The sequence below is a fragment of the Algicella marina genome, assembly GCF_009931615.1.
Lineage (GTDB): Bacteria > Pseudomonadota > Alphaproteobacteria > Rhodobacterales > Rhodobacteraceae > Algicella > Algicella marina.
Genome location: NZ_CP046620.1, coordinates 2,507,566 through 2,562,575 on the forward strand (window position 1 = coordinate 2,507,566; position 55,010 = coordinate 2,562,575).

The 55,010-nt window shown below is 62.5% G+C and carries 57 protein-coding genes (2 of these 57 only partly in view); 21 read left to right on the forward strand and 36 right to left on the reverse strand.

Annotated features, from left to right (window positions below; genetic code table 11):
• A protein-coding gene (rsmI, locus tag GO499_RS12450) for a 16S rRNA (cytidine(1402)-2'-O)-methyltransferase (RefSeq protein ID WP_284154715.1) crosses the window boundary here: on the reverse strand, positions 1-187 show its beginning. 671 nt of this gene lie to the left of the window's left edge; 187 of the gene's 858 nt are visible here — the first part of the coding sequence; its start codon is at positions 185-187; its stop codon lies off the left edge, out of view.
• Between the two features lie 100 nt (positions 188-287).
• Between rsmI and GO499_RS12455 the strand changes: the two genes are divergently transcribed.
• From GO499_RS12455 to murJ, 3 genes are read left to right on the forward strand one after another with little or no spacing between them, the layout of a single operon-like run.
• Complete coding sequence (locus tag GO499_RS12455; protein ID WP_161862484.1) at positions 288-1,460, forward strand: penicillin-binding protein activator; 1,173 nt, start codon at positions 288-290, stop codon at positions 1,458-1,460.
• Entirely contained in the window at positions 1,402-4,221 is a 2,820-nt protein-coding gene (locus GO499_RS12460) for a [protein-PII] uridylyltransferase (RefSeq protein ID WP_284154716.1), read from the forward strand. Before GO499_RS12455 ends, GO499_RS12460 begins: the two co-directional genes overlap by 59 nt.
• Positions 4,222-4,250: 29 nt before the next feature.
• The gene (gene murJ, locus GO499_RS12465; protein WP_161863966.1) at positions 4,251-5,810 is read left to right on the forward strand and encodes a murein biosynthesis integral membrane protein MurJ; all 1,560 of its coding nucleotides are present in this window, start codon (positions 4,251-4,253) and stop codon (positions 5,808-5,810) included.
• Between the two features lie 41 nt (positions 5,811-5,851).
• Here the strand turns inward: murJ and GO499_RS12470 are convergent, their stop codons facing one another.
• The 3 genes from GO499_RS12470 to pheT all read right to left on the reverse strand — a co-directional run bounded on the left by GO499_RS12470 (position 5,852) and on the right by pheT (position 10,118).
• Positions 5,852-6,547 carry a haloacid dehalogenase type II gene (locus tag GO499_RS12470; RefSeq protein WP_284154717.1) on the reverse strand — a complete coding sequence of 232 codons (696 nt, stop codon included), beginning with the start codon at positions 6,545-6,547 and terminating at the stop codon, positions 5,852-5,854.
• Positions 6,531-7,631, reverse strand: a complete 1,101-nt coding sequence (gene aroC / locus GO499_RS12475; RefSeq protein ID WP_161862485.1) for a chorismate synthase — start codon at positions 7,629-7,631, stop codon at positions 6,531-6,533. The genes GO499_RS12470 and aroC overlap by 17 nt, the downstream gene beginning before the upstream one ends.
• A gap of 78 nt (positions 7,632-7,709) precedes the next feature.
• Positions 7,710-10,118, reverse strand: a complete 2,409-nt coding sequence (gene pheT, locus GO499_RS12480; protein ID WP_161862486.1) for a phenylalanine--tRNA ligase subunit beta — start codon at positions 10,116-10,118, stop codon at positions 7,710-7,712.
• Positions 10,119-10,422: 304 nt separating this feature from the next.
• Here pheT and GO499_RS12485 point away from each other — a divergent pair, with 304 nt between their 5' ends.
• Positions 10,423-10,611 carry a Flp family type IVb pilin gene (locus GO499_RS12485; RefSeq protein ID WP_161862487.1) on the forward strand — a complete coding sequence of 63 codons (189 nt, stop codon included), beginning with the start codon at positions 10,423-10,425 and terminating at the stop codon, positions 10,609-10,611.
• Positions 10,612-10,712: 101 nt separating this feature from the next.
• Here the strand turns inward: GO499_RS12485 and pheS are convergent, their stop codons facing one another.
• On the reverse strand, positions 10,713-11,771 hold the full coding sequence (pheS, locus tag GO499_RS12490) for a phenylalanine--tRNA ligase subunit alpha (RefSeq protein WP_431309868.1): 1,059 nt from the start codon (positions 11,769-11,771) through the stop codon (positions 10,713-10,715).
• Positions 11,772-11,924: 153 nt separating this feature from the next.
• Between pheS and GO499_RS12495 the strand changes: the two genes are divergently transcribed.
• On the forward strand, positions 11,925-12,569 hold the full coding sequence (locus tag GO499_RS12495; RefSeq protein WP_161862488.1) for a hypothetical protein: 645 nt from the start codon (positions 11,925-11,927) through the stop codon (positions 12,567-12,569).
• Here the strand turns inward: GO499_RS12495 and GO499_RS12500 are convergent.
• Together GO499_RS12500 and GO499_RS12505 are read right to left on the reverse strand one after the other, a co-directional pair.
• A complete protein-coding gene (locus GO499_RS12500; protein ID WP_161862489.1) occupies positions 12,559-13,116 on the reverse strand; it encodes a hypothetical protein in 558 nt (185 codons plus the stop codon). The genes GO499_RS12495 and GO499_RS12500 overlap by 11 nt on opposite strands.
• Before the next feature lie 39 nt (positions 13,117-13,155).
• Positions 13,156-13,890 carry a 16S rRNA (uracil(1498)-N(3))-methyltransferase gene (locus GO499_RS12505; protein WP_161862490.1) on the reverse strand — a complete coding sequence of 245 codons (735 nt, stop codon included), beginning with the start codon at positions 13,888-13,890 and terminating at the stop codon, positions 13,156-13,158.
• Between the two features lie 12 nt (positions 13,891-13,902).
• On the opposite strand from GO499_RS12505, the gene ubiA reads away from it, so the two are divergent.
• Genes ubiA through GO499_RS12520 form a run of 3 tightly spaced genes read left to right on the forward strand, consistent with a single transcriptional unit; the run spans position 13,903 to position 17,498 of the window.
• Entirely contained in the window at positions 13,903-14,913 is a 1,011-nt protein-coding gene (ubiA, locus tag GO499_RS12510) for a 4-hydroxybenzoate octaprenyltransferase (protein ID WP_161862491.1), read from the forward strand.
• Between the two features lie 55 nt (positions 14,914-14,968).
• Positions 14,969-17,167 carry an OmpA family protein gene (locus GO499_RS12515; RefSeq protein ID WP_161862492.1) on the forward strand — a complete coding sequence of 733 codons (2,199 nt, stop codon included), beginning with the start codon at positions 14,969-14,971 and terminating at the stop codon, positions 17,165-17,167.
• 1 nt (position 17,168) lies between these two features.
• Entirely contained in the window at positions 17,169-17,498 is a 330-nt protein-coding gene (locus GO499_RS12520) for a hypothetical protein (protein WP_161862493.1), read from the forward strand.
• Here the strand turns inward: GO499_RS12520 and GO499_RS12525 are convergent.
• The 8 genes from GO499_RS12525 to GO499_RS12560 form a co-directional block, all read right to left on the reverse strand.
• Positions 17,482-17,931, reverse strand: a complete 450-nt coding sequence (locus GO499_RS12525; protein ID WP_284154718.1) for a molybdenum cofactor biosynthesis protein MoaE — start codon at positions 17,929-17,931, stop codon at positions 17,482-17,484. The genes GO499_RS12520 and GO499_RS12525 overlap by 17 nt on opposite strands.
• Positions 17,932-17,935: 4 nt before the next feature.
• Complete coding sequence (gene moaD, locus GO499_RS12530; RefSeq protein WP_161862494.1) at positions 17,936-18,181, reverse strand: molybdopterin converting factor subunit 1; 246 nt, start codon at positions 18,179-18,181, stop codon at positions 17,936-17,938.
• 3 nt (positions 18,182-18,184) lie between these two features.
• Positions 18,185-18,859, reverse strand: a complete 675-nt coding sequence (pgsA, locus tag GO499_RS12535; protein ID WP_161862495.1) for a CDP-diacylglycerol--glycerol-3-phosphate 3-phosphatidyltransferase — start codon at positions 18,857-18,859, stop codon at positions 18,185-18,187.
• 134 nt (positions 18,860-18,993) lie between these two features.
• Positions 18,994-20,904, reverse strand: coding sequence for an excinuclease ABC subunit UvrC (gene uvrC, locus GO499_RS12540; RefSeq protein ID WP_161862496.1), 1,911 nt, complete (start codon positions 20,902-20,904; stop codon positions 18,994-18,996).
• Positions 20,905-21,236: 332 nt separating this feature from the next.
• Positions 21,237-22,019, reverse strand: a complete 783-nt coding sequence (locus tag GO499_RS12545) for an SDR family oxidoreductase (RefSeq protein WP_161862497.1) — start codon at positions 22,017-22,019, stop codon at positions 21,237-21,239.
• A gap of 12 nt (positions 22,020-22,031) precedes the next feature.
• Entirely contained in the window at positions 22,032-22,961 is a 930-nt protein-coding gene (locus GO499_RS12550) for a calcium/sodium antiporter (protein WP_284154719.1), read from the reverse strand.
• A gap of 228 nt (positions 22,962-23,189) precedes the next feature.
• Positions 23,190-24,005 carry a S49 family peptidase gene (locus GO499_RS12555; protein WP_161862498.1) on the reverse strand — a complete coding sequence of 272 codons (816 nt, stop codon included), beginning with the start codon at positions 24,003-24,005 and terminating at the stop codon, positions 23,190-23,192.
• A 61-nt stretch (positions 24,006-24,066) separates the two neighbouring features.
• Positions 24,067-25,332 (reverse strand): PAS domain-containing sensor histidine kinase, encoded by a 1,266-nt coding sequence (locus GO499_RS12560; protein ID WP_161862499.1) that lies wholly within the window; start codon positions 25,330-25,332, stop codon positions 24,067-24,069.
• Positions 25,333-25,466: 134 nt separating this feature from the next.
• Here GO499_RS12560 and GO499_RS12565 point away from each other — a divergent pair, with 134 nt between their 5' ends.
• Together GO499_RS12565 and GO499_RS12570 are read left to right on the forward strand one after the other, a co-directional pair.
• Positions 25,467-26,618, forward strand: a complete 1,152-nt coding sequence (locus tag GO499_RS12565) for a CaiB/BaiF CoA transferase family protein (protein ID WP_161862500.1) — start codon at positions 25,467-25,469, stop codon at positions 26,616-26,618.
• A gap of 128 nt (positions 26,619-26,746) precedes the next feature.
• Positions 26,747-27,688 (forward strand): pirin family protein, encoded by a 942-nt coding sequence (locus GO499_RS12570; RefSeq protein WP_161862501.1) that lies wholly within the window; start codon positions 26,747-26,749, stop codon positions 27,686-27,688.
• 465 nt (positions 27,689-28,153) lie between these two features.
• Here GO499_RS12570 and GO499_RS12575 read toward each other — a convergent pair whose 3' ends face one another.
• The 5 genes from GO499_RS12575 to GO499_RS12595 form a co-directional block, all read right to left on the reverse strand.
• A complete protein-coding gene (locus GO499_RS12575; protein ID WP_161862502.1) occupies positions 28,154-29,431 on the reverse strand; it encodes a glycosyltransferase in 1,278 nt (425 codons plus the stop codon).
• A gap of 99 nt (positions 29,432-29,530) precedes the next feature.
• Positions 29,531-30,832, reverse strand: coding sequence for a DUF3422 family protein (locus GO499_RS12580; RefSeq protein ID WP_161862503.1), 1,302 nt, complete (start codon positions 30,830-30,832; stop codon positions 29,531-29,533).
• A gap of 51 nt (positions 30,833-30,883) precedes the next feature.
• A complete protein-coding gene (locus tag GO499_RS12585; protein WP_161862504.1) occupies positions 30,884-32,068 on the reverse strand; it encodes a DNA recombination protein RmuC in 1,185 nt (394 codons plus the stop codon).
• Between the two features lie 7 nt (positions 32,069-32,075).
• The gene (gene mutL, locus GO499_RS12590) at positions 32,076-33,932 is read right to left on the reverse strand and encodes a DNA mismatch repair endonuclease MutL (RefSeq protein WP_161862505.1); all 1,857 of its coding nucleotides are present in this window, start codon (positions 33,930-33,932) and stop codon (positions 32,076-32,078) included.
• 135 nt (positions 33,933-34,067) lie between these two features.
• Positions 34,068-34,445: a VOC family protein gene (locus tag GO499_RS12595; RefSeq protein ID WP_161862506.1), complete on the reverse strand. Its 378-nt coding sequence runs from the start codon at positions 34,443-34,445 to the stop codon at positions 34,068-34,070.
• 52 nt (positions 34,446-34,497) lie between these two features.
• On the opposite strand from GO499_RS12595, the gene GO499_RS12600 reads away from it, so the two are divergent.
• Complete coding sequence (locus GO499_RS12600; RefSeq protein ID WP_348520776.1) at positions 34,498-35,025, forward strand: winged helix-turn-helix transcriptional regulator; 528 nt, start codon at positions 34,498-34,500, stop codon at positions 35,023-35,025.
• Positions 35,026-35,031: 6 nt separating this feature from the next.
• On the opposite strand, the gene GO499_RS12605 is transcribed toward GO499_RS12600, so the two are convergent.
• The 6 genes from GO499_RS12605 to GO499_RS19745 all read right to left on the reverse strand — a co-directional run bounded on the left by GO499_RS12605 (position 35,032) and on the right by GO499_RS19745 (position 40,868).
• Entirely contained in the window at positions 35,032-36,345 is a 1,314-nt protein-coding gene (locus GO499_RS12605; protein WP_161862508.1) for a M16 family metallopeptidase, read from the reverse strand.
• Positions 36,342-37,691, reverse strand: a complete 1,350-nt coding sequence (locus GO499_RS12610; RefSeq protein WP_161862509.1) for a M16 family metallopeptidase — start codon at positions 37,689-37,691, stop codon at positions 36,342-36,344. Before GO499_RS12610 ends, GO499_RS12605 begins: the two co-directional genes overlap by 4 nt.
• A 102-nt stretch (positions 37,692-37,793) precedes the next feature.
• A complete protein-coding gene (locus GO499_RS12615) occupies positions 37,794-38,303 on the reverse strand; it encodes a DUF3035 domain-containing protein (RefSeq protein ID WP_161863971.1) in 510 nt (169 codons plus the stop codon).
• 73 nt (positions 38,304-38,376) lie between these two features.
• Positions 38,377-38,841 carry a signal peptidase II gene (lspA, locus tag GO499_RS12620; protein ID WP_161862510.1) on the reverse strand — a complete coding sequence of 155 codons (465 nt, stop codon included), beginning with the start codon at positions 38,839-38,841 and terminating at the stop codon, positions 38,377-38,379.
• A gap of 2 nt (positions 38,842-38,843) precedes the next feature.
• On the reverse strand, positions 38,844-40,436 hold the full coding sequence (gene purH / locus GO499_RS12625; protein ID WP_161862511.1) for a bifunctional phosphoribosylaminoimidazolecarboxamide formyltransferase/IMP cyclohydrolase: 1,593 nt from the start codon (positions 40,434-40,436) through the stop codon (positions 38,844-38,846).
• Between the two features lie 72 nt (positions 40,437-40,508).
• Positions 40,509-40,868, reverse strand: a complete 360-nt coding sequence (locus GO499_RS19745; RefSeq protein ID WP_284154722.1) for a hypothetical protein — start codon at positions 40,866-40,868, stop codon at positions 40,509-40,511.
• A 98-nt stretch (positions 40,869-40,966) separates the two neighbouring features.
• Between GO499_RS19745 and GO499_RS19750 the strand changes: the two genes are divergently transcribed.
• Positions 40,967-41,227 (forward strand): MAPEG family protein, encoded by a 261-nt coding sequence (locus GO499_RS19750; RefSeq protein ID WP_284154723.1) that lies wholly within the window; start codon positions 40,967-40,969, stop codon positions 41,225-41,227.
• On the opposite strand, the gene rsgA is transcribed toward GO499_RS19750, so the two are convergent.
• The 4 genes from rsgA to htpX all read right to left on the reverse strand — a co-directional run bounded on the left by rsgA (position 41,224) and on the right by htpX (position 46,569).
• Positions 41,224-42,291, reverse strand: coding sequence for a ribosome small subunit-dependent GTPase A (rsgA, locus tag GO499_RS12640; RefSeq protein ID WP_161862514.1), 1,068 nt, complete (start codon positions 42,289-42,291; stop codon positions 41,224-41,226). The two genes, GO499_RS19750 and rsgA, sit on opposite strands and share 4 nt — an antisense overlap.
• A gap of 294 nt (positions 42,292-42,585) precedes the next feature.
• Positions 42,586-44,343: a heparinase II/III family protein gene (locus GO499_RS12645; protein ID WP_161862515.1), complete on the reverse strand. Its 1,758-nt coding sequence runs from the start codon at positions 44,341-44,343 to the stop codon at positions 42,586-42,588.
• Between the two features lie 61 nt (positions 44,344-44,404).
• The gene (locus tag GO499_RS12650; protein WP_284154724.1) at positions 44,405-45,670 is read right to left on the reverse strand and encodes an RsmB/NOP family class I SAM-dependent RNA methyltransferase; all 1,266 of its coding nucleotides are present in this window, start codon (positions 45,668-45,670) and stop codon (positions 44,405-44,407) included.
• Complete coding sequence (htpX, locus tag GO499_RS12655) at positions 45,667-46,569, reverse strand: zinc metalloprotease HtpX (protein WP_161862516.1); 903 nt, start codon at positions 46,567-46,569, stop codon at positions 45,667-45,669. The genes GO499_RS12650 and htpX overlap by 4 nt, the downstream gene beginning before the upstream one ends.
• Positions 46,570-46,637: 68 nt before the next feature.
• On the opposite strand from htpX, the gene GO499_RS12660 reads away from it, so the two are divergent.
• Entirely contained in the window at positions 46,638-46,826 is a 189-nt protein-coding gene (locus GO499_RS12660) for a DUF1674 domain-containing protein (protein ID WP_161862517.1), read from the forward strand.
• A 19-nt stretch (positions 46,827-46,845) separates the two neighbouring features.
• On the opposite strand, the gene GO499_RS12665 is transcribed toward GO499_RS12660, so the two are convergent.
• A complete protein-coding gene (locus GO499_RS12665; RefSeq protein WP_161862518.1) occupies positions 46,846-47,010 on the reverse strand; it encodes a hypothetical protein in 165 nt (54 codons plus the stop codon).
• Positions 47,011-47,110: 100 nt separating this feature from the next.
• Between GO499_RS12665 and GO499_RS12670 the strand changes: the two genes are divergently transcribed.
• Both GO499_RS12670 and GO499_RS12675 read left to right on the forward strand, forming a co-directional pair.
• Complete coding sequence (locus tag GO499_RS12670) at positions 47,111-47,776, forward strand: TetR/AcrR family transcriptional regulator (protein WP_161862519.1); 666 nt, start codon at positions 47,111-47,113, stop codon at positions 47,774-47,776.
• Positions 47,777-47,835: 59 nt separating this feature from the next.
• A complete protein-coding gene (locus GO499_RS12675) occupies positions 47,836-48,258 on the forward strand; it encodes a PAS domain-containing protein (protein WP_161862520.1) in 423 nt (140 codons plus the stop codon).
• Here GO499_RS12675 and GO499_RS12680 read toward each other — a convergent pair whose 3' ends face one another.
• Together GO499_RS12680 and GO499_RS12685 are read right to left on the reverse strand one after the other, a co-directional pair.
• Complete coding sequence (locus GO499_RS12680; RefSeq protein ID WP_161862521.1) at positions 48,259-48,441, reverse strand: hypothetical protein; 183 nt, start codon at positions 48,439-48,441, stop codon at positions 48,259-48,261. It abuts the gene before it with no gap.
• On the reverse strand, positions 48,438-48,836 hold the full coding sequence (locus tag GO499_RS12685; RefSeq protein WP_161862522.1) for an ArsR/SmtB family transcription factor: 399 nt from the start codon (positions 48,834-48,836) through the stop codon (positions 48,438-48,440). The genes GO499_RS12680 and GO499_RS12685 overlap by 4 nt, the downstream gene beginning before the upstream one ends.
• A gap of 262 nt (positions 48,837-49,098) precedes the next feature.
• On the opposite strand from GO499_RS12685, the gene GO499_RS12690 reads away from it, so the two are divergent.
• The 6 genes from GO499_RS12690 (at position 49,099) to GO499_RS12715 (ending at position 52,719) form a co-directional block, all read left to right on the forward strand.
• Complete coding sequence (locus GO499_RS12690; RefSeq protein ID WP_161862523.1) at positions 49,099-49,440, forward strand: AtpZ/AtpI family protein; 342 nt, start codon at positions 49,099-49,101, stop codon at positions 49,438-49,440.
• Positions 49,433-50,206, forward strand: coding sequence for a F0F1 ATP synthase subunit A (locus GO499_RS12695; protein ID WP_161862524.1), 774 nt, complete (start codon positions 49,433-49,435; stop codon positions 50,204-50,206). The genes GO499_RS12690 and GO499_RS12695 overlap by 8 nt, the downstream gene beginning before the upstream one ends.
• A gap of 34 nt (positions 50,207-50,240) precedes the next feature.
• Positions 50,241-50,477, forward strand: coding sequence for a F0F1 ATP synthase subunit C (locus GO499_RS12700; RefSeq protein ID WP_161862525.1), 237 nt, complete (start codon positions 50,241-50,243; stop codon positions 50,475-50,477).
• A 71-nt stretch (positions 50,478-50,548) separates the two neighbouring features.
• Positions 50,549-51,085 (forward strand): F0F1 ATP synthase subunit B', encoded by a 537-nt coding sequence (locus GO499_RS12705; protein ID WP_161862526.1) that lies wholly within the window; start codon positions 50,549-50,551, stop codon positions 51,083-51,085.
• A gap of 4 nt (positions 51,086-51,089) precedes the next feature.
• Positions 51,090-51,611 carry a F0F1 ATP synthase subunit B gene (locus GO499_RS12710; RefSeq protein WP_161862527.1) on the forward strand — a complete coding sequence of 174 codons (522 nt, stop codon included), beginning with the start codon at positions 51,090-51,092 and terminating at the stop codon, positions 51,609-51,611.
• Between the two features lie 130 nt (positions 51,612-51,741).
• The gene (locus GO499_RS12715) at positions 51,742-52,719 is read left to right on the forward strand and encodes a hypothetical protein (protein WP_161862528.1); all 978 of its coding nucleotides are present in this window, start codon (positions 51,742-51,744) and stop codon (positions 52,717-52,719) included.
• Here GO499_RS12715 and GO499_RS12720 read toward each other — a convergent pair.
• The 3 genes from GO499_RS12720 to GO499_RS12730 form a co-directional block, all read right to left on the reverse strand.
• Complete coding sequence (locus GO499_RS12720) at positions 52,709-53,107, reverse strand: ester cyclase (protein ID WP_161862529.1); 399 nt, start codon at positions 53,105-53,107, stop codon at positions 52,709-52,711. The genes GO499_RS12715 and GO499_RS12720 overlap by 11 nt on opposite strands.
• Before the next feature lies 1 nt (position 53,108).
• Positions 53,109-53,879 carry a FadR/GntR family transcriptional regulator gene (locus tag GO499_RS12725; RefSeq protein ID WP_161862530.1) on the reverse strand — a complete coding sequence of 257 codons (771 nt, stop codon included), beginning with the start codon at positions 53,877-53,879 and terminating at the stop codon, positions 53,109-53,111.
• Between the two features lie 89 nt (positions 53,880-53,968).
• A protein-coding gene (locus GO499_RS12730; RefSeq protein ID WP_161862531.1) for a multidrug effflux MFS transporter crosses the window boundary here: on the reverse strand, positions 53,969-55,010 show its 3' portion. It continues 158 nt past the right edge of the window; only the last 1,042 of its 1,200 coding nucleotides appear in the window; the start codon falls outside the window, past its right edge; the stop codon is at positions 53,969-53,971.

Below are 55,010 nucleotides of genomic sequence, written 5' to 3' on the forward strand. Positions count from 1 at the left end.
AGGGAAGCACCTGGCGCCCCGCCATCGGTACGCCATGGATTTCCATCAGCTTGCGTGCCTGCCGGGTGTCCTCTGCGGCCAGCAAATCCGCGTCCCGCAGGATATCCAGCGCCCGCAAGGTGATATCCCGCGCCGTCCCGATAGGAGTAGCGACAAGATAGAGCCCGCCGGAGAGTTCGCCTGCCATGATTCCGCCCTTCCGGCTCTGTTTACTATCCTGCGCCCGCATCATATTGTGCGCGGAAATCGCGGGGTGGCTCAAGCCCCTGCCGAAAGGGCATAATTCGATGCAGAAACGCAATTTCGTTCGCCTGATTGCGGCAGTCGCCGGCCTTGCCGCGCTGTCAGCCTGCACAGGGCCAATTGCGCCACAACAAGGCAACGCCGCCCCCTCCGGGCCGGTGACGGTCGCACTTCTGGTGCCGACAGGTTCCGCCGATGCCAACCAGGATCAACTCGGCCAGAGCCTCGTCAACGCCGCCGAACTTGCCAACCGCGATCTTGCATCGCTGGAGATAACACTGAAGACCTACGGCACCGCCGGCGATCAGACAACCGCCGCCAGCGCGGCAAACCAGGCCATCGCCGAAGGTGCCGACATCATCCTCGGCCCGCTCTTCGGCGACACCACCACCGCCGTCGCACCCATCGCTGGCGCGAAAGCGCTGAAAATACTCAGTTTTTCCAATAATCCGGAAATCGCCGGCGGCAACACCTACATTCTCGGCCAGACTTTCGAAAACACAGCCCGCCGCGTCACGTCCTTCGCGGCTGGGCGCGGCCTCAACCGCCTCGCCATCGTCCATCCGTCCGGGCTGGAAGGCGAGACCGCACGTGACGCCATCCGCACAGCCGCCGCTGCGGCAGGGTCCACCATTGTCACCGAAGGCAGTTACGAGCTTTCTGTCGAAGGCATCACTGAAGCAGCCTCCGGCATTGCCACCGGCATCCGTGGGTCCGGCGCCAACGCTGTGATGCTGACCGATGGCCCGACCGCCGGCCTGCCTTACATCACCGAAAGCCTGCGCGGCCTCGGCGTTCGCCCGGCCGCCGCAAAGTTCATAGGCCTCCAGCGCTGGGACATCAGCCGGGAGGCGATCGGCCAGCCCGGCCTTCAGGGGGGATGGTTTGCGGCACCCGACCCGGCCTTGCTCACCGCCTTCGAGGCCCGTTACAGCGCAGCATACGGCACCCCGCCCCACCCGCTTTCCGCCCTTGCCTATGACGGCATGGCCGCAATCGGTGCCCTGCTCGCCGAAGCCCGCGCCGAGGGCAAGGGGGACCCGTTCTCCACAGATCGGCTGACAAAATCCGCTGGTTTCGCCGGTGTTAACGGCGTGTTCCGTTTCCTTCCTGATGGTCGGAATGAACGCGCACTTGCCATTATTGAGGTTTCCCTAGGTGACGCACGCCCCATCGATCCGGCGCCAAGAAGTTTCGCCCCTGCCGACGGCTCCTGAGTACAGCAGCTGGCAACGGCTCGGCCTGACCCCGGAAGACCTGTTCGACGCCGATGCCCTTCTGGCCCGCGTAACCGGCGACGCATCGGATCCCGCGAAGATCCGAGACTTGTTCGTCAGCGAGCTGAGCGAAGCACGCCTGGCGGCGCGTGCCCGCGTCGCTGAAGTCCTTCAAGCCGATCCATTTGCCGCGCGAGAGGCGATTTCGGCCTACAGCTACATTACCGATCAGATGCTCTGTGCGACGTTCCGCATGGTTACACAGCACCTCCACCCCAACCCCAACCCGACCAACAGCGAACAGATGAGCGTCATTGCCGTCGGTGGCTACGGGCGTGCTGAAATGGCGCCGTTTTCGGATGTCGACCTGCTGTTCCTGACCCCCTACAAGCAGACGGCATGGGGCGAGAGCGTCATCGAAAGCACGCTCTACATCCTTTGGGATTTGAAGATAAAGCTCGGCCACTCCGTCCGCACCGTTGATGAATGTCTCAGGCAGGCCAAGGCCGATGTCACCATTCGCACAAGCCTGCTCGAGAACCGGTTTCTGTTCGGGGCTGAGGAACTGGCCGAGGAGCTGAATTCACGGCTATGGAGCGAATTGTTCGATCTCACGGGCCCCGAATTCGTCGAGGCAAAGCTTGAAGAACGCGGCAATCGGCATAAGCGTAACGGCGGATCGCGCTATCTGGTTGAGCCTAACGTCAAGGAGAGCAAGGGCGGACTGCGAGACCTGCAAACGCTTTTCTGGCTAGCGAAATACCTCAACCATACCAATTCGATAGAGGATCTTGTCAGCAAGGGTGTCTTCACCGCCGAAGAGGTGGCAATTTTCCGGGAAGCGGAAAATTTCCTCTGGACGGCTCGCGTTCATCTCCACCTCGTTACCGGTCGTGCAACCGAGAAACTGACGTTCGATGCACAGGTTGAACTGGCAGCGATCCTCGGGTTCAAGAACACGCGCGGCCAGCGCGGCGTCGAGCGGTTCATGCAAACCTATTTCACCCACGCCAAGCGAGTGGGCGAACTTACCCGCGTGTTCCTCGTCGGACTTGAGGCTAAGCACGTCAAGGCACGTCCCTCGCTGACGCAGGCCTTCTCCCGCTGGTTTTCCCACAGCAGCAGCAATCTTTCCGCCGGCTATGTCATCAACAACGGACGCCTCGACGTTGAAGACGAGCGTGCAATGGAGAAGGACCCGGTCAACATCCTGCGCACGATGCAGGAGGGGCTGCGAACAGGGCTGCTGCTCCATCCCAACGCGATGCGCCAAATCACCAGCAACGTCCACCGCATCGGCCAGAAGATGCGCAAGGATCCGGTGGCGAACAAGCTGTTCGTGAACCTGCTGCTCGACAAGAACGACCCGATTCGCGCATTGCGTCGCTTGAACGAACTCGACTTCCTCGGCGCCTTTATACCGGAGTTCGGCAAGATCGTCGCAATGATGCAGTTCAACATGTACCACCATTACACGGTGGACGAGCACACGCTGCAATGCCTGACGCAACTTTTCCAGATCGAGCAGGGGTTGCTCAAGGAACCTCTGCCCGTCGCTTCGTCGATTCTGGAGAGGGGCGTCAATCGGCGCGTGCTATACGTTGCCATGCTGCTGCACGATATCGGCAAAGGCCGGCCCGAGGATCATTCGATCATCGGCGCGAAGATCGCAGCCAAGCTCTGTCCGCGCTTTGGCCTCTCCGTCGAGGAAACCGAAACCGTCACCTGGCTTGTGCGCAACCACCTAGTGATGTCGGATTTCGCGCAGAAACGTGACCTGTCGGATGCGCGCACCTTGCGGGACTTCGCTGCCATCGTGCAGACGCCGGCCCGTCTGAAGCTGCTCTGCGTTCTGACGGTTTGCGACATCCGCGGTGTGGGTCCAGGGGTTTGGAACAATTGGAAAGCGGTTCTGATCCGCGACCTTTACACCCGGACGCTGGAAATTCTCACGGGGGAAACCGACCCGAAGACGACCGGAGAGCGGATCGCGGCCGCGAAGGTGAGATTTGCCTCGGCCCTGCCCGATTGGACGGCAGAAGAGGTCGAAGCGGAGACCAATCGCCACTACGATACATTCTGGCTCGGCCTTCCGACCGAAATTCAGACCGTCATGGCGCAGTTGGGTCGCGAAGCAGCAAGTGAAGGGTCAGCGCTGAGCCTCGACCCCGACACCGACCGTGACGCAACCCGCGCATGCTTCACGATGCCCGACCATCCGGGCCTTTTCTCTCGCATTGCCGGTGCACTTGCGCTTTCCAATGCAAACGTCGTCGATGCCCGCACCTTCACCACATCCGACGGTATGTGGGCGGCGGTCTTCTGGATTCAGGATGACGATTGCAAGCCTTTCGAATCCGTCCGCCTGCCGCGCCTTCGCAAAACCATCTCGCGCACGCTCGCGGGTGAGGTTGTGGCGATGGAGGCCTTCGCGACGAAGGATAAGCTCACACGGCGCGAACGGGATTTCGAGGTGCCGACCGAAATCACCATCAACAACGACGGCTCGGAAATCTTCTCGATCATCGAAGTCGATACCCGCGACCGTCCCGGTTTGTTGTACGACCTCACCCGCACGCTCTCCGATTCCGGTATCTCCATTTATTCCGCAATCATTGCCACCTACGGGGAGCAGGTCGTCGATACGTTCTACGTCAAGGATCTGTTCGGCCTGAAACTGCATTCACGCAATAAGCAAGCGCAGATTCGTACCAAACTGCTCACCGCCATCCGGCAGGGCCGGGAACGGGCCAAGGGGTGACGCGCGCCATACGCCTGCTGCCCGCATTCATGACGGTGGGTGCGTGGACATTCGCGAGCCGGATTCTCGGCTTCGTGCGTGACATCCTCATTGCCGGCTTCCTCGGCTCCGGTCCCGTGGCAGAGGCGTTTCTTATTGCCTTTTCCCTACCCAACCTCTTCCGACGATTCTTCGCCGAGGGCGCATTCAACATGGCCTTCGTACCGATGTTCTCGAAGAAGCTGGAAAAGGATGCCGATGCGCTCGAATTCGCCCGTGACGCATTTTCCGGCATGACGGTTATCCTTACTGTGTTCTCTGTCGTTGGCATTGCCTTCATGCCGGCCATGGTCTGGCTGATGGCCTCGGGCTTCGCGGCAGACGAAAGGTTTCCGCTCGCCGTGGCCTTCGGCAGGATCGCCTTTCCCTACATCCTGTTCATCTCGCTGGCGGCCTTAATTTCGGGCGTTCTAAATGCCTCGGGCCGGTTCGTCGCTGCCGCTGCTGCACCGGTCCTGCTCAACATCGTTTTCATTCTCGGGCTCGGCCTGTCGGCCCTGTTTGGCCGCCCATCTTCCGATCTGCTCGGTCTTGGTCTTGACGAAGCTCTGGGGCTACATGTCGGCACGACATTGGCGATTTCCGTGCCGATCGGCGGCATCGTCCAACTTGCGCTGGTCTGGTGGGCGGCCGCGCGGGCCGGGTTCCCGCTGACTCTGAGGCGCCCCCGTCTGACGCCGGACCTCAGACGACTGGCGATTATCGCGGCCCCGGCCGCCCTCGCGGGCGGTGTCGTCCAGATCAATCTGTTGGTCGGACGGCAGGTTGCCAGCTTCTTTGACGGGGCCGTTGCATGGCTTAACTACGCTGACCGCCTCTATCAATTGCCGCTCGGTATCGTCGGCATTGCCATTGGCATCGTGTTGCTGCCCGACTTGTCCCGCCGCCTGTCAGCTGGTGATCGGGAGGGGGGAATCTGGCAGGTGAACCGCGCGTTCGAATTCTCGCTGGCGCTGACTTTGCCCAGCGCCGTGGGTCTGATCGTCCTCGCCGGTCCCTTGTGCGACGTGCTCTATCGTCGTGGTGCCTTTACGTTCGAAGACAGCGCCGCCACCGCTGCCGCGGTCATGGTCTACGGGGCCGGTCTGCCGGCATTCGTGTTGCAGAAAGTTGTTTCGCCCGTGTTCTTCGCCCGCGAAGACACCCGCAGGCCGTTCCATTATGCCGTCATCTCGATGATCGTGAACGCCGCGCTTGCCATCGGGCTCGCTCCCGTTATTGGCTACTTGGCCGCTGCTGTCGGCACCACTGTCAGCGCGTGGGCAATGTTTGCCCTCCTGTGGCGCGGTGCGCGCAATCATGACGGTGCCATTCAACTGGACGACCGCCTCAAATCCCGCCTGCCGCGTCTGCTTGGCGCGTCAATCGCGATGGGCGCATGTTGCTACGGTGCGGCACTGGCCATGGGTGACGCCCTGATCGAGCAAACCGTGCGCTATGGTGCCCTCGCAGTACTGGTCGCCATCGGCGTTGTCTCCTACGCCATTTTTACAGTGGCGTTCGGCGGGATGCGGATGTCTGACCTGAAGAGCGCCTTCGCACGCCGTTGAACACGTCAGGCTTGCGTCTGGCGCCGGACTTCTTTCGCCGCCTAGATTGCCTGTGCCAGTTCCATGAAGTCTGCGGCGACCACAGTCCAGTTGCCGGTCGGTTGCAGATCGGTTCTCTGATCCGGTCCATGCTCGCGTCTTCGGGGAACGAATGCGGTTTGCAGGCCACAACCCGCTGCTGCCAATAGATCGTCATTATGAGCCGCCACCATCATAACTTGCGCCGGATCGAGCCTCAGCACTGCACAGCAGTTGGTGTAGACCAGCGGTTTCGGCTTGTAGTCACGTGCGATGTCAGCCCCCAGGATGCAATCCCACGGCAACCCGCCGAACTTGGCTAGCCGCGTCATCAGCGCGATCGAACCGTTCGAACATGGCGCGATGATCGCCTTCCTTTTCAGAACGTTCAGCCCCGAGACCACGTCCGGCCAAGGTACCAGCCGCTCCCACGCACCGGCAAGATCGGAAGGGTCCTTCAATTCGACAGAAAACCTCTCGGCGACGATGGCCAGATTTTCACGATGCAGGTCGTCGAGGGCAACATAGCCACGATTGCCTGAACGTATACGCTCCATCGCCGGCTGATATTCAGCCCGCCATGCATCGGCGAATTGAAGGGCATTCACTTGAGGCAGTACGGTCTCGACCTCACGTGCGATGGACGTGCGCCAGTCTACACAGGTACCGAAGACATCGAAAATCAGCGCAGCCGGACGCATCTCAGCCGATTCGCCCACCCGCGTCGCCAATCTGGCCGCGGTGGAGCAGAAGGTGGTCCAGCAAGACGCAGGCCATCATCGCCTCTCCCACAGGCACCGCCCGGATGCCAACACAGGGATCGTGACGGCCCTTGGTGACGATCTCCGCGGCCGCACCCGACTTGGTGATCGTCTTGCGCGGGGACAGGATCGAGGATGTCGGTTTCACGGCGAACCGGACAACCACTTCCTGCCCGGTGGAAATACCGCCAAGAATACCGCCCGCGTGGTTGGAGGAAAACTCCGGCCCATCGGGACCCATGGAAATCTCGTCGGCATTGTCGACACCCGTCAGTTCCGCCGCCCCCATGCCCGCACCAATCTCCACACCCTTGACGGCATTGATCGACATCATCGCTGCTGCGAGTTCCGTATCGAGCTTGCCATACACCGGCGCCCCGAGACCCGCAGGCACGCCGGAGGCGACCATTTCTATCACCGCACCAACGGAGTTGCCGGACTTGCGCAGCCCATCCAGGTAATCCGCCCATTCAACTGCCGCCTCCCGGTCAGGCACCCAGAATGGATTACGCTCGATCTCCGTTGCGTCGAAACGCGACCGGTCGATGTGGTGCGGCCCCATCTGCACCATGTAGCCGGTAATTTTCACTTTCGGTGCCAGTTCCGCCAGAGCCGCACGTGCCAAGCCACCGGCCGCAACCCGCGCCGCCGTCTCACGGGCGGACGACCGGCCACCGCCCCGCGGGTCACGGATGCCGTATTTCTGCCAGTAGGTGATATCCGCGTGGCCGGGCCGGAACTTCTCGGCGATCTCCGAATAGTCCTTGGAGCGCTGGTCGGTATTGCGGATCAGCAGTTGCACCGGTGTTCCCGTCGTTTTCCCCTCGAAAACACCGCTGAGGATTTCTACCGCGTCCGGCTCCTGACGTTGCGTGGTATACTTGTTCTGCCCCGGTCTGCGCCGGTCCAGCCATCGCTGGATGTCCGCCTCGGAAATGGAAATGCCCGGCGGGCAGCCATCAACAGTCGCACCCAGCGCAGGGCCGTGGCTTTCCCCCCAGGTCGTAACGCGGAAGAGATGTCCGAACGCATTCATGCTCATCGCAAGGTCTCCTTCGACGAATGGGGATAGAGGCCGGGGCCAAACTTGCCAAGGCCCATGGCAGACGTCCAACTCGGCTCAGGCGCGGAGAGTGCCACCCGTCGCCTTGGTGACGTTGGCGATTACCTTTGCCACCACTGCCTCGATTTCCTTGTCCGTCAGCGTCGCGGAGGTCGGCTCCATCCGCACCGTAATAGCGACGGACTTTTTCCCTTCGCCCATCTGCTCCACGGCCTTTGCGCCGGCAAAGACGTCAAAGACGGCAACCTCGGTAATCAGTTTTTTGTCCGCACCCTGTGCCGCCCGCACGATCTGCTCTGCCTCCACATCGCTGTCGACGACAAACGCAAAGTCACGCTCCACGGTCTGGTAATCGGATATGGTGAGTGCCGGTCGTGCCGTCCCCTTGCTCCGAGGCTCAGGCACAGCGTCCGGGAAGACGGTGAAGGCCACCGCCGGACCCTTGACGTCCAATGCAGCCAGTACCTTGGGATGCAACTCACCAAAAACTGCCAGCGGGTTCTTGGGCCCGAGCGAAAGCACGGCAGAACGGCCCGGATGAAACCAGCCCGGCGCGTTGCGTAGTGCCATCAATTTCGCCGGTGCGCCCAGCGCTGCGAGGGCCGCCTCTGCATCTGCCTTGGCATCGTAGAGATCGACAGGGCGCATGCCACCATGAGGGTTGCGTGCGACCGCCTGCCCGATGCGAACGCCGCTGGCGTTGCGGCGCTGGTCTTCCGGCTCGCCTCCAGCGAACACCGGGCCGACCTCGAACAGGCCAAGGTCCGCGAAGCCACGCGCCTGATTACGGGCCGCCGCCTGCAACAAGGCAGGCAGCAGGGACGGACGCATGTGCGACAAGTCGGCGCTGATGGGGTTGGCAATGCGCGTTGTCTCCAGGTCGCCCTCGAACAATGCGGCCGCGGCTTCATCAACGAAGGAGTAGGTAACACATTCGTTCAGACCTGCGGCAGCCAGCGCCCGCCGCAAACGGCCTTCGCGCTGTTGCGCGGGCGTAAGCGGGCTTGGCGTCACACCTGGCTTGCGCGACATAGGCTGACCTTTGAGCTTGGTCAGCGAAGTGACGCGCGCGACCTCTTCGACGAGGTCGGCCTCACCCTTTACGTCGACCCGCCAGCTTGGCACCCAAACCTCGATTCCGCCATGTTCTTTGGCAACGCCGAAACCCAGTTCCGTCAGAATTCGAATCTGCTCGGACTCGGGGATCTTCATGCCGACAAGGCTCTCGACACGGGCAGGATCCAGTGGGTAGGCGCGCGACATATCAAGCGGCTTCCCGGCTGATACCAGCTCCGACACCTCACCACCGCACAAATGCTGGATCATCTCCGCCGCGAGGTCGAGGCCGGGGCGTGTGAAGGCCGGGTCTACCCCCCTTTCGAAGCGATAGCGCGCATCCGAATTGATCTTGAGCGCCCGCCCGGTCATGGCAATGGTTACCGGATCCCACCATGCGCTCTCCAGAAAGACATTCACGGTGTCTGCCGTGCAGCCGGTTGCAGCCCCGCCCATCACGCCGGCGATACTCTCGGCACCGTTGGCATCCGAAATCGCCATCATCTCGTGGCTCAGTGTATATTCCTTGTCGTCGAGAGCTATGATCGTGGTTCCCGACGCGGCAAAATGCACCCTCAGATCGCCTTCTACCTTGTCGGCATCGAAAACATGCAGAGGCCTGTTGAGGTCATAGGTAAACAGGTTGGTGATATCGACCAGTGTCGAGATCGGTCGAAGTCCGATGGCGCGCAGCCGGTCCTGCAGCCACGCCGGGCTTGGGCCATTTATTACCCCTCGGATCATGCGCCCGGTAAAATGAGGACAACCCTTCGCTAGGACATCTTCATCGATGGTCACCTTGATCGGGCTTACGAAGCCCGGCATCAGTTCGGCTTCCCGCTCCGGCTTCAGTTTGCCTATGCCCCGCGCTGCGAGATCACGGGCGATGCCGCGTACGCCCAATGCGTCCTGGCGGTTCGGAGTTATCGCGATTTCGATTGTCGGGTCGGTCTTGCCGACATGATCGACGTAGCGCTGTCCGACCTCTGCATCGTCCGACAACTCGATGATACCGTTATGCTCATCGGAGATTTCCAGTTCCCGCTCCGAACACATCATCCCGAAACTCTCAACGCCCCGGATTTTTCCCACCTGAATAGTGGTGTCGATTCCCGGAATGTAGTCTCCGGGACTGGCAACGACGACCTTGATGCCGGCGCGCGCGTTCGGTGCGCCACAGATGATTTGCTTGTCACCCTCGCTCGTCTGCACGATGCAGACCCGCAACTTGTCCGCATCGGGGTGTTTCTCTGCCGATTTGACGAAGCCGACAGTAAACGCCCCAAGCCTTTCCGCAGGGTCTTCGACGCCTTCGACTTCGAGTCCGAGGTCGGTGAGTGCTTCGAGAATATCCGGCAGGGATGCTTCCGTTTCCAGATGATCCTTGAGCCAGCCGAGGGTGAATTTCATGTTCTCATTCCGCGTGAAGATCGTTCCGCAAGGTTCTAATAGGGATAGACAGGAGATTGAAGAGGGGAGTTACCGCGCGCGACTCAACCCAGAATTGCATTCTCGCATTAATGGATGAAACCGGCCATGAATTCGCCGCAACTAAGCCCACCTTCACAAATACGGATGTGTATGTTTCTAAAATTTGTTTAAAAACAGCCACTAAACCAACCAAATTCAAAGCACCAAAATCACAATATCGCCTTTTTCGTCCGTCAGTTTAAGCCTACATCCCAAGGGGTGGTAAGCGGAGTAGGAGTGTGACGTGCTGAAAATTCTGAGGAAACATTTCCGCGACGAGAGCGGTGCCGTGACAGTGGACTGGGTCGTGCTGACGGCAGGTATCGTTGGCCTCAACATCGTTGTACTCCTCGGCATGATCGAGGGCGGCGTCAACCAAGGCGCTACTGCGATCTACACCAAGATCGATGAGGCCGTTGGCTTCATCAATTGAGGTTTGTGCCGCGCCGTTCCAGGCGCGTCTTCTGAACTGGATGCAAGGCTGAACACCGGATCCTCGATCCGGCGTTTTTTTGTTTTCAAGCGGGTTGGGAATCAGGCGCCAGTCAGCGCGCTGAAGCCGTAGTGTCTCAACCAGCGCAGGTCACTGTCGAAAAACGCCCGCAGATCAGGAATGCCGTACTTGAGCATAGTAATCCGGTCGATTCCCATGCCGAATGCGAAGCCTTGGTAAACTTTCGGATCGATACCCGCGTTCGTAAGGACTTGGGGATGCACCATTCCGGAACCGAGAATCTCCAGCCAGTCGTCTCCCTCGCCAATCTTCAATTGTCCGCCTTCCCATGAACAACGGATATCAACCTCCGCCGAAGGTTCGGTGAAGGGAAAGTGGCTAGCGCGGAAGCGAAGTTCGATATCGTCGATCTCGAAGAAGACACGGCAAAATTCTTCCAGTGTCCATTTCAGGTTGGCCATCGAAATATCGGTGTCGATCGCCAGACCTTCGACCTGATGAAACATCGGCGTATGAGTCTGGTCATAATCGGCACGGTAGACACGCCCCGGCGCGATGATCCGGCAGGGGGCGCCATGCGCCTCCAAGTGGCGCACCTGCACCGGCGAGGTGTGTGTACGCAGCACGTGTGGCGGCCGGTTCGCGCCCTCGGGCAGCGACATGTAGAACGTGTCCATCTCCTGCCGCGAGGGATGCTCGGGCGGAATGTTCAGGCTGTCGAAATTATACCAGTCGTTCTCGATCTGCGGTCCCTCGGCCACGCCAAAACCCAGTTCGGCGAAGATCGCCATCACTTCCTCGGTGACCTTGCTGATCGGATGCAGTGTCCCCTGATGCGCCGGTCGGGGAGAAAGCGAAACATCGGCCCACTCGCCAGCCAGCCGATTTTCCAGAGCCGTATCGGAAAGCCGCTGTTTCTGACCCGCCAACGCATCGTTAAGATCAGCTTTCAAAGCGTTAAGCGCCGGGCCGGCAACCTGGCGCTCTTCGGGTGACATTTTGCCCAATTCGCGCATCTGAAGGCTGATTTCGCCCTTTTTGCCCAGAGCGGCGATGCGTACATTTTCCAGGGCAGCCTCGTCCGTCGCCGCCTCTATCTGGCCAAGGTACTTGTTTCTGAGCGCTTCCAGCCCGTCCATGTCTCCGGCTCCTGCCTCTTATATCCGGCGAGAGCGGTATCACAGACTGAAGTGAATGCAAGCCCGGCCCCTTCTCTTAAGCTGCGGTTAACCAAAAACTGCGACCCCTGAAGAGAAGATAACAAAGTCGCAATGTTTCAATGAGGTGCATTCATGCCTCCGCCTATCAGGCGCGTCTACGACGATCGGGCCACATCCGATATCCTGTATGGTTCTTCTAACAGTGACCGCTTTATTCTTGTGCGGGATCAGAAGCCCGATGAGATCCGTTGGTTTCGGGACGGCGAAGACTTCATCAAGCTCTGGTCATGGGACATCAATTTCTCAAGCCTGTTGGTCGCAAGGGTTAGCCTGCTGGAATATCAGGTATTCGTCCGGGACGAGGTAATTACCGTCAAATTCGTCCGGCCACCGGCTTCACAGATACCGGATGACGGCGTCCTGCTCGACGCGGATGACTTCATATTCAAGAAAAATCTGCCTGAACCGCCAGTTCAGGTTCATCTCGAGCAATCATCCACCGACAAGGAAATCCTGACAGGCACCACACTGCCTGACGTATTCGTCTTCACCTTCGACGGAAAGGTAGACGTGATCCGGCTCTACGAATTACACAAGGACCAGATCGACCTCAGTGGCTATGCCACGAGCTTCGACGACGTTTCTATCACTACAAACAAGAAGGGCACAGTCGCCATTCGCATCGACACGGAGCTCGGCCCCGATTTCGTACGTGTACATGACCCATCAAACCGGTTCACGGCTGATGATTTCACTGCTGATGATTTCATTTTCTGATTTGCGTGAGACCTGTCGGCTCCGACTCCAGTCGCCAGAGCAATCCTCCACGCGCCGGCTTATGCTCCAGCCGCCGCAGCGCCGTTTCCATGTCAAACCCTGACAGCCCGGCAAAGAGGTCCTGCAATTCCCCGGCACCGGCGGCTGCATGGGGAATGGCAACATCCGGTCCACTGTCCTGCCTGAGAATCCAGTAGGAACCCGTTTCCCGCGTGATCAGATCGACGGACGTCAGCGCGTCACGGTCGAGAAATGCGCCGCCATCTGCGCTGAAATAAGCGATTCGCGCCTCGGTGATCTCGACAACCCCGCGCCCGTCAGCAGCCAAGCCGAAACGGTGCTTCTGCCGCAACGCGAAGGCAAGTCCGCTTCCAACCGCCAAAAAGGCCAGGGCGACAAAGCCCAACACCCATCCTTCGCGGACCACCGCCATCCACAGCAGGCGTCCGCCTGCAAACCAGAACAGCGCAATCAGGGTCAATTCCGCGCCATGCGGGGCCCAGCCGGAAAGCATCCTGCCAATTTCAGGGCGCACGAACCCCACCATCTTACCCCTGCACCAACAAATTAAGGTCTCGTCGCAGGGTCAAACCCAGTCTCCCAATGCCATTTGCCAAGCGGCGATTGCTGCCACTGCCGCAGTATCAGCCCGGAGGACCCGCGGACCCAGCGAGACTGGCACGACGAAATCCCGCGCATACATTGCATCCGCCTCTTCTTGGCTGAACCCGCCTTCCGGGCCAATCAGAATCGCCCAAGGTCCCCGCGTATAATTCCGAAGTACAGTCTGAGCAGGTTCAGCATTGCGTCGCTCATCGCAAAACAGGATGCGCCGCCGACTATCCCAGTCCGAGAGCAGTGAACCCAGTTTCATCGCCTCGGCCACTTCCGGGACAAACGTACCGCCACATTGCTCGGCCGCTTCTATGGCGTGGGCGCGCAAGCGGTCGCGCCGCAAGCGTTCCGAATTGGTAAATTGCGTGAAGACCGGACAGATTCGCGATACGCCCATTTCCGCCGCCTTCTCGACAATGAAATCCGTACGTGCCTTTTTGATCGGGGCGAACAGCAGCCATACGTCCGGCGGATTCTGTTGTAGCGCGATTTGTTTCTCGACTGTGCAGGCGATTTTCCGCTTGCTTGCCTGCGTGATCCGGGCTGTCCATGCTCCATCACGCCCATTGAAAACCTCAACGCAGTCACCCGGCCCGTGTCGCATCACCGTGGAAACATAGTGCGCCTGTTCTTCGAGCAGCAGTTCCGCACCAGTACAAAGCGGCGCGTCAAAATAGAGCCTGATTTTCGGGCGCGTCTCGTGCATAAAGCCTCCGACATGACTGAGACAGACCATAACCACGGCCTTTCGCCGGATACCAGCGTACAATCGGGCGGACGCGTCGCCGATGCGACTGACGCAAACTGGGTGGACAGGTTCGCCCCGCCCGCTACCCGCCCCTACCTGCGCCTGAGCCGGGCGGACAGGCCTGCGGGGACGTGGCTACTATTGTTGCCCTGTTGGTGGGGCCTCGGACTCGCCGTCGCTTCGATGCCTCAGCTCGCCGGTCCTCAAACCCTGTGGATCGCGACCGGTTGCGCGATCGGCGCATTTTTGATGCGCGGCGCGGGATGTACTTGGAATGACATCGCAGACAGGAAGATCGATGCATCAGTTGCCCGCACGAAGTCGAGGCCGATCCCTTCAGGGCAGGTGTCGGTCAACGGTGCCTTGGTATGGATGGTAATCCAATCTCTGCTGGCGTTCGGCATTCTGCTTACCTTCCATCCGATGGCCATCGCCCTCGGCATAGGCTCGCTCTTGCTGGTGGCGATATATCCGTTTGCCAAGCGCTTCACATGGTGGCCACAAGTATTTCTTGGGCTGGCCTTCAACTGGGGTGCCCTGCTCGCCTGGGCAGCCTATTCCGGTACGGTCGGAAAGCCGGCGATCCTGCTTTATGCTGCAGGCATCGGCTGGACGCTGTTCTACGACACGATTTACGCCCATCAGGACAAGGAGGATGATGCTCTGATCGGCGTCAAATCGACCGCCCGCCTTTTCGGTGAAACCACAGGGCGCTGGCTCTTCGGGTTTCTTGTAGCTTCCGTCTGCCTGATGGGCATGGCCGCCGTTCTAGCGTTGATATCCGCCCCGCCCGTTGCGCTGCTCGCCGGGCTTGGCGGGGCATGGGGTTTCGGTTGGCACCTTGCCCGTCAGATGCGCATGCTAAGACTTGACGAACCCGACGTATGCCTTCAGCTTTTTCGCTCCAACCGCGAGGCGGGCCTCATCCCGGTGCTGGCTTTCTGCCTTGCTGCGGCATCAGCCATATTGCTTTCGGCTTGATGCTTGCCGCGCTATCGTGCTTTGACAACGGCACGAAAACGAGAAGAGGGTTTCTGTGCGTCCTGTAGCGCTCGCCTTTGGTGTCCTATCCCTGCTGGCTAGCGGCTGGGCCAGTTGGCTGATTGCCGGCAAGGCTACAGACTACGTGGAGCGGGAAACCGAAGGCGAACTAACCGCAGCATTGGCCGAAGCGGAAATTCCTTGGGCAAGCGTGGCATCGGATGGATTGTTGGTCACTCTTTCCGGCGAGGCGCCAAGCGAACGCGACCGTTTTCAGGCGGTCGAAGCCGTTATCGCAAAGATATCGTCATCCCGCCTGACGGACGAGACATCCATTTCGACAGATACTCCTCCTCCAGCACCCAAACTCTCGCTCCAGATCCTCCGAGCGGAAGACGCCACCACTTTGCTCGGGCAGGTTTCCGAGGGCAGATCCTACGATATGCTCCTGCAGGCGCTCGAACAGCGGGGCACCGTGGCACCTCCGGAAACCGGCATGGTGGAAATCCTCGATGCAGATGCGCCAACGGGCTGGTCTGAAAGCCTCGCTCTCGCCGGTCGCGCAGCAAACCTTCTGGATGATGCCCAGATCAGCCTGACCCCCGGCACACTCAACGTCACCGCTATGGTAGACAGCGCCGAGGAACGCGACCGGGTGGTAGAATTGCTCAAGGCGACGCCGGGATATGAAACTCTGAACGTCGAACTGGTGCTGACAGCGCCGCTTCCCACGATTTCGCCTTTCCGTTTCGCCATGGAGACAGGTGAGTCGTCTTCGCGTGTCCGGCAATGTGCAGCCAACACCGCCAGTGCCCGGCAGGCGATCCTTGCAGAACTTGGCGACGGTTTCGGCGATGTCGATTGCCCGATCGGCATTGGCGCTCCTACGGAAGATTGGGCGATGGTCGTCTCCGAAGCCGTCCGCAGCTTGCAGGTGCTCGGTGCCGGAAGTGTCGAAATCGTCAACACCGATATCGCCCTTGTCTCTGCGATCGGAGGTGACGAAGCTGCTTTCCGCAAGGAAGCGGCGAGGCTGGACGCGGCCCTTCCCGCACCCTACACCCTCAACGCAGCGTACCGCCCCGCGCCGCCGGAACCGACCGAAGCCGCGGAAGTGCCACCCGCCTTCTTCGCCGCCCGCCGTGGGGACGACGGATCGGTGGAGATGCGCGGCGACCTGAGGGACAGCAACATGCAGCGCACGGCTGAGAGCTATGCAAAAGCTCAGTTCGGCTTTCAGTCTGTCGTTGATCAGACCCAACTGCGGGAGGAATTGCCCGCGCTTTGGTACACGCACATCCTCGCCGGCCTCGAAGCGCTGTCATTGCTCTCCACAGGTGAAATCGAGATCGGTGAGGACAGCATCGACGTTCGCGGCGAAGTCAGCGATGCGCGCTTTACCGAGGAAATTCGGACTCTGATAGCCCGCAAACTGCCTCCCGGTACGGAACTTGCGATCGACGTTACGGTAAATCCCGTGGTGCGCCCGGCAAATGTCAGCGGTGCACGCGCGGAACTGTGCGAGGCGCAGATCGAGACCATACTTAGCCGCGCCCAGATCACATTTCCGCCGGGAGAAACGGAATTTGACGAGGATAGTGCCGCGATCGTCGATGGCATCGCCCGTATCCTGCAGGAGTGTCCGGGTTCCCGTTTCGAGATCGGGGGCCACACCGACAGCCAAGGCCGCGAGAGTTCAAATCTCGCAATCAGTCAGGCGCGTGCCGTTACCGTTCTGAATGCCCTGCTTGATAAAGACGTGAAGCTGGTTTTTCTCATTGCCAAAGGTTACGGCGAAACTCAGCCGATAGCAGACAACGACACGGAGGAGGGCCGCGCGGCCAATCGCCGTATCGAGTTTCGACTGGTCAGCGAGACGCCGCAGGATGAACCACCGGTCGATGCATCCGAAGATGATGACCAGACGCCGGTGGAAAGCGAACCCCCGCCGCAAACGAATCCGGAACCAGCCGATACCGACACCGGCGGCAGTAGTGGTGGCGTTCCGCTGACGGATGTAGCGCCCACGCGTTCCGCCAACGCGCCGGCAGACCTGTCCACGCCACAAGATGAAGAAACGGGGCCGCGCATCGTCTTGTCGCCCCCCTCGGATGACGCCCCCTCGGAAACGGCGGAATCCGAAACCGATGCCACCGATGAGGATCTGACACCCACAGAGAACGCGCTGGAGGAGGCGGCACGACCGTTACCCCGTACGCTCGATGATGGTTCGGCCCCCAGTGAGGACAACTGAAATGGATCGCTCGACTCTGACCCTGACAATCGCGCTCGTTCTGTTCGCCGCTATACTCACAGGATGGATGCTGCGCTGGGCGTTCAACCTGCTGAACCCGCCGCCGCCCCCCGAGCCGATTGCCGACAGCGAGTGGGCGGAGTACGCCAAGGCCTGCGAAGCCGCGAGGGAAGCGGCAGAGGCCCGTGTTGCCGAAGTCGAGCGCACCATGGGTAACCAGTTGACGCAGACACAAGCGGAACTGACGGCGGCGATGGAAGGGCTGGGAGACGCTCGCCGCGAAGCCCGCGACCTTCAGGAACGGCTCGACGCCATCAACGCCAGCGGCTGAGCGCATCCTCATCCGTCTCGCGGGCATCAACCCAGCTATCACCGCGACCGGTCTCTTCCTTTTTCCAGAACGGAGCGCGGGACTTCAGGTAGTCCATCAGAAACTCCGCCGACTCGAACGCGGCCGCACGGTGTGGGCTGGCAGTAGCCACAAGAACGATCTGATCTCCCGGCGCAAGCCGGCCATGGCGATGTATGATCAAGCTGGCCTGCAGTGGCCACCGCCGCTGCGCCTCCGCCTCGATCGCCTCCAGGGACTTTTCGGTCATACCCGGATAGTGTTCAAGTTCCATTGCCGAAATCGGATTGTCGCCAGCCAGATCCCGCACCAGCCCGGTAAAAGTGACGACGGCACCGAGGTCTGTGCGCCCCCGACGCAGCAGTGCCACTTCTGCGCCCATGTCGAAATCGCTCACCTGAACCCGGACAGCCAAGACCTCAGCCTCCGGTCATCGGCGGGAAGAACGCCACCTCGCGCACACCGGTTAAAGGCGCCGACAGTTCCGCGAGTTCCTGATCGAGAGCGACGCGAATAGTCGACATGTCTTCGAACGCGACGGCATAGCGTTCTTCACGTGCGATCAGTTCGTCGACAAGATCGGCCACCGTCTTGGCTTCGGTCGCCACGACTTCCCGCGGTTTGCCCACCCGTTCCCGCACCCATGCAAAATACAAGACGTCCATCTCTCAGCTTTCCTTCCGATCATCGCGAAGAAAGGGCAACGCCTTCCGGAAGTAGTCGGCTCCGGTAACGATGGTCAACAGTGCCGCCAGCCAGATCAGGATGATGGCGATCAACTGTGTGACACTGAACCGCCAGACCGTTGGCATGATGCCAATTTCGTCTGCCGCCTGGCCAGCCATGATCGACGCAAGGTAGCCGGGATCGTTGGTGTAATAAATCGCTTCGTACTCGGCCTGGAATATTCCGGTGAGAAACAGGGCAGGTATCGCGAACATCTGAACGGTCGTTTTCCATTTCGCCAGGCCGGTCACCTTCAGTTTGCCGGCATCTGCGCCAAGAAACTCGCGCAGTCCCGACACGAATACCTCTCGGAACAGGATCAGGCTCGCTGGCACCAAGAGGAGTGCGTTCAAACCGTTCAAGCCCATCAGTACCGCCAGTGCTATGACCACCATTGCCTTGTCCGCGATAGGGTCCAGCATGCGCCCGAAGGCGCTGGTCTGGTTCCACTTACGTGCAAGGTAGCCATCGAGAAAATCGGTCAGTGCCGCAGCGACGAAAAGAACAAGCGCCGCCCAATCAGCAAAGGGGCGGGGCAGGATAACAAAAACCAGCGCCAGCGCCAGCGCTGCCAGCAGTCGTCCGACCGTCAGAATGTTGGGGAGTGTCCATGTCATGGTGCCAGTTATGGGCAGCGCACCCTGCCGTTGCAAGCCTGATCATTCGAGCGAGGCGCCGGCCTGCCGCCTTGCTCCTTGGACAAATGCTCTCCATGGAGGAACCCAGTGCTGACGGCAGATTCATTGCCAGTTCAAGAGGCGCCATCATGAAAAAACCCGTAGATGCTTTCCGCCAATTGGTCGGAAATGCCGTCGACCGCCTTTAGGTCAGCCAACCCGGCGCGGGCGACGGCCTTCGCGGAACCGAAATGCGACAGCAATGCCCGCTTGCGCGTTGGTCCAACGCCGGGAACGTCGTCCAGCGGCGTCGCCCCCACGGCCTTGGCACGTTTGGCCCGGTGTGCACCTATCGCAAACCGATGAGCCTCATCGCGTAGCCGTTGAACGAAATAGAGCACCGGGTCACGATGCGGCAGGGCGAAAGGCCGTCCACCGGGTTTGTAAAACTCCTCCTTGCCCGCGTTGCGGTCGGTACCCTTGGCAACCCCGACTACGGCAATGTCATCGACGCCCATCTCCCGCATCACGCCTGCCACGGCACTTATCTGCCCCGCACCACCGTCGATCAGCAGCAGATCTGGCCAGGCATCACTTTCACGATCGGGGTCCTCCTTCAGCAGCCGTGCAAAGCGCCGCTCGAGCACTTCGCGCATCATCCCGAAATCGTCGCCTGGCGTCAGTTCCTGAGACCGGATGTTGAATTTTCGATAGCTGGACTTGAGGAAACCCTCCGGCCCGGCAACAATCATTCCGCCGACGGCATTGGTCCCCTGGATATGGGAGTTGTCGTAGACTTCGATCCGCTCCGGCGGCGCATCCAGATCAAACGCATCAGCCAGTCCCGCCAGCAGCTTCGCCTGACTTGCGCTCTCCGCCATTTTGCGGGCCAGCGCTTCGCGGGCGTTGCGAGATGCTCCTTCAACCAGTACTGCCTTTTCCCCGCGCTGCGGCACCAGCACTTCGACCTTGCGGCCAAGCTTAGCGGCCAGCGCGTCCTCCAGCAGGTCAGTGTTGTCCACCGGATGGGACAGCAGCAACTGGCGCGGCGGTGTCTTGTTGGAGTAGAATTGCACGAGAAATGCTTCCAGCAATTCGCCCGGTTCCGCGCCGCTGCCGGTGCGGGGAAAGTAAGCGCGGTTGCCCCAGTTCTGGTTGGCGCGGATAAAAAACACCTGCACGCAAGCCTGCCCTTCCGCCTGATGCAAGGCCACGACATCCGCCTCAGATACACCTTCGGGGTTGATACCTTGAGTCGACTGCACTGCAGTTAATGCTCGTATCCTGTCGCGCAACGCTGCTGCCCGCTCAAACTCCATGGCCTCGCTCGCCGCCTGCATTTCGCCGGCCAGTTCGGCCTGGACCTTGGTGGTCTTGCCCTCCAGAAAGCGGACGGCGTCCTCTACATCCCGGGCATAGTCCGTTTCGCTGATCCGGCCGACACACGGTGCCGAACAACGTTTGATTTGATGCAGGAGACACGGGCGCGTTCGGCTCTCGAACACCGAATCCGAGCAATTGCGCAGTAGGAACGCCTTCTGCAGTTGGTTCAGCGTGCGGTTCACCGCTCCGGCGGATGCGAAGGGTCCAAAGTAGCGTCCCTTCTTTGACTTCATTCCACGATGTTTCTCAATCTGGGGAAACGCATGCGTGTCATCAACGAGGATATTGGGGAAACTCTTGTCGTCTCGCAGCAAGACATTGTAGCGCGGCTTCAGCTGCTTGATCAGATTCTGCTCCAGCAGCAGTGCTTCCGTCTCGGTCTCCGTCGACAGGAACATCATCGATGCAGTCGCTGCGATCATGCGGGAAATGCGCGGGCTGTGGCCAGTGGGCTTTGCATAGGAAGACACACGTTTGCGCAGGCTCCGCGCCTTGCCAACGTAAAGAACCGCGCCCTGAGGATCGAGCATTCGATAGACACCGGGACCCTGTCTCAGCGATTTCAGGTAGGTCTGGATGACACGATGTCCGGTCGGAGCATCGGCACCCTGCCTCGCTCCGTCTTCTTCATATCCGTCCGCTGTAGTGGTGTCTTGCGTCATGATAGTGAATGTCGTGATTCTCGCGGCGTCTGCAACTCACAGCGGCTCTTTTCAAGAGTTAAGAAGTCCACCGCTTCTGTGGATAACTATGGGTACAAACTGGGAGACGTTCGATTTTTCACTTATAAACAAGGGGCTCTTTCGGTTTGCCTGTTTTTTGAGCAACTTCGTATTCCATTGATTTTTAAGGATAAATTATCGCACCCCTGTTAAAATTATGAAAACATTAACAAAAATGTTACCCTTTAATGAATGTCGCGTGGTCGGTGGACAAACTGAGTTGGATCACCCGAGACACATTGCACGCATTGATTGTGTTGATATCAGTCTATTTACTCGATTCCCTGCACATCCGGTGTCTGCCAAGCGAGGTGCTGGCCCCCATCCACACAGATAAGCTGGCCGGTTACGGCAGGATTGTCGAGAAGGTAGAGCATCGTGGCGACGATGTCCGCCGGGTTGGAACCCCGTTCCAGAATTGTATTGCTGCGTTGGCCGGCAAAATGCTTGTCGCTCTGCCGCGAGCCCTTCAACGTTGGTCCGGGTCCGATAGCATTTACGCGAACGTTTGGCGCCAGTCCCTGCGCTGCAGTGCGGGTTAATGTCCACAAACCGGCCTTTGCCAGCGAATAGGTCGTGAATTCAGGTGTGGGCTTACGCACCCGCATGTCGACCATGTTGATGATGCATCCGCCGGCAATCCTCTCTCCTCGCGCGTCGCGGATATCTTTCGGGCATTGATTGGCGAATGCTTGCATCAGGAAAAGAGGTGCTTTGAGATTGGAACTCATGTGCCGATCCCAACTTTCCGGTGTCGCGGTTTCCAACCGATCATACTCGAAGATCGAGGCATTGTTGATCAGAGCAGTCAAAGGCCGACCCAGCTTTTCCGTTGCTTCGGGCACAAGCGCAAACACAGCCTCGTCATCAAGGAGATCGGCCTGAAGTGTTTCAGCGATGCCGCCCCGTGACCGTAGCTCCTGCGCAAGCGTCTCCGCTTCCGCCCGGCTGCCCGCATAGTGAATCGCCACCGCGTCACCCCGAGCCGCCAGCGCTTCCACCATCGCCCTGCCCAGCCGGCGGGCACCCCCTGTTACCAGTGCTGCACCTGTCATGAACTCCTCCGATCAGAACAGCGTCACGAGGTAGACTGCATAGACCAGAAGGAAGCCTACACCAATGGCCCGCGTGATATCACGCCGCCGGAAAACGAAGGGCAGGATCGCCAAGGCGGCAGCGAGCATCACCCACAGGTCGTAGTAGAGCAGATCCCGGTCTAGCGGCAACGGTCCAAAAAAACTCGCCACCCCCATAATGCCGAGAATATTGAACATGTTCGAGCCGATGACATTGCCGAGCGCAACATCTGCATTTCGGCGGATCGCCGCGACCACTGTCGTAGCCAATTCCGGGAGCGACGTGCCCACGGCCACCAATGTGAGGCCGATGACAGCATCGGATACGCCGAGTTTCGAGGCCAACCCCGTTGCGCCCTCGATCAGGAAATGAGCCCCGAGTGGCAGCCCTACTATTCCGGCCAGAATAAAGACGGTGATCTTCCACCCGGCCATGTGCGCGTCGCCCTCTTCCAGTCCCGCATCGCAAGCGCGGCTGCGACCTGCGGCCCGAGCCGCAGAAAAGAGCATGTAGCCGAGCATTGACAGAAGGATCAGCCCGTGCAGTACGTAGAGCGGGCCGAGAAAACATATGACGATAAAAACGACACTGGCGGCCAGCATCTGCACATAGCTGTGGCGGGTGTCGCATTCAGCAGTGTGCAGCCCGGAGATCACGGCCGGAAGGCCCAGTACGAGCAATATGTTTGCAATGTTCGAACCAATGACATTACCGAATGCGAGCCCCGGCGCGCCTTCTAGCGCAGATTGAATTGCAATCAGCAATTCCGGTGCGGAGGTACCAAACGCAACAACCGTCAGGGAGACGATCAGCGCGGGAATGCCGAGCTTCAGCGACAGGGAGACCGCACCCCTGACCAGCAGGTCGCCCGCAACAATCAGCAACACCAGACCGGCGATTGAAATCAGTATGAGATGCAAGGAGTTTCCTTGTGATTGAGAACCTGCAAACGCCGGACAGCGCCAGTCTGACCTAACTTCCTTTTCCACATGGGCAAGGACCGTCCCCAACCACATAGCCACCGCAGGAGCGGCATTTCCGGGCTGTCTTGATTCTCTTGCCTCCTGCACCCGGTTTAGGCAACCGCAACTTTCCAAAGATGGCGAGTACGACCATGGCAATCAGGAAGAATGTGACGGCCTTGACGATCATAGGCCGTAGCGCCCCCAAAGTGCGCGGGCCTCAATTGTGTCAATGGCCCCATCAAGCATGGCTCCAGCGCCCACTCCGCCAAAGCGTGAAAGCAGACCGCGCTTGGCTTTCGTGACATTGAAACGCACGTCTTCGCCGTACTTCTTCTTCATCACCGGTACGAGATGACCAATACCATCAGCAAGCCCGGCGTCTACGGCCTGCTGGCCCACGAAGATATCACCGGTAAACAGGTCTCTGTCCGCCAGTCGGTCGCCGCGACGGTTCTTAACCTGGTCAATGAAATTTCGGTGGATCACGCCCTGCAGCGCTTTCAGCCGCTCGATATCACTTTCCCGCTCCGGCCGGAACGGATCGAGCAAGCTCTTGTCCTCACCCGCCGTATAAACTCGTCGTTCGATACCGTGGCGAGAAATCAGTTCATGCAGGCCGAACCCAGCCGAAATGACGCCAATGGACCCGAGGATGGAATTGGCATCAGCGTATATTTCGTCTGCAGCCGTCGCCAGCCAGTAGCCGCCCGAAGCGGCAACGTCTTCACAGAATGCATAAACCCGAAGGCCCTTCTCCTCCGCGAGGCGGCGGACTCGTGCCGCAATCAGCGCCGACTGGGCCGGAGACCCGCCGGGCGAGTTGATCACCAGTGCCACTGCGACGGGCTTTCCACGACCGAAGGCCCTTTCGATCCGCGATGCCGTCTCGCGATCGTTCAGAACTGGGCCGGAAAACCGTCCACCTCCGCCGATGACACCATCGAGCCGGATTACGGCAACCGTGGGCTTGCGTTTCATGAGTTTTTTGAAATCCACCATGGGCGGAGATGTAGGGCCCTACCCCACAGTGTGCAAGCCAAACACACACAGCGTAATTGTTTCAGTTGCCTAATGCTTCCTGAGACAGAACTACGGTGAAAGTTGCACCATGTGAAGGTCGCCCTTCGGCGACAATCTCCCAACCGTGTCGCGAGCAAATCTTCTTGCAGGATGCCAGACCCAGACCAAAGCCTGTAGCCTCCTCTTTCTTCAGTTGCCTGAAAGGTTCGAAAATCTCTTCGGACCGGTTTTCGTCGAAGCCCATTCCATTGTCCGCCACCTGAAGGAAGCCGAAACCATTCTGACGAGTTCCGGATCTAATCGTTATCCGTGACGGCCGCAGGGGATGCCGGTTCTGCAAGGCGTTTCCAATCAGGTTTTCGAGCAACAATCGCAAGCACAATGGATCGGCGCGGATAACAACCAAATCTAGCTCGAGCCTTACCTCTGCGCCTGCCTCCCGTAGCGCGACAGCCATGGACTTGAGTGTTTTCTGGAAAAATCCCGGCAGCGCGACAGCTTGCGGTTCCAACTGGGCGTACCGGCGTTTCGCGTTCTCCAGAATCAACATCACCATTTCCTGCAGACTACCCGTCTGCTCCCGTGCGATGCTCAACCAATCCGCATCCTCAGCCATCACTTTTCCGGCCTGGTCGGCCTCTAGAAACCGCAAAGCCGCTGAGATGTGTCTCAACGGGGCCTTGAGATCGTGAATCTCAAGTACGGAAAGAGGGATTTCCGGTTCGGTGTCCAAGTTTCCAGCCACTTGAGTGCCGGGCGCCTCGCCGTTCTCCGCCAATGGCATCGCGGTCGGCCACAGATGGAGAAGATACTGGCCACTTAATAGTCCGCCGATGATTGGCTGTACGCTGATATTACACAGTCGCGGCCGGCGAGGCGCTGGACATTGGGCTGTAATGTTCATCTTTATTGGCAGTTGCAGGAATGGCGTCCATCCGGCGAACGATAGACCGTCCCCAACCTCGAACAGCTCCTTAATTTTTTGTCCGACCAGAGTTTTTTTCGAACGCAAGACTATTTGTGCCGCGTCATTTGCCCTGCTGATCCGTCCTTCTTTCGTCACGGCCAACAGCGCCATGGGCGAAGCAGCGAACCAGTTGCCGCTTTCTGTCTGCAACCCTCCGCTTTCCGGGCGGGGTGCGCCATAATGCTGTTTAAGTTCGTTTCTGCGCGGATTTCGCGCCTCAGCTTTGGCCGGATGAACTGGCGCGCCCTTGTCACATTTCGCAGAGTCCGGTCCGGCAACGAGGTCGGTGTCGCGGATTTCTATCGTCTGCCGGATTCGCCCCGCCAAGGTCTTGTTCATTCGCCTACCTCCGTTCCGGAAAGTTTGTTGAATATTTTGGTTAAAGGAAAATTAATCGAAGACCGCATGGGCCAAGGGCGCCGCCAGGCAACGTGTTACTTGACCACCGGCCTGCCTTCAGGCTCTCTGCGATCATGGCCAATAGACCAGATGCCCCTACTGATGCACCCCTTGTCGGCCTGCGTGTGCTTGAACTTGCGCGTGTGCTGGCTGGACCGTGGATTGGCCAGACACTTGCCGACCTCGGGGCTACCATCATCAAGGTTGAATCTCCCGCTGGTGACGATACCCGATCATGGGGACCGCCTTTCGCCGAGGATGGCAGTGCAACTTATTTCCACTGCGCCAATCGCGGCAAACGATCGATATCGCTGGATTTCCGGCATGACGACGATCTGGCTGTGGTGAAGCGTCTGGCGGCGGATGCCGATGTCGTGATCGAGAACTTCAAGACCGGCGGGCTGGAAAAGCACGGGCTGGACTATGCCAGTCTCGCTTCCACCAATCCCGGCCTAGTGTACTGTTCCATAACAGGTTTTGGCCACACTGGCCCAAAAGCGCATCTACCTGGCTACGACTATATCATTCAGGCGATGTCCGGATTGATGAGCGTGACCGGCGACCCTGATCAGGAGCCGATGAAGACAGGTACTGCACTCGCTGATCTGTTCACTGCGATGTACGGGCTGGTCGGGATAGAGGCGGCACTCCTCCAGCGTGAAAGGACCGGGCTGGGGCAGCATATCGACATGGCGCTGCTGGATTGCCAGATGGCTGTGTTGGCCAATCAGGCAAGTTCCTACCTTAACAGCGGGGTTAATCCCTCGCGCGTCGGCAATGCCCATCTTTCGATTGTGCCCTACCAGGTTTTTCATGCGAGTGATGGCCCGCTGGTCATCGCGTGCGGAAATGACGGTCAATTTTCCCATATTTGTCAGGCATTCGGTACGAACTGGCATGAAGACCCGAAATTCAGCACCAATCCGGCACGACTGCTGCACCGCGTTGAGATCGTGGACCTGATGGCGGCGGAGATTGCCAAATGGCGGCGGGATGACGTGTTGCACAAGATGGAGACGGCGGGTGTACCAGCCGGGCCGATCAACACGGTGGCTGAAGCATTCGCGATGGATCAGGCCATCGCACGCGGGCTGACGCTCGACCTTGGCTCCAGCAGGTCAGCGGCAAACCCAATCCGTCTTTCGCGTTCGGAATTACCAACGCCCGCAGCACCGCCAAAACTGAACGCCGATGGTGACGATATTCGCCTAAATGGTTGGGATTAATAATTGTTTCCAAGATTCAAGCCGTCATATATTGTATTTAAATTGGAAACACTAAACCCGTATTTTCTGCATTTATTCCGTTGAGCTGCCTGTTATCTTCCTGACAGCGTTGGTTGAAAGGAAACATCGTGAGCTGGAATCCATCACTAGATCCCCATTGTCCGACAGGCGACGGGGTCGATGCTATCGAGACCCTGATAATTCCTCGCGCCCGCGACATCGGCGCATTCGAGGTGCGCCGGGCCCTGCCAGCGCCGAAGCGGCAGATGGTCGGGCCGTTCATCTTCTTTGATCAGATGGGTCCGGCGGAGTTGCTGACCGATGGCGGCATCGACGTCAGGCCGCATCCGCATATTGGTTTGGGAACGGTCACCTACCTGTTCGAGGGGTCGATCTATCACCGCGATAGCGTGGGGACGCGCATGGAAATTACGCCCGGCGCGGTGAACTGGATGGTCGCCGGAAAAGGCATAACCCATTCAGAACGCACAGCAAATGAGCAGAGAGGGATACCGGGGCGCAAGCTTTTCGGCATCCAGACTTGGGTGGCGCTGCCCGATGCCGCAGAAGATGTGGACGCCAGTTTCCATCATCATGCAAAAGACGAACTGCCCTTCCTCGAAGGAGAGGGTAAACAACTGCGGCTGATCATGGGGCGCGGCTGGGGCGAAACGGCGCCCGTGAAGACGTTCACGGACATGTTCTACGCCGACGCAGTGCTGGCCCCCGGTGCCGGGATACCCCTGCCGGACGATCACGAAGATCGGGGCGTCTATGTGACCGAGGGCTCGATTACCGTTGCAGATCAGGAGTTTACGGCCGGACAGATGATGGTGTTCCGCCCCGGTGATCGCATCTCGCTGCATGCGGGACCACGGGGCGCCCGGTTGATCCTGCTGGGGGGAGAAACACTTGGCGGACCACGCCACATCTGGTGGAATTTCGTCGCTTCGTCGAAGGAGCGGATAGAGGCCGCCAAGGAAGCCTGGCGGGCCGGAGACTGGCAGAACGGCCGGTTTCAGCTTCCTGTTGACGATACACAGGAGTTCATTCCGCTGCCTGAGAGGTAGGGCCAAACCGAATATGGGTTTGATATGGTTTCGGTATGGATTTGGTATGGCAAATATCGCGTTGCGGGCACTGTTTCGGGCCCGTCCACGACCTCGTCCCGTGAAGGTAATGAAAACGCTTACCTGCGAGGTAATGGCCAGGTCATAAGCGCCATCCACCGCTCGCAAATGGGCCTCTGACGCAGCCTCACCTTATCGCCGGCGGGACACCACACGAACACTGCAGGGCGATCCGTTTTTCGATGGGACAGTGCTTGCAACCTGTGGGGCGCAATCTTGGAGGGCTGGTTTCGGTGATCTTCTGCCGCCTGAAGGCTGGGCCCCGTACTTGAGTGGAACGGAAACGGGGCGGAGCGGGAGGAGCACTATCGTCTGTCTGCCTGCGGCGACCGTCGCGCGCGCATGGTCCTGCCAGAGCGTCAGAACGCGGGCGGGCCGGGTGAGGCTGGCGTGGATCGCTGCGTCTCAGGTGACCTTGCGGGTTGACGCCAGTTCCTCGATCAGCGTTGCCGCACTTCCGGTGCCATCCTCCGCCCGGATCGCAGCGCCGATCTCCGCCGCCTTCTTTTGCATCGCGGTGTTGCCTGCCATCTCTTTCAAGGCCGCCTCCAGCCTGTCTGCCGTCAGCCTGCCGCGCGGAATGGGGCTGGGGGCGGCACCGAGGCGGTGGATGTGGGCGCCCCAGAAGGGCTGGTCGCCGAAGAAGGGGACAATGAGGGTCGGGCGACCGGCGCGCAGGGCAGCGGCTGTCGTGCCCGCGCCGCCATGATGGACCGTTGCCGCCATACGCGGGAAGAGCCAGGCGTGCGGGGCCTCGCGGATCAGCATGACGTTGTCGGGCAGCGCTTCCGGTTTCAGCCCGCCCCAGCCGGTGGCGATGACGCCGCGCTGGCCGGTACGGCCGAGCGCCTCGAGCACCGTGGCGGCGAGTTCCTCCGGCGAACGTCCGGCCATAGAGCCGAAGCCGAAATAGACGGGTGGCGGGCCGGCGTCGAGGAAGGTGCGGAGGGCGTCGGGTGGCTGCCAGGCGGGTTCGTCGAGAAACCAGTAGCCGGTGAGGTGTGCAGTTTCCGGCCAGTCGGCCGGACGACGCACAACGGCGGGGCTGATGGCGTGGAGCACGGGAAGAGGCGCACCGGAGGCCGACTCCAGCGGCTCGAAGCGGCGAGGCGGCAGGCCAAGCTCTGCGCGGAAGGGTTTGATGTAGCCTGAGAGAACCCGGCGCGTGATGAAACCGATGAGTGCAAAGCTCGCGCGGTTGAGCCAGGGCCGGTTCATCCGGCCGGGCGCAAGGAGAACGCGAAGCTCACCGGTTGGGACATGCATCGGAATGAGCGCGCCGAGGGCTACGGGGATATCGAGCTGGCCCGCGATGAGGGGCGCGTGTGCGAGTTTCGGAGAGAAGAGGATGAAATCGGGATCGGTGGCTTCCGCCGCCTCGCGGCTCTCCCGGATGAGGGCGCGCTGGATGGGCGCGACCTTGCGAACCATGCGGATGGAATTGCGGATGATGCCCCAGAGCCCCGGCTGCTCCAGCAGATCCTTGCCTCCGTCCGTATCGAGAATGGCGAGGAGGTCGTCGTTTATGAATGCGTAGGCAAGGCCGTGGCTTTCGACGAACTCCCGGAAGCGGGGGGACGTGGCGACAGTAACGTGATGGCCGCGCTCTCCCAGGCGCTGGCCGAGGGCGACATAGGGCTGCACGTCGCCGCGCGTGCCGTAGCAGAGGATGAGGATTTTCATGGTGCCCCCTTGGGGGGGAGATATAGAGGGCCAGTGCAGTCAGGGGAAGCTTGGGTGAGTGTTTGGGGGAAGCTTGGAGGATTGAATCCCGCCCTCGCCTCAGTGCCCGAGCTTTTTCTTCAGGCGGCGGATCATGTACCACACAAGAAGGATGACGGGGAGAGTTACGCCGGCGTAGACCCATGCCTCCCCGATGCCCGCTGTCTTTGCGAAGGGTTTCAAGAGATTCACGACAAGGCTGACGCCATAGTAGCTGATCGCGACGACCGAGAGGCCTTCGACGGTTTCCTGCAAGCGCAGTTGCAGGGCGGCGCGTTCGTCCATCCGGGCGAGCACATCGACGTTCTGCTGGCTGGAGGCGACGTCCACGCGGGTACGCAGGAGGTTGGCCGCCCGTTCCGCGCGCTGGCTGAGGGCGGCGAGTTGCGCCTCGGCGGCGCGGCAGGTGCGCATCGCCGGGTCGAAGCGGCGCATCATGAATTCGGCGAAGGTCTGACGCGATTGCAGCCGTTCCTCGCGCAGGACCTCGATCCGCTGAGTGACGATCGCCTCGTAGGCGCCGGAGGCACCGAAGCGGAAGGCGGAGGATGAGGAAAGGAGTTCGATCTCGGCGGACATCTTCAGCAGCCGCCGCAGGGTGTCGACGTCGCCGCCCTCCTCCCGTTCCATCCGCGCGACGACATCTGTCAGTTCGCGGTTGAGATGACGGACGCGGGCCGAGGTGGCGCGGGCGACCGGCAGCGTGAGCATGGCTGCGGACTTGTAGGTTTCGATCTCCAGCAGGCGCTGGACGATGCGGCCGAGGCGGCGGGCACCGGTCTGCCTGTTGACGAGCACGGCGAAGCGGACGTGGCCGGACTCGTCGATGCGGAAATCGCCGGCGATGGCCGCCGCCCCGTCGATCACCGATGAAATGGCGAGGCTCTCGGGCACGAACCAGGAATAGAGATCCGAGGTGATGCGGGCCTGTGCCTCCGCCATGTCGGCGACGGGCTCGACGCGCACGAGACAGGATGTCAGTACCTGGCCCGGTGCGTCGGCCAGCCACTTGCGGTTGAACATGCCGTAAACCGAGCCGTCGAAGGGCCGGGCGGCGACGCCACTGGCGAAGATCGTGTAGGTGACGAATTCCGTGTGCTGTTCCCACTTCAGGAAGCCGCGGCCGAGCGGACAGGAGTGATGGTTGGCGCCGGGGGCCGGATGCGGCGCACCGTAGTGATCGAGCAGGGAGAGAAGATGGGCGCGGTCCGCCTCCCTGTCCCGCTCCGCCGCGTCGTGCGGCTGCTTGATGGCAATGTAGGCGGCGCAGCACGGGGCCGTCAGTTCCGGGAACGGACGGGCATGAAGCTCGTTCGAGAGGGCATAGCGATCAGGGTAATCGGTGAGCGCGCCGTCGGTCATCGCTGGAATTTCCCCGTGTTGGTCTGAGAGACCTGTTTGCCGCGCCCGGGCCTAGCGTTCAATCCTAATCGGCTTCACTGCGGCGATCCGCGCCGTTTCGTCATCGGGATGCGGTTTGCCCTCGAATTCGAAATCCTCCAGCCTGCGGGCGCGGCCCCCGGCCTTCTCGGCGGAGGTCTTGATTTCGCGGATGTCCTTGCTGGCCTGCTCGAAATGACGGTCGAGGTTGCCGACACGATCCTCCAGCCGGGAAACGTCCTTGAACAGGAGACCGAGCTCGCGCCGGATCGCGCCTGCCTGTTCGCGCATCCGCGCATCCTTCAGCACCGCGCGCATGGTGTTGAGCGTGGCCATGGCGGTGGTGGGTGAGACGATCCAGACATGGGCGGCGAAGCCTTCACGCACCAGATCGCCGAAATTGGCGTGCAGTTCGGCGTACACCGCCTCCGACGGCAGAAACATCAGCGCGCCGTCGGCCGTCTCGCCCTCGATGATGTATTTCTCGGCCACGGCACGGATATGGGTGCGGACGGCGGTGCGCATCAGCCGGGCGGCCGCCTGTTTCTCCGCCTCCGTTCCCGCGCGGACGAGGGCCTCGTAAGCTTCCAGCGGGAACTTGCTGTCGATGACGATCGGGCCGGGCGGATTGGGGAGGTGAATGAGGCAATCCGGGCGCTTGCCGTTGGAGAGGGTGGCCTGAAAGGTGTAGGCATCCGCCGGCAGGGCCTTGGAGACGATGTCGTTGAGCTGGATCTCGCCGAAGGCGCCGCGCGTCTGCTTGTTGGACAGGATGTCCTGCAAGCCCAGCACGTCGCCCGAAAGTTTCTCGATGTTGGTCTGGGCCTTGTCGATCGTCGCCAGCCGCGTCTGGAGTTCGGTGAGACTGGCGGTGGTGCGAACGCTGCTGCCATGCAGGCTGTCGGCCATGGCCTTCTGCACCTGTTCCAGCCGCGCCTCCATCGCCTGAAGCATCGTCATCTGGGCCGTGGCCTGCGCCTCCGACACATGATGCAGGCCACCGCGCAACTGTTGCTGGCCCTCGCTGAGGCTGCGCACGGTCTCGCCGAGCGCGGCGAGGTGGCCGGCGAGCGGCTCGGTGGCGCGGGCGGAGCGGCCCGCGGCACGCAGGGCAAGGATGATGGCGAGGAAGAAACAGGCCACGAGCATAGCGCCGATGGCGATGGCGATAACGTAAGGGTCCGTGAAGGAATAGGTCTGGCCGGCGATCTCGATCATGTCTGCCTCATGTGCGCCCGAACAGCCGCTCGATATCCGAGAGGCTGAGCGAGATATAGGTGGGCCGCCCGTGATTGCACTGGCCGGAATGCGGTGTCGCCTCCATGCGCCGCAGGAGTGCGTTCATCTCATCCGCGCCCATGCGCCTGCCGGAGCGGACGGAGCCGTGGCAGGCCATGCGCGAGAGCACCGCCTCGATCCGGTCGGTCAGCGTTTGCGAATTGCCGAGATCGGCCAGTTCGTCCGCTATGTCGCGGAGCAGGGCGCGGCTGTCGACCTCGCCCAGAACGGCGGGGGTTTCGCGGACGGCGACGGCTCCGGGGCCGAAGGCTTCGACCACGAGACCCGCCTGTTCGAGCGCCCCGGCTTCGGCAAGCACGCGGGCAAGGTCGTCCGTTTCCATCTCGACGATATCGGGGATGAGCAATACCTGACGTGGCACGCCATTGGCGGCGACCCTGGCTTTCATTTCCTCGTATACCAGCCGTTCATGGGCTGCGTGCTGATCGACCAGCACCATGCCGGTTTCGGTTTGGGCGACGATGTAGTTCTGGTGCAGTTGCGCCCGGGCGGTGCCGAGCGGAAGGGAGAGCGCCTCCTCCGGCGCCGCGGGGGCGCCCTCGTCGGCGCTGGGGCCGGGTTCCACCCGCCCCGAGGACCAGCCCGGGCCTTCGGCGAAACCGGGGGACGAAGCCGCCGGCCGCGCGGCGGCGGGAAAGGCGCGGTCCATCTGATATACCGGGGCTGCCGGGCGATCCTCCGGACGGAACGCACCGAGGGCGGCGCCGGACACGGTGGAAGAGGCGCGGTGGCCGGCCGCAGCCAGCGCGTGGCGCAGGCCGGAGACGATGAGACCGCGGGCCAGACCGGGATCGCGGAAGCGGACCTCTGCCTTGGCGGGGTGCACGTTGACGTCCACCAGTTCCGCCGGGCAGGTGATGAACAGGGCCGCAGCCGGGTGCCTGTCGCGGCTGAGGAAATCCGAATATGCGGCACGAAGCGCACCGGTGAGCAGCTTGTCCTTTACCGGACGGCCGTTGACGAACAGGAACTGGGCCACCGCGGCGCCACGGGAATAGGTCGGCAGCGCCGCATAGCCCGTCAGGCGCAGGGCCTCGCGCGGGGCGTCGATGGCGAGGGCATTCTCGATGAACTCACGCCCCAGCACCTGCCGCAGCCGTGCGGGCAGTGCCTCCGGCCCCATGCCTGGATCGGCGCGGAAGACGGTGCGGCCCTCGCCACCGGCGGAGATGTCGCGCAGGGTGAAACCGACTTCGGGCGCGGCCATGGCCAGGCGCTTGACCGTCTCCGAGATCGCCTGTGCCTCGGCCCGGTCGGTGCGGAGAAATTTCAGGCGCGCAGGCGTGGCGCGGAAGAGGTCGGCCACCTCCACGCGGGTGCCGGTGCTGCGGGCGGCGGGGCGGACGGGCGCGGCGGTGCCGGACCTGACTGTCAGGGTCGCCCCTTCGGGTGCGCCTTCGGCACGGGATGTCAGCGTCAGGCGCGCGACGGCACCCAGCGAGGGCAGCGCCTCGCCCCGGAAGCCGAAGGAATGGATGTTCAGGAGGTCCGAGCCGTCGATCTTGGACGTGGCGTGGCGCGAAAGCGCCAGCGGCAGTTCGGCGGCCGGAATGCCGTGGCCGTCATCCTCCACCGCGATGAGGGTCTTGCCGCCATCGGCATAGGCGATGTCCACCCGCCGCGCACCGGCATCGAGTGCGTTCTCCACCAGTTCCTTGACTGCGGATGCCGGCCGTTCCACCACCTCGCCGGCGGCGATGCGGTTGGCGGCGGCATCATCCAGTTGTGCTATGGGACGCCGCGGAGCTGTTTTTTCCTGCATATTGGGGATGAGTGCTTCCATGGCACAAGGGTTAGCATGGAAACACGCGATTCTGCCAGTGGTGCAGCATACGGTTTCGGGCCGATCCTGGCGACATCGATCGCTGCTCGCTTTGGGAAATGAATGTGATCCGAGTTCGTCGCCCGGTGGGATGCGTCAGGCACCGGAGGACAGATCTTGCGCGAGCATGAGGGCGTTGCCGTCGGGATCGTAGAAGGTGGCGGTGCTGACCATGCCCTCCACGGTGATCGTCTCACCGTCGAAGCGCACACCCTCTGCCTCCAGCGCCGTGCGGGCGGCCGTGATGTCAGCGATACCGAACACCGGAACGGTGTTGCCGGGTGCCGGCTCCGCCTGTTCACCAAGACCGAGAGTGACGCCGGGCGTGTTGGTGCGGACCTCGCTCCAGCCTGCCTCATCCATGTGATAGCTCAGATCGAAGCCGAGCATGTTGCCGTACCAGTCGGCACTGGCGTGCCTGTCGCGCACAGAAAGGGCGATGGTGATGGTGTTGTCGGGGGAAATCACAGACATCTGCTTTCCTTTTCGATGCAAAATATATATACTATACTTTATGGACATTGATATGCTTGTCAAGCTTACGACGCGGGCCTGGTCGCTGCGGATACTGGCGCTGATGCACCGTGGCACGCCGGGACGGCAGGCAACGCTGCTGGCTGCCTGCGGGGCCGGGCGAACGAGCTTCAGCCACAGTCTCGCGCATCTGGAGAAGCTGCGGTTGCTGGAGCGCAATCCCGGACACGGGCATCCGCTGAGGCCGGAATTCCGGCTGACGACGGAGGGCGCGGCGATGGCGCGGCTGGCGGACAGGATCGAGGCGGCCTCGCCGGGGACGGAAGAGGCGGCGCTGCTGCGGCGGGCGTGGACGGTGCCGGTGCTGGCGGTAAGCCGGGAGCCGCGGCATTTCTCGCAGATAAAGGGCCAACTCGGCGGGATCACCGACCGGGCGCTTTCGCAATCCCTGAAGACCCTGACGGCCGCGGACTGGCTGGAGAGGTGGGTGAACCCCGCAGGGCACCCGCCGCGGCCGGTGTACAGGGCGGCGAACGCGGGTGCGGAGATCAGCCGTGCAGTGCTGCGGGTGACGGGGTGAGGGAAGCTACTGGGTGGTGTCAGCGATGCCTTCGGGTTGCCCGACGATCACGACGCGGAGGGCATCGGGCCTGTAGAGGCGGGTTGCCAGAGCGTTGATCTCCTCCAAAGTCAGCGCTTCCACCTGCTCGTTGCGGGTGTCGACATAGTCAAGCGGCAGGCCGGCGAGTTGCATGCCGACGAGCGAATTGGCGATCGCGCCGTTGGAGGTGAAGCGCAGCGGGTAGGAGCCGGTGATGTAGCGTTTGACGTCGGCCAGTTCCTTGGCCGTTACGCCTTCGGCGGCCATCTTCGCCCATTCTTCCTGCACCAGCCCGACGACTTCGGCCATCCGGTTGTTGGCGCTGGCAACGGAGCCGAGCAGCAGATCGCCGTAATCGGCGGAGGCGAGATAGGCGTAGATACCGTAGGTCAGGCCGCGTTTCTCGCGGATTTCCTCACCCAGCCGGGAGTTGAAGCCGCCGCCGCCCATGATGGTGTTGAGGACGTAGGCGGCGATGAAGTCCGGGGAGTCGCGCTCTATCCCCTCGTGGCCGAAGACGGCGACGGACTGAGGGGTGGCGAGGGGAACCACCTCCAACTCGGCGGCATCGGTAATGGTGGCCCTTGCGGGCAGATCCGGCCCATCCTCCGGCAGGCCGGCAAGCAGACGGTCGATCATCGGGCCGACTTCGGCGGCGGTGATGTCGCCGACGACGCCGACGACTGCGCGGCTGCGGACGAGGCTGCGGCGGTGGGCGGCGACGACATCGTCGCGGGTAAGGGCGGCGACCGTTTCCGGCGTACCGGACGTAGGGTTGGCATAGGGATGCTCACCAAAAACCCGTTGCCGGAACGTGAGGGCGCCGATGTAGTTCGGATCCGTGAGTTCGGACTGGAGGTTGGAGAGGACCTGCGCACGGACGCGGGCGACGGAGACCTCATCGAAGGTGGGATTGCCGAGAGCGCCGGCCAGGAGGTCGATGGTGGCATCACGGTTGTCGCTGAGCATCGTCGCGGAAATGGAGACGCCATCGCGGTTGCCATCGTAGGAGAAGCGGGCGGCCAGATCCTCCCGCGCGGCCGCGAAGCCGGTGGAATCGAGGTCGTTGGAGCCTTCCTCCAGCAAACCGGCCATCAGCACTGTGGCACCGAGCTTGTCCTGCGGGTCGAGGACGGCACCGCCTTTGAATTCCACTTCGACGGAGATGATGGGAATCGAGGGTTCCTCCACCAGCCAGACGGTGGTGCCGGCCGGGGTGGTGACTTCCTGGATATCCATTGCCAACCCTGCGAAGGGCAGCAGGAGGACGGTGACGAAAACCCTGAAGAACATGCTCATTCCGTCGTTCCTTCCCTGTCCGCTTCCGATGACATGAGGTAGCCGGTGACGGAACGGCGCGGATCGAACACCTCGCGCGCGGCGGCCATCACATCCTCTGCCGTGACCGCCGCGAGGGCGGCGGGCCAGTTCTCGACATCCTCGACAGTCAGGCCGGCGGTGAGGGAAATACCATAGTTGCGCGCCCTGCCCTCCTGATCATCCAGTGCGTAGATCTGGGCAGCGGCGATCTGCTTCTTGACCCGCGCCAGATGCTCCGGGTTCGGCCCCTCCTCCATGAAGGCAGCCATGGCGGCGTCGAGCTTCGTCTCCGCCTCGCGCAGGCCGATGCCGGGCTTGGGGACGACGAACAGGCCAAAGGTGGTGTCGTCGAGCATGGTGGCGTTGTAGAAGGCGCTGGAACTGACCGCCACCTCCTCCTCAAATTGCAGCGATTGCGTCAGGTGGGCGGTGACACCGTCGCCAAGAAGGTCTGCGAGGATCACCAGTGCCGCCGCCTGCGCCTGGTCGCCGGACTGGCGGCTGGGTGCGAGGTAACTGCGGATGACATATGGAGAGCCGGCGCGGGCATCGATGTACTCGACGCGGCGTGCCGCCAGTTGCGGCGGCTCCTGCGGGCGGACGCGAGGCGGAAGGGTGTCGGAAGGCTCCAACGGGCCGAAATACTGTTGGGCCAGCGCCTCGACCTCCGCCGGATCGACATCGCCTGCAACGATCAGGATGGCATTGTTGGGTGCGTAATATGTTCCATAGAAGTCTAGAGCATCCGCCTTCGTCAGCGCCGTCATCTCGTGCCGCCAGCCGATGATCGGGCGGCCGTAGGCGTGGTTGAGGTATTGGGCGGCGCTGCGGTGTTCGCCGAAGATGGCACCGGGGTTGTTCTCCACCCTGAGGTTACGCTCCTCGATCACCACCTGAAGTTCCGGCTCCACCACCTCGTCGGAAATGACGAGATCGCGCATCCGGTCGGCCTCCATTTTCATCATCAGTTCCAGCCTGTCGCGGGCGACGCGCTGGAAGTAGCCGGTATAGTCGTAGGAGGTGAAGGCGTTGTCGACGCCGCCATTGTCGGCGACGATCCGGGAGAACGCGCCTTTGGGGATATCATCGGTGCCTTCGAACATGAGATGTTCGAGGAAATGGGCGACGCCGGAGCGGCCAGCGGGCTCATCGGCGGAGCCGACGCGATACCAGACCATGTTGGTGACAACCGGCGCGCGGCGGTCGACGATCACCACCGCCTCCAGCCCGTTCTCAAGGGTGAAGGTGTGGACATCCTCGCCGGAGACGGCGGCGGCCTGTTGCGGCAGGAGCAGTAGGGCCAGACCGGCCAGAAACAGTCGCATGATCAACCTCTCGTTCGGATCAGCGGTGATGATAGAGACAGCCGATGGTTGCTCAAGGGGTAACACCCCTTGGGCGGATAAAGGTCGCGTGATCCGGGCGGATCAGCGTGGCGGCACCGGCGGGACCTGCAGGCCCTGTCGCCGAAGGCGGGCGGCCTCCGTCTCCGGGTCCAGCCGCTGGCGCCGGTAGATCAGGTATTCGGTATCCTTGTCGAACACCCGCTCCAGCAGCAGGCCACGATTGCGGCGGCGGAACTCCGCATCCTCGGCCCGCACGACGCTGCGGATATCAGGCGTGACACCGGCCCGCGAGAGGGCGGAGATCAGGGCACCGTCGGATGCGACGGGTGCGGCGAGCCCGGTACGGCCGGTGAGCGCGGCGATCATGTCCGCCCGCGGCGTCAGATCCGTCCGGTTGCCGGCGCCGGGAGTCGGCGGCGGCAACTCGTCGAGGCTCTCTGGCAGGACGAGCGGCTTTTGCGGCAGAACGGCAAATTCGTCGGGCGAGGTCTTGTTGCTGGCGGAAACACGTTCCACCAGAGAGGTATCGTCACTGCCACCGCACGCGGACAGCGCCAGTACCGCCAGAAAACCGAACCGCATCATACGCATCTTCACCAACGCTCGCTCCCGCCCGTGATCTTGTTTCGGGCAGTTCTAGCGGAGTTTGAGGGCGGCGTCACCCTCACTCCGCATCCTTGCCGGTAAAGAAGATGAGGCCGAGGGCGCCGACGAAAATCGCGACATCGGCGACGTTGAAGGAGTAGGGATTGTCGATGCCGCAGCAGGACATGTTGAGGAAATCCGCAACGGCCCCGTATTGCACCCTGTCCCAGACATTGCCGATGGCCCCCCCGACCAGCATTCCGGCGGAAACGGGCACGAGCCAGCCCTCGGCACGGCGAAACCACCAGATGACGCCGGTACAGATGACCACGGCCAGGGCTATCAGACCCCAGCGCATGAGGTCGGAGCCGGACGCGCCGATGCCGAAGTTGACGCCACGGTTCCACGCCATCACGAAATTCAGGAACGGGGGCACGACCTCGATATCCGCGAGACTGCGCAGATCCAGCCATTCGACGACCACAAGTTTCGTAAGGCGGTCGACAAGAAAGATCGCTATGGCCGTGATCCAGAGGCGTTTCATCGTCAGTGCCGGAAATGGCGCATGCCGGTGAAGACCATCGCCAGCCCGGCCTCGTCGGCCGCGGCGATCACCTCGTCGTCGCGCATGGAGCCACCGGGCTGGATCACCGCGGTCGCGCCGGCGGCGACGGCGGCCATCAGGCCGTCGGCGAACGGAAAGAAGGCATCGGAGGCGACGACGGCGCCTTCGGTCGGAGATGTGGCCAGACCCAGCGTTTCGGCCATGTCCTGCCCCTTGCGGGCGGCGATGCGGGCAGAATCGACCCGGCTCATCTGGCCTGCGCCGATGCCAACGGTGGCGCCGTCTCGGGCATAGACGATGGCGTTGGACTTCACATGCTTTGCGACGCGCCATGCAAACAGCATGTCGGAGAGTTCCTCACCGCTGGGCTTTCGCCGGGTGACGACCTTCAGGTCCTCCATCGCCACACGCCCGGCATCGCGATCCTGCACAAGATAGCCGCCAGCGACCTGTTTCCAGACCTGCCCCTTTGCCTCCGGTGCGGGCAGACCGCCGGTGGTGAGCACGCGGACGTTCTTCTTGGCGGCCAGAATCGCCGCTGCCTCGTCGGAAATGTCTGGTGCGATGACCACCTCGGAAAAAATCCGGACGATTTCCGCCGCGGTTTCCGCGTCCAACGTCTGGTTCAGTGCGATGATGCCGCCGAAGGCGGAGGTGCGGTCACAGTCGAACGCGGCCTGATAGGCGGCTTTCAGGCTCTCGCCGGTGGCGACGCCGCAGGGGTTGGCGTGCTTGATGATGGCGCAGGCGGGGCCGAGAGCGGCATCGAACTCCGCCACCGCTTCGAAGGCGGCGTCGGTGTCGTTGATGTTGTTGTAGGACAGTTCCTTACCCTGGATCTGGCGGGCGGTGGCGACGCCGGGCCTGGCTTCACCGGTGGTGTAGAACGCCGCGCCCTGATGCGGGTTCTCGCCGTAGCGCAGCGTCTGGGCGAGCGTTCCGGCGACGGCCTTGCGGCGCGGCGCTTCCTCGCCGATCGCCCGGGCCATCCAGCCGGAGACGGCGGCATCGTAGGCGGCGGTGCGGGCATAGGCGTTGGCGGCGAGTTTCTGGCGGAAGCCGCGTGTGGTCGCGCCCTTGCCGGCCTCAAGCTCCGCCAGCAGCGGCGCATAATCGGCGGTATCGACGACGACATTGACGAAATCGTGGTTCTTGGCGGCGGCGCGGATCATGGCCGGGCCACCGATGTCGATATTCTCGACGCAGGTTGCGTAATCCGCGCCGCCAGCGACGGTTGCCTCGAACGGATAGAGGTTGACCACCAGCAGGTCGATGCCGGCGATGCCGTGCGCCTCCATCGCCGCCAGATGTTCGTCGTTGTCGCGCAGGGCCAGCAACCCGCCGTGAACGCCGGGATGCAGCGTCTTCACGCGCCCGTCCATCATCTCGGGGAAGTTCGTAAGTTCGGAAACGTCGCGCACGGCCAGCCCGGCGTCACGCAACGCCTTGGCCGTACCGCCGGTGGAGACGAGTTCGATGTCCATCGCGGCAAGCGCCGTTGCGAGATCGACAAGGCCGGTCTTGTCGGAAACCGAGAGAAGGGCGCGGGTGACGGGCACAAGGTCGGGTCGCATGATGGCTCCGTTTTGACAGGGATCGGATTGGCGCCGCTTTTGCCCGCAAGGGCCGCCGGGGTCAATGCCCCCTCAGGTGATGCCGCCCCCTCCTGCATCGGCACGTGCGTCGCTGCCGGCCTGCCGCGCCATCGCGAGAGCGGCGCGACGCACGTCGGCGGCGAGCTCGCTTTCCGGCAGCGTCTGGGCGAGGATCATGCCCCCGACGCTCAAAGCGGCCACGGCCATCGCCCGCTCCCGCGCGGTATCGTCACCTTCGTCGCCATCGGTTGCGAGCAGCGAAATCATGGTGGAGAGCAGCCGGCCATAGCGCTCCTGCACCTCTGGCGCGGCGCGGGCGATCTCGGAGGACAGGGCAATCATCGGGTATTGGCCGCGACGGTCCGCGAGGTGATCGTCGCCGAGATAGGCCTCGATCATCCGCTCCGCCATATCGGCGCGCCCTGCCTCCGGATCGATGCCGGCGGCGCGGCGCCATCGGCCTCTATCGCGGCCGCCGCGGCATCCTGCGCGGCGACGGCGGTGACCCGATGCTGTTCAAGTTGAGTCGCGCGCATGGGTTGTTCATCGAAACCGCACCACTGACGGCCCTGGTACTGCTGGCTGCCGAGGCGCAGGGGCTCGACAAAGCCTGGCTTTGGGCGGCATTCGCGGCCTTCTATGCCGGACGGGCCCTGCACTGGTTCCTGTACGACAGTGGTGCCCGCGGGCTATCCATGGTGCTGACGCTGGCGTCGGGTTTGCTGTTGGGGATCTGGGTCGCGTTGCGGCTGGCGGGAGGTGGCGGCTAACGCTCCCGCTTTTCTCGGATCACCCGCCGCACCATCTTGCCGAACGCCTTGCCCTGCGCCCGTCTCTCCGACAGCGTCGCCGAATTGAAGGCATCCTCCCGTTTCAGCTTCTGCCAGCGTGCGAGGCGCGGCGCGTCGATTTCGCCCTGCGCCAGCGCCGCGCGGACGGCACAGCCCGGCTCCGTCTCATGGGCGCAGTCGTTGAAGCGGCAGGCGGCGGCGAGAGCCTCGATATCCTCGAAAACACCGGCGATGCCCGCCTCGGTGCCGAACATCTGCAACTCGCGCATTCCCGGCGTGTCGAGAACGCAGAAACCGCCGGGCAGGATGTGCAGCGCCCGGTGCGAGGTGGTGTGCCGACCCTTCGCGTCATCCTCGCGGATGCCGCCCGTCGCCATGACCGGCTTGCCGGAGAGGGCGTTTACGAGCGTCGATTTCCCGACCCCCGAAGAGCCGAGGAAGGCCAGCGTGCGGCCGGGACTGCACCATGGGGCCAGCGTCACGGCCGGTTCGGTCCCGCGCGCATCGAGGGCAAGCACCAGTACGCGTTCGGAAATCGCGGCAGCGTCGGCGACAAAGCCGTCGGCATCCGCCAGATCGGCCTTGGTCAGCAGGATCACCGCCTCGACCTCGGCCTCGAAGACCAGAGAGACATAGCGCTCCAGCCGCGCGATGTTGAAATCGGCGTTGCAGGAGGAAACGATGAAAGCGGTGTCGACGTTGGCGGCGATGCGTTGATGCTCCCGCGTCGTGCCCGGCGCGCGGCGCTGAAACAGGCTCCTGCGGTCCAGCAGACGGCTGCGGGCGGGATCGTCACGGTCAAACAGCAGCCAGTCACCGACCGTGGCCTCCGCTTGCGGTGGCAGGGTCGCGGTGATGGCCTCTCCCGTTGCCTCCATGCCGCTGCGATGCTGGGCAACGACGCGGACCGGCGGATGGGCCGCCATTTCGTCGATGGAGGTCTGGGCGGCAAAAAACGGCTGCCAGCCGAGTTGCCGAAGGGTCGAGAGCGGGCGCGGCGTGGGTGCCGCATCGGGGAAAAGCTGGGAATAGTCCCGTGTCATCGGAAGATGCTCCATGTCCGGCCGGTCAATCCGGCCTCGTGGTGTCTGGGATACGCGGCGTGTCGCACACGCGGCGTCCGGTAAACGCGTGGCAGTCGGACACAACGCGCAAGTTGCGCGTTCCGTGGCCATTGCTGCATCGGGACGGCGTGCTGCCGTCCCACCCCGATCAGGACATCAAATCTCCATCGTTCCTGCGAAGAAGCTACCGCCGAAGGCAGCGGCGGTCAAACCCGCCATTCTTCATCTTTCTGAAATATCCAATCGCCACGCCCGGACAATCCTGACGCTTGGTCAGCCGCGCATCCGACCCTGCCCGAAATCCCGCAGGCTCGGCCCCTTGTCCTCGCTGCGCACGAAGGACCAGTTGAGCGTGGCGCTGTGGCTGGTGGTGCGGGCGCGGACGACAATCTGGCGGGTGGCGACAGGTTCGGGTTCGGTCGGGTCGAGCCATGCGCTGGTTTCGGTCTCCAGCAGGCCGCCCGACTGGCGGAACACCCATACTTCGCCGCTGCCGGGACGCAGCACGATCATTTCCGGCAAACGGCCGGTGTCGATCTCGACTTCGGGGTGCAGGTGGAAATGCAGGACAAGCGCCACCCCCAGTTTCTCCGCACCCTTGATCCGCTGGGCAAAGCGTCGCTCGCCCTTCACATCCGGGGCCAGCAGCACATCCTCGCCATGCACCTGATCGCCGCCGGAAGAAACGAAGAGGCGCCGCTCATGCACCAGCCCGTAATCCACCATGTAACCGTCGTGGCGGGCCTGTACCCACATGCCGGACGTATCCTTGGCCTGGCTCATCGTCACCATGCTCGGGCGTGTCGCCAGCGGTTGTGGCAAGTGGCCGCTGCCGCGCGAGGGGGCGAGTTGCGAACTGGAGGTCTTGTCAACGGCGAGGGTGTTGTGGGCACCGGTGGTGCGAGGGTTTCGGTACCATTCGGGGCCGAAGCTCATGCCCGGGCCGACATTGACAATGAATGGCCGCCGCCCGGTGCTGAGTTCGAAGCCGAGAGTGCTGGCATGGGCCAGGGCTGCGTCCGGCCCGCCCTGTGGACGGGCGCAGTCGAGGATCGCCGTGGTGCGCCCGCCGTGCAGGCGGATATAGCCCATCTGCGGTTCCTCGCCCGGACGTTTGCGCACGCGGGCGCTGGCCAGAATCCTGTCCAGCTGGCCCTCGGTACCGCCGCTGCCGCCGTGGAACCGGGCGAGGCTGCCGTCACCGAGGCGCAGGGCCCGCAGCACCGGCGTCACCGTCTCGATCGCCTTCTGGATGGAGCCGCCGCAGCGGTGGCCCGTCACCTCGAGGATGTCGCGCACGGCGATAAGACCGGCGAGGACATGCATCAGCGCCTCGGGATTGCGCGACGGAATGGCACCGGACGGCAGCAGTGTCGAGGCGCAGGTGCCATCCAGTTCCTGCGTCAGCGCGAGGCGCGCATCTTCCTGCCCGACGAGACAGGCGGCAACCTGCACGAGTGCCGCGAGGGAACGCAGGCGGCGGTGCGCGGAAATCTCGGTGCCGATGACGGCATCGGCGAAGGCGAACTGGCGGGGAAGTTCGCCGGTGATCCTGTCCCGGATCTGGCCGGTCATCACCGGCTCGAGGAACGGCAGCGCCGCGAGAATGTTGATCAGACGGCGGGCGACGATATCCGGCGTCCAGCCGGGGCCGTCGCCGGCGGCGTAGCGATCGATCCAGCCGAGGAACCAGCCAAGCGCCCGCGCCCGCGCGGCCTTCGTACCCAGAGCCGCGAAATCGGCCAGCCAGTCGAAGGCGTGCAACTCTCGCATCATCGGGCCGGGATCGAGCGGCAGGTCCCACGGGGTCAGGGCCGGACACGGGTGGCGCTGGCCCAGGATCACTACCTCGCCCTTCAACGCCGCGCGGGCGGCCTGAAAATCGCCGTAGATCGGCGGGATCAGGGTATGAAAACCTTCGAAGGGCGGCGGATCGCCGAGTTTCTTGAAGGTGGAGCGGGCCTGGCTGTCGCCACGCATGTCCAGCAGCTTCGGAAAGCGGGCCAGAAGTGTGGAGAGCGGGCCGGACATGGGTTTCCTCGGGTGTTTTGCGCAAGCCTAGCCTGAGTTCGCGGCGCAATCCACGCAGGCGTTACGGCTTTCGCAGCGAAGTGGCAAAAAAGCCGTCCATGCCCCCGCGTTCCGGCCAGAAATCCGGGCGCAGGCGCAGGCTGCCGGAGGCGTTGATGAATGCGGGCTCGATGCCGCTGCCCGGCGTGACCGGCACAAGCGCCAGACCGTCGTGCCTTTCCAGTGCCTGCGAGACCTGACGCTCGCCTTCCTTGGGCAGCAGCGAACAGGTGCAGTAGAGCAGGATGCCGCCGTGTTTCAGCCAGCCGAGAGCACGGTCGATCAGGTCGGCCTGCAGCGCCAGCAGTGGCCGCAGATCGGGGGACGGGCGGGCGTGTGGCAGGTCCGGGTGGCGGCGGATGGTGCCGGTGGCGGAACAGGGCGCATCCAGCAGGATGGCGTCGAAGGGCGCCTGCGGCTGCCATTGCCGGGCATCGGCGACGACGATCTCCGCCCGGAGGCTGGTGCGGGCGAGGTTCTGGCTTATGCGTTCGCATCGCGCCTGTGAAATATCCAGGGCCGTCACCTCGGCCCCGGCGGCTGCGAGTTGCATCGTCTTGCCACCGGGGGCAGCGCAGAGGTCGAGGACGCGCTGACCGGTGATATCGCCCAGCAGGCGCGCCGGGATGGCGGCGGCGGCATCCTGCACCCACCAGCGGCCCTCGTCATAGCCGGGCAGTTCGCTGACCTGCCCCGGGCGGGTGAGCCGCAGGCTGCCGGTGGGCAGCAGTTCGGCCCCGAGTTCGGCGGCAAGCGCCTCGGCTTCGGTGGCATCGCGCGGCGTCAGGTCCAGTGGCGGCGTGGTGGCATGGGCAGCGGCGATACCGTCGACCGCCGCCTTGCCGTAGGCCTTGCGCAGGGCGGTGGCCAACCACTCCGGCAGAACCGGCGGTGGCACGGCCGCAGCCTCGGCTACAACCTTGCGGGCGACCGCGTTGACCAGCCCGGACAAGCGCTTGTTGTTGCCACCAAGCAGGTTGACGGCCGAACTTACCGCGGCATGAGGTGGCACGCCTTCCACCAGCCCTTCGAAGGCGGCGATGCGCAGCGCGATCATGGCGCCCAGCGGCGGCATCCGTTCGACGTGCTGGCCAATGACGGCATCGAGACTGCCGAGATTGCGCAGAACGCCCGTAGCGAGGGATTGAGCCCGCGCCCGCTCCGGCCCCTCAAGGTCCTGAAGGGGGCTGTCGGGCGCGTCCAGAAGTTCCGTCAGCATCCGACGGTCGCGCAACACGCCGGCCAGCAACCGTTCCGCCGCCTTGCGCGGCGCGAGACCCGCGCTCACCGGCTGCGCCGGACCGAGGGAATGCGACTCTCGGCATAGCTGGCCCTGCGCGGCTGCCCGCCCCCTTCAAAGCCGTCGAGCGCGGCCAGCGCCCGGATGCGGTTTTCCACATTGGGATGGGTGGAGAAGAGATTGTCGACGCCGCGATGGGTCAGGGGATTATAGATGAACATGTGCGCGGTACTGGGGTTTCGCTCTGCACTTGGCAACTCGATTCTGCTCGCGGTTCCGGAAATCTTGCGCAGCGCGTTCATAAGGCCGCGGTTGTCACCGGCGATCTGCGCCCCCAGCGCGTCGGCACTGTACTCGCGGGTACGGGAGATCATCATCTGGATGATGGTGGCGGCAAAGGGCGCGAGGATTGCGGCCGCCAGCATCGGAAGGATGCCCCCCCGCTCGCGGTTGCCGCCGAAGAAGAAGGCGAAGTTGGCAAGCATCGACAGGGCACCAGCGACCGTGGCCGCGATCGTCATCGTCAGGGTATCGCGGTTCTTCACATGGGCGAGTTCGTGGGCCATGACGCCGGCCACCTCGTCGCGATCAAGGATGCGCAGCAGGCCTGTCGTCGCCGCCACCGCCGCGTTTTCAGGATTGCGACCGGTGGCGAAGGCGTTGGGCTGATCGGAGTTGATCAGGTACACGCGCGGCATCGGCAAATCGGCGTTGCGGGCGAGCCCGGCGACCATGCCGACGAGATCGGGGTGCGAACTTTCGGTGACGAGCTGGGCGTTGTGGGCCTTCAGCGCCAGCTTGTCGGAATTCCAGTAGGCGAAGACATTCATGCCAACGGCAACGAACAGGGCGATGATCATTCCGCCGCTGCCGCCCATCAACCAGCCCGCGCCCATGAACAGCGCCGTCAGCGCCGCCAGCAACAGTCCCGTTCGAAACACGTTCATTGTCACACTCCGCTTGCCGGGGCCGGGCGCGATGCCCATATTCGCCCCATCACGGGAGAGATATTGGGATGACCGACAGTTCTGACAAGGCAGCCATGCGCCGCAGGCAAGCGGCCGAACGCGCACTGGCGGAGGCCGAGGCACGACGGGCGGCAACGCCGGAACCGGCGCTGCCGCCGGAACTCGGCGGACGAGATGGCCCCGAACCCACACGCTTCGGCGACTGGGAGAAGAAGGGCATCGTCAGCGATTTCTAAGCGGGTGCAATCGGATCGCTCAGATGCCCACACCCCGCGTCATCTCGATTGCGGGGTGCAGGCTCGTGGCCGCGGGCGCCGGGCCGTCACGGCTGATTTCCGGGCCCGTGGCACAGGCGGCGAGCAGGATTAGGCTAGCGAAGGCGGCGGCGGTGCGGCTGTGGGTTTGTATGAAGGAAAGCATGGTCGATCCCCTTTAAAGTGAGCATCGCTTACCAAATGTAAGCAATGCTCACTTAGTCGAGATTGACCGCTTTGTAAACAACGCTTACATAATGGTGATGATGTTGAAATCCTGCCCACTCGGCAAAACCCTTCGTCGTGGCGATCTGCGCGACGCTCTTGTCGCCTATGCTCAGGCGGAGACACAGGCCGGCCACATCGAAACCATGAGTCTGCGTGCCGCCGCGCGCGATCTGGGCGTTTCATCCGGCGCCGTCTATCGCCATTTCGCCGACAAGGACGAATTGCTGAAGGCAGTGGTGCATCTGGGCTTTCTCGATCTGCGGGAGCGGTATTTCGCGATCCGTGCCGAGAATGACAAGGCGACCAGCGCCGAGCAGGCCGTTGCCCGCGCCTTTGCCTTCGGCCAATCCTACGTGGCTTTTGCAAGCGAGAATCCGACGCTGTGGCGGCTGATGTTCGGGCGCATTGGGGTGATGTGCCGCGACGAACAGGTCAAGGACGAGGAGATGATGCGCTACACCATCCTCGACGCCGTGGCGCATAACATCAATGATCTGCACGAACTCGGAGCGCTGACGCGCAAACCCGACATTCAGGACGTGCGATTTGCCTGGAGCGCCATTCACGGTGCTGCCGATCTGGCCCAGTCCGGGGTGCGGCACGACCATGCCGACATGCAACTGGTGGCGAAGGAGACCATGGTCCGATCGCTCCGCTCCATGGGATGCCGTGAAGAATTGCTGGTGGAGCCCACGCTTTCTTAACCATGGGCCGATAGAGATCTGGCCTCACAGGCATCGGCTTACAGGTATTCGAGGCGGACATGACACGGGATTCCCTGCTTATTCTTCAAAGCGTCGACCGGCGGGAACGGCGGGGCGTGATGGCGGCGCTTGATCATGCGCAATGTCTCGTCTGGTTCGATGCGCTCGGCCGCGTCGTCGACGGAAACCCCAATGCGCAGGACCTGCTGAGTTACGATCTCGACAACCTCAAGTCCTGCACACATGCGGCGCTGACAGGGGAAACCGATGTGGACAGCCCGCGGTATCTGACCCATTGGGCCCGCATTCGCGATGGTGAGCTGCGGAATGAGGAACGCAGCGTGCTGACCCGCAACGGAACGGAAGTGTGGAGTTCGATCTCCTACGCCGCCATCCGAAATGATGCCGGCAAGACGCGCCGGGTGCTGGCCATCATCATCGACCTGTCGCCTTGGTCGTGGCGGCCGAAAGACCTTAAATGATCAGGGGAAGCCGACACTGGTGCTGACACCGCCACCAGTGGCCCCGGTAGAGGGGTCCACGCCGACGGAGGTGCCGACCTGCACATGCGGTCCGATGGAGGTGGCACCGCCGAAACTGAGGTAGCAGCCAGAGAGCATCAGGCACAGCGACGCCGCGGCGATCAGCTTCAAAACCGAATTCATGATGATCTCTCCTGCCACGCCATCGCGGGATCTCCTTCTGCCACCGCCGGTTCTTCGATCTCCGCCAGCAGGCCCATGTCTGCCAGTTGACCCTCCAGAGCGTCCATGTCCGCGTCGGTAAAACCACCGAACGCAGCCATCCAGACGGAGGCCGGACGCAACGCCTCCTCCATCAGCCGGCACCACTTCACCCTGCCCTCGCGCCGTTGCTCCACCAGCCCGGCCCTCGACAGCAACGCAATGTGCTTGGAGACGGCAGCCAGTGACATCTCGAACGGCTCCGCCAGATCGGAGACGGTACAGTCGCCCTCCAGCAGGCGCGAGACGATGGCGCGGCGCGTCGGGTCCGCCAGCGCGGCGAAGGTCGTGTCGAGTTGGTCGTTCGCGGTCTGCATGGCGGTATCTGGCAGCAACAAAGATGAATCGTCAACCAGATGGTTGAATGAAAAGAAACTGTCAACGCAGTGCGGAACCTTATCACCGGCCACATGCGCCAGCCCGTCGCACTTCCATTTTCCTCTTTTTTTTCAACATATTAAACCGCAAGCATTTCTTTTCACCCCAGCTTGACACCCGCCCCTCCCGCTTCTAGTGTCCGCCCGAATTCTGAGTGTTGAGGGCCGGTGGTCCATCAGCTTTCCCGAGGGGACAAATCCTATGGCCAACCCGCCTGACGACAACAGGCTGGCCGCACTGGAAGAGCGGATCAGGGCGGCGCAGAAAGCGCAGGCTCCTGCGCCCCGGGGAAAGAGCAAGTACACGGCCTCAAGCCTCGCTTGGCGCATGGTGCTTGAACTGGTGGTCGGCATGGGCCTCGGCGTCGGCATCGGGTACGGGCTGGACAGCCTTTTCGGGACACTCCCGATCTTCCTGATGATCTTCGCCCTGCTCGGGTTTGCCGCGGGGATTCGCACAATGATGCGGACCGCTGGCGAAGTGAAGAACAAACGGGCCGAGGGTGCACTCCTCGGCGGTGACAACGAGGGCGAGAATGGCTGATACCGCTGCAGAGACCGGCACTGAACATGCAGAAAGCGGCCTGAACATCCATCCGATGGATCAGTTCGAGGTGCTGCCGCTGTTCGGCGGGACAGAAGTTCACTGGTACACACCCACCAACGCAATGCTGTGGATGCTCCTGACGCTCGCCGCGATCACCGCGCTGCTCGTCGTCGGTTCCAGCCGGCAGGCGCTCGTACCCGGCCGCGGCCAGAGCATGGCCGAACTGACCTATGGTTTCGTCCACAAAATGGTGGAGGACGTCGCAGGCAAGGAAGGCCTGAAGTACTTCCCCTATATCATGACGATCTTCACGTTCATCCTGTTCGCCAACCTGCTGGCGCTGATCCCGATGAGCTTCTCGACCACGTCCCACATCGCCGTCACCGCCGTACTGGCGCTGGCCGTGTTCATCTCCGTCACCGTCATCGGGTTCGTCAAGCACGGGCCGAAGTTCCTGGAACTGTTCTGGGTCAAGTCCGCGCCGCTGGCACTGCGCCCGGTGCTGGCCGTGATCGAGTTGATTTCCTATTTCGTCCGTCCGCTCAGCCACTCCATCCGGCTTGCGGGCAACCTGATGGCCGGCCACGCGGTGCTGAAAGTGTTCGCGGGCTTCGCCGGCGTGCTGGGCGCAGGCGCGGTACTGCCGATCGTGGCCATCGCGGCGATCTACGGGCTGGAACTGCTCGTGGCCGTGATCCAGGCTTATGTCTTCGCAATTCTGACGTGCGTCTACCTCAACGACGCGCTTCACCCGTCTCACTAAGAACAACCGAACTTTCCATCAAAGGAGTATCATCATGGAAGGCGATATCGCACAAATGGGCGCATTCATCGGCGCAGGGCTCGCATCCATCGGCATGGGCGGCGCTGGCATCGGTGTGGGCCACGTGGCCGGCAACTTCCTCGCAGGCGCCCTGCGCAACCCGGCAGCCGCCGGCGAGCAGACCGCAACGCTCTTCATCGGCATCGCGTTTGCCGAAGCGCTCGGCATCTTCTCGTTCCTCGTTGCCCTGCTTCTGATGTTCGCCGTCTGATACCGGGCACTGCCCATCAGACATGACCGGCGCAGCCAAACCGGGCTGCGCCCGAACATCGGAGAGAGCCAATGGCCGAACCTACAGCAGGTGCAGAAAACGCCGCCGCAGCCGGTCCCGGCATGCCGCAGCTGGATTTCTCCACCTATACCAACCAGATCTTCTGGCTAGTCGTCACGCTGGTGGCGATCTACTTCGTGCTGACGAAGGTTGCCCTGCCACGCATCGGCGGAGCACTGGAGGATCGGCACGAGGCCATTGCCGACGATCTCGAACAGGCCGCGGAACTCAAGCGCCGCGCCGAGCAGGCCGAGGAGGCGTATAACGTCGCGCTCGCCACTGCCCGCGCCGATGCCCAGAAGATCGCTGCCGACACCAAGGCCGAGATTCAGACGGAACTCGACGCCGCGACCGCCAAGGCGGATGCGGAAATCGCTGCGAAGGCCGCCGAGAGCGACGCCCATATCGCCGAAATCCGCGCAAGCGCGATGGAAAGCGTGGAAGAAGTTGCCAATGATACGGCCATTGCCGTCGTCGAAGCGCTGCTTCCGGGTGCCGCAGACAAGGCCGCCGTCAAATCCGCAGTCGCGGACACGTTGAAAGGATAACGACATGAGCACGATTATCCTCGCAACCGGCCCGTTCTTCAGCCTCAACAACACCAACTTCGTGGTGCTGCTGGGCTTCCTCGTCTTCATCGGTATCCTGCTTTACGCGGGTGTTCCGGCGAAGATCACCTCCATGCTGGATGCACGTGCGGCCAAGATCCGTGCCGATCTCGATGAGGCGAAGACGCTGCGCGAAGAAGCCCAGACGCTGCTTGCTTCTTACGAGCGCAAGCAGAAGGAGGTCACCGATCAGGCCGCCTCCATCGTTGCTGCCGCCAAGGCGGATGCACAGGCTGCCGCTGCACAGGCAAAGGAAGATCTGCAAGACACCATCGCGCGCCGCCTGAAGGCCGCGACGGACCAGATCGCATCTGCCGAGCAGCACGCGGTGAAGGAAGTGAAGGACAAGGCGGCCACTGTCGCTATCGCTGCCGCTACAAAAGTCATTGCGGAGAAACTCGGCCCTGCCGAGAGCGATGCGATGATCGACGCGGCAATCAAGGACGTCTCTGCCAAGCTTCACTGAGCCGGGACAGATTGCAGAACATCAGGGGTGTGCCGTCGCGGCGCACCCTTTTTTGTTGCTTTCGGCGTGGGCACCTTGACCCCAGGGGAGGCGGGGCCATCCTTTGGCCGGGGCCATTGGAGGGAGCGCGATGACCGTCATACGAGAGGCGCGGAGTGATGATCTGCCGGCGATGGCCGCGTTGTTGCTGGCTCAGGCCGACATGCGCCACGCGCGGGATCCGGTTTTCTGGCCTATTGCCGCGAATGCGCAGGCAACGGTCACGCTTGCGCTGGAAAAATCTCTGGAAGGTGGCGAGCAGCCGATCTGGCAGCGATGGCTTGTGGCGGAAACCGATGACAGGATCACGGGTCTGGCCCATGTGATGCGCCTGCCCGTACCACCGATCTATGCCGGCCGGTTCGGACAGCCTGGGCTGCTGCGCGAGGACAGTTGCGTCTCGCCAGATGCCGATGCTGGCCTGCGGGCAGAATTGCTGGCCGCGGCGGAAGAGATGCTGCGCGCCGACGGTGCCGAGGTGTTGCTGGCATCCGTGCGATCGGGGGAAGACTGGCAGAGCACCTGTGCGGATGCCGGCTACACTCCCCTGACGCTGTACTTCGCAAAATCCGGCCTGAAGGAAAAGCCGGTGGCGGAAGGCATCCGCGGTGCGGGTGAGGAGGATCTGCAGGATATCGTCGCCCGCAGCGCCGAGAACCGGGCCATCCTTCACCGGCTGAATTCGTTCTGGGAGCCCCACGCCGAGGCCGACGCCCGTTTCGGGGCCTGGATGCAGCGTAGCCTTTCGCTGGAGGATCGCGACATGTTGATTGGCGGCTCGGGCTACATCATTGCCCAGCCCGCCTCACCTCTGCATTTTCCGGCAGCGCATGAGGCAGGTGCCGTGGGTGCCATCGACGATTTCTATCATACCGATCTTGCCGACAGCACCAGCCTGCAGAACGAGGGCGAGGCCGCCATTGCCTTGCTGGACGCGGGCGAATCGACGCTTGTCGCGCGGGGGCGGGATGCCGCATTCGTCGTCTGCCCGGCAGCCTGGGTCGCGAAGGCGCGGATGTTGGAGGCTGCGGGCTATCGACCGGAACTGATCTGGATGATCAAACAGTAGCGGCAAGCTGCGCCGCGATGGCGGCCTTGTCGATTACCGACCAGACGGACACGATGCGGCCATCTGCGAATTCGTAGAAGACATTCTCCGAGAAGGAGACGGTGCGGCCGTTGACCGGCAGGCCGAACAGCATAGCCTTCGGGGTGCAGGAAAAGTCCAGCCGCGACGCCACCACCGGCGGCTCCGAAACCAACATCGCGATGTTGAAGGAAAGATCGGGGATCGCCTCGAAATCGGCCTCCAGCATGGAGCGATAGCCACAGAGGCCGATCCGCTCACCATTGTAGCTGACATCGTCAGCAACGAAATCGCCGAGCCGCGCCCACTCCTGACCGTTCAGGCAGGCGATATAATTGCGGTAGCGCTGCGCAATGTCCGAACGATTCATCTCAGCTGCGCCGCAGTTCGTGCTCGAAGCGCAGTTTTGCGGTTTCCTCGTTGGCCGTACGCCGCAACTGTTCCTCCATAGCGTCGCGCACGAAATCGAGATGCGCGGCCACCGCTGTCCGCGCGCCGACGTCATCGCGCGCCTGCAGCGCATCATTGATTGCGCGGTGCTGGTCCAGCAAATCGCGACGCGTTGGCCGGAGAGAGAACAGGGTCTGGCGGTTGTAGAAGACGCCCTCCTTCAACAGACCGAACATCGACCGCATCATGTGCAGCATCACGACGTTATGCGAGGCCTCTATAATTGCCATGTGAAATTCGACGTCCAGTTCCGCCTCCTCCCGCGAGGAGCGTTTCTCGTGAGCGGCCTCCATCTTGGAGAAGATCGCATGAATGACATCGAGGTCGGTGCCGCTGGCCTCCCGCGCGGCCCGGCCCGCGGCCATCATTTCCAGATCTCGGCGAAACGACAGGTAGTCGAACAGAGCTTCGGGGTGGGTGGCAAACAGGCGGACGAGGGGCGGTGCGAAGGCGGAGCCCAGCACCTCGGCGACGAAGGCTCCGGCGCCCGGACGAGTCTCGACGAGCCCCTCCCGTTCCAGTTCCGCCAAAGCCTCCCGAACCGATGGCCGGGAGACACCCATTTCGGCTGCCATGTCCCGCTCTGACGGCAGCCGCTCTCCGGGGCGGAGAACGCCACGCAGGATCAGGCTTTCTATCTGGCGGGAAACGGACGTGGCGACGCGCTCCTGCGCGATGGGTCGGAAGGGCATGGGCGGCATCCTTAAAACTGGTCAGATGTTATGACCGCCGCTTGCAGGGGGCAAGGTGGCGCCCGAACAACGGGCGCCCTACCCCGCGATCAGCCCGGCTGACCGGCCGTGACGGTGCGCGCGAGCGTCAACTGCGCCAGCGCGAAGGCCACGACGCCGCAGATGGCGATGGCCACCAGCATCGGCAGCGCGGTGCCGTCGAAGAACGGGCTCATCACCGCGATCATCACCCCGCCGGTGACCATCTGGATCGTGCCGCCGAGCGACGAGGCGAGGCCGGCGATGTCGCCATGCTCATCGAGGGCCAGCACCATTGCCGTCGGGATCACGAGGCCGAGGCAGGCGTTGCCGAGGAACAGGAACACCATGATTGCCGGCAGGCTCTGGCCGAAGCCGAGGGCGAAGGCAAGGTTGGCAACGGTGAACAGGCCGAACCCCGAAACCGCCAGCCGCACCACGCGGCGCTGGCCGAACCGCTCTCCCAATGCGCCGGCAAGCTGGGATGTGCCGAAGAAGCCGATGGCGTTGACGGCGAAAGCCAGCGAAAAGCCGACCTCCGAAAGGCCGAACTGGCTGGTGTAGACAAAGGAGGCGCTGGCGATGAACACGAAGAAGCTGGCCATACCGAAGCCGCCGATGAAGGTGAGGCCCATGAAAAACGGGTCTCGGAACAGGGTCTTCGCCCCGGCCATCAGGCTGGCGCGGTTGGCGCGGCGGCGTTTTTCCGGTGGCAACGTCTCGCCCAGTTGCGTGCCGGTGAGAAACAGGCTGAAGACAGCCAACGCCGCCAGAAAGACGAAGATCCAGCGCCAGCTGACAAGGGCTATCACGCCGCTGCCTGCCAGCGGCGCCAGCATCGGCGAGACGGAAATCACCAACATCACCGTAGCCATCAGGCGCGTCGCCGCGGGGCCGGTGTGCAGATCGCGGACAATGGCACGGGGGATCACCATGACCGAGGCGGCGCCCAGGCCCTGAATGAACCGGAAGAGGATCAGCCAGCCGACAGAGGGCGCGAGTGCGCAGCCGAGCGAGGCGGCGCAAAACAGGCCCAGCCCGAAATACAACGGCATCCGCCGGCCCGACTGATCAGCCCATGGCCCGTAGACGAGTTGTGCGACACCAAAGGCG

What these genes read in the sequence shown, in the direction of transcription:
- GO499_RS12725 (WP_161862530.1), bottom strand. Translation starts at nt 53,879, where the DNA reads ATGCCCTTCCGACCCATCGCGCAGGAGCGCGTCGCCACGTCCGTTTCC.
- mutL (WP_161862505.1), bottom strand. Translation starts at nt 33,932, where the DNA reads ATGGAAGCACTCATCCCCAATATGCAGGAAAAAACAGCTCCGCGGCGT.
- GO499_RS12500 (WP_161862489.1), bottom strand. Translation starts at nt 13,116, where the DNA reads ATGGTGGGGTTCGTGCGCCCTGAAATTGGCAGGATGCTTTCCGGCTGG.
- GO499_RS12705 (WP_161862526.1), top strand. Translation starts at nt 50,549, where the DNA reads ATGGCCGAACCTACAGCAGGTGCAGAAAACGCCGCCGCAGCCGGTCCC.
- GO499_RS12665 (WP_161862518.1), bottom strand. Translation starts at nt 47,010, where the DNA reads ATGCTTTCCTTCATACAAACCCACAGCCGCACCGCCGCCGCCTTCGCT.
- GO499_RS12675 (WP_161862520.1), top strand. Translation starts at nt 47,836, where the DNA reads ATGACACGGGATTCCCTGCTTATTCTTCAAAGCGTCGACCGGCGGGAA.
- GO499_RS12610 (WP_161862509.1), bottom strand. Translation starts at nt 37,691, where the DNA reads ATGCGACTGTTTCTGGCCGGTCTGGCCCTACTGCTCCTGCCGCAACAG.
- GO499_RS12615 (WP_161863971.1), bottom strand. Translation starts at nt 38,303, where the DNA reads ATGCGTATGATGCGGTTCGGTTTTCTGGCGGTACTGGCGCTGTCCGCG.
- GO499_RS12600 (WP_348520776.1), top strand. Translation starts at nt 34,498, where the DNA reads ATGCTTGTCAAGCTTACGACGCGGGCCTGGTCGCTGCGGATACTGGCG.
- GO499_RS12700 (WP_161862525.1), top strand. Translation starts at nt 50,241, where the DNA reads ATGGAAGGCGATATCGCACAAATGGGCGCATTCATCGGCGCAGGGCTC.
- GO499_RS12520 (WP_161862493.1), top strand. Translation starts at nt 17,169, where the DNA reads ATGGATCGCTCGACTCTGACCCTGACAATCGCGCTCGTTCTGTTCGCC.
- uvrC (WP_161862496.1), bottom strand. Translation starts at nt 20,904, where the DNA reads ATGACGCAAGACACCACTACAGCGGACGGATATGAAGAAGACGGAGCG.
- lspA (WP_161862510.1), bottom strand. Translation starts at nt 38,841, where the DNA reads ATGAAACGCCTCTGGATCACGGCCATAGCGATCTTTCTTGTCGACCGC.
- GO499_RS12585 (WP_161862504.1), bottom strand. Translation starts at nt 32,068, where the DNA reads ATGATCGAGATCGCCGGCCAGACCTATTCCTTCACGGACCCTTACGTT.
- GO499_RS12660 (WP_161862517.1), top strand. Translation starts at nt 46,638, where the DNA reads ATGACCGACAGTTCTGACAAGGCAGCCATGCGCCGCAGGCAAGCGGCC.
- GO499_RS12645 (WP_161862515.1), bottom strand. Translation starts at nt 44,343, where the DNA reads ATGTCCGGCCCGCTCTCCACACTTCTGGCCCGCTTTCCGAAGCTGCTG.
- ubiA (WP_161862491.1), top strand. Translation starts at nt 13,903, where the DNA reads ATGACTGAGACAGACCATAACCACGGCCTTTCGCCGGATACCAGCGTA.
- GO499_RS12690 (WP_161862523.1), top strand. Translation starts at nt 49,099, where the DNA reads ATGGCCAACCCGCCTGACGACAACAGGCTGGCCGCACTGGAAGAGCGG.
- purH (WP_161862511.1), bottom strand. Translation starts at nt 40,436, where the DNA reads ATGCGACCCGACCTTGTGCCCGTCACCCGCGCCCTTCTCTCGGTTTCC.
- GO499_RS12720 (WP_161862529.1), bottom strand. Translation starts at nt 53,107, where the DNA reads ATGAATCGTTCGGACATTGCGCAGCGCTACCGCAATTATATCGCCTGC.
- GO499_RS12695 (WP_161862524.1), top strand. Translation starts at nt 49,433, where the DNA reads ATGGCTGATACCGCTGCAGAGACCGGCACTGAACATGCAGAAAGCGGC.
- GO499_RS19745 (WP_284154722.1), bottom strand. Translation starts at nt 40,868, where the DNA reads ATGGCGGAGCGGATGATCGAGGCCTATCTCGGCGACGATCACCTCGCG.
- GO499_RS12560 (WP_161862499.1), bottom strand. Translation starts at nt 25,332, where the DNA reads ATGAACAAGACCTTGGCGGGGCGAATCCGGCAGACGATAGAAATCCGC.
- GO499_RS12565 (WP_161862500.1), top strand. Translation starts at nt 25,467, where the DNA reads ATGGCCAATAGACCAGATGCCCCTACTGATGCACCCCTTGTCGGCCTG.
- GO499_RS12715 (WP_161862528.1), top strand. Translation starts at nt 51,742, where the DNA reads ATGACCGTCATACGAGAGGCGCGGAGTGATGATCTGCCGGCGATGGCC.
- GO499_RS12505 (WP_161862490.1), bottom strand. Translation starts at nt 13,890, where the DNA reads ATGCACGAGACGCGCCCGAAAATCAGGCTCTATTTTGACGCGCCGCTT.
- GO499_RS12495 (WP_161862488.1), top strand. Translation starts at nt 11,925, where the DNA reads ATGCCTCCGCCTATCAGGCGCGTCTACGACGATCGGGCCACATCCGAT.
- GO499_RS19750 (WP_284154723.1), top strand. Translation starts at nt 40,967, where the DNA reads ATGCTGTTCAAGTTGAGTCGCGCGCATGGGTTGTTCATCGAAACCGCA.
- GO499_RS12455 (WP_161862484.1), top strand. Translation starts at nt 288, where the DNA reads ATGCAGAAACGCAATTTCGTTCGCCTGATTGCGGCAGTCGCCGGCCTT.
- GO499_RS12605 (WP_161862508.1), bottom strand. Translation starts at nt 36,345, where the DNA reads ATGAGCATGTTCTTCAGGGTTTTCGTCACCGTCCTCCTGCTGCCCTTC.
- murJ (WP_161863966.1), top strand. Translation starts at nt 4,251, where the DNA reads ATGACGGTGGGTGCGTGGACATTCGCGAGCCGGATTCTCGGCTTCGTG.
- GO499_RS12555 (WP_161862498.1), bottom strand. Translation starts at nt 24,005, where the DNA reads ATGGTGGATTTCAAAAAACTCATGAAACGCAAGCCCACGGTTGCCGTA.
- pheT (WP_161862486.1), bottom strand. Translation starts at nt 10,118, where the DNA reads ATGAAATTCACCCTCGGCTGGCTCAAGGATCATCTGGAAACGGAAGCA.
- GO499_RS12575 (WP_161862502.1), bottom strand. Translation starts at nt 29,431, where the DNA reads ATGAAAATCCTCATCCTCTGCTACGGCACGCGCGGCGACGTGCAGCCC.
- GO499_RS12580 (WP_161862503.1), bottom strand. Translation starts at nt 30,832, where the DNA reads ATGACCGACGGCGCGCTCACCGATTACCCTGATCGCTATGCCCTCTCG.
- GO499_RS12685 (WP_161862522.1), bottom strand. Translation starts at nt 48,836, where the DNA reads ATGCAGACCGCGAACGACCAACTCGACACGACCTTCGCCGCGCTGGCG.
- rsgA (WP_161862514.1), bottom strand. Translation starts at nt 42,291, where the DNA reads ATGACACGGGACTATTCCCAGCTTTTCCCCGATGCGGCACCCACGCCG.
- pgsA (WP_161862495.1), bottom strand. Translation starts at nt 18,859, where the DNA reads ATGACATGGACACTCCCCAACATTCTGACGGTCGGACGACTGCTGGCA.
- GO499_RS12670 (WP_161862519.1), top strand. Translation starts at nt 47,111, where the DNA reads ATGTTGAAATCCTGCCCACTCGGCAAAACCCTTCGTCGTGGCGATCTG.
- GO499_RS12545 (WP_161862497.1), bottom strand. Translation starts at nt 22,019, where the DNA reads ATGACAGGTGCAGCACTGGTAACAGGGGGTGCCCGCCGGCTGGGCAGG.
- aroC (WP_161862485.1), bottom strand. Translation starts at nt 7,631, where the DNA reads ATGAGCATGAATGCGTTCGGACATCTCTTCCGCGTTACGACCTGGGGG.
- htpX (WP_161862516.1), bottom strand. Translation starts at nt 46,569, where the DNA reads ATGAACGTGTTTCGAACGGGACTGTTGCTGGCGGCGCTGACGGCGCTG.
- GO499_RS12595 (WP_161862506.1), bottom strand. Translation starts at nt 34,445, where the DNA reads ATGTCTGTGATTTCCCCCGACAACACCATCACCATCGCCCTTTCTGTG.
- GO499_RS12710 (WP_161862527.1), top strand. Translation starts at nt 51,090, where the DNA reads ATGAGCACGATTATCCTCGCAACCGGCCCGTTCTTCAGCCTCAACAAC.
- pheS (WP_431309868.1), bottom strand. Translation starts at nt 11,771, where the DNA reads ATGGACGGGCTGGAAGCGCTCAGAAACAAGTACCTTGGCCAGATAGAG.
- moaD (WP_161862494.1), bottom strand. Translation starts at nt 18,181, where the DNA reads ATGGACGTCTTGTATTTTGCATGGGTGCGGGAACGGGTGGGCAAACCG.
- GO499_RS12680 (WP_161862521.1), bottom strand. Translation starts at nt 48,441, where the DNA reads ATGAATTCGGTTTTGAAGCTGATCGCCGCGGCGTCGCTGTGCCTGATG.